This window comes from Pelagibius sp. Alg239-R121 (genome assembly GCF_947331435.1).
Lineage (GTDB): Bacteria > Pseudomonadota > Alphaproteobacteria > Kiloniellales > Kiloniellaceae > Denitrobaculum.
Genome location: NZ_CAMZOF010000008.1, coordinates 227,763 through 285,433 on the forward strand (window position 1 = coordinate 227,763; position 57,671 = coordinate 285,433).

Annotated in this window: 50 protein-coding genes (2 of these 50 cut by a window edge); 42 read left to right on the forward strand and 8 right to left on the reverse strand. The window is 56.1% G+C overall.

Features of this window, described 5'->3' with window-relative positions; translation table 11 throughout:
- From tssA to QMZ18_RS25420, 21 genes are all read left to right on the forward strand, one after another.
- A protein-coding gene (tssA, locus tag QMZ18_RS25320) for a type VI secretion system protein TssA (protein ID WP_282609160.1) crosses the window boundary here: on the forward strand, positions 1-888 show its 3' portion. The gene continues 237 nt to the left of window position 1, outside the view; the window shows 888 of its 1,125 coding nt (coding positions 238-1,125); its start codon lies beyond the left edge, outside the window; the stop codon is at positions 886-888.
- A 229-nt stretch (positions 889-1,117) separates the two neighbouring features.
- Positions 1,118-1,648, forward strand: coding sequence for a type VI secretion system contractile sheath small subunit (gene tssB / locus QMZ18_RS25325; protein ID WP_282609161.1), 531 nt, complete (start codon positions 1,118-1,120; stop codon positions 1,646-1,648).
- Complete coding sequence (tssC, locus tag QMZ18_RS25330; RefSeq protein WP_282609162.1) at positions 1,648-3,147, forward strand: type VI secretion system contractile sheath large subunit; 1,500 nt, start codon at positions 1,648-1,650, stop codon at positions 3,145-3,147. Before tssB ends, tssC (QMZ18_RS25330) begins: the two co-directional genes overlap by 1 nt.
- Before the next feature lie 118 nt (positions 3,148-3,265).
- Positions 3,266-4,807, forward strand: coding sequence for a type VI secretion system contractile sheath large subunit (gene tssC, locus QMZ18_RS25335; protein WP_282609163.1), 1,542 nt, complete (start codon positions 3,266-3,268; stop codon positions 4,805-4,807).
- 24 nt (positions 4,808-4,831) lie between these two features.
- Complete coding sequence (locus QMZ18_RS25340) at positions 4,832-5,653, forward strand: type VI secretion system accessory protein TagJ (protein ID WP_282609164.1); 822 nt, start codon at positions 4,832-4,834, stop codon at positions 5,651-5,653.
- A 7-nt stretch (positions 5,654-5,660) separates the two neighbouring features.
- Complete coding sequence (tssE, locus tag QMZ18_RS25345; protein ID WP_282609165.1) at positions 5,661-6,155, forward strand: type VI secretion system baseplate subunit TssE; 495 nt, start codon at positions 5,661-5,663, stop codon at positions 6,153-6,155.
- On the forward strand, positions 6,148-7,974 hold the full coding sequence (gene tssF, locus QMZ18_RS25350) for a type VI secretion system baseplate subunit TssF (protein ID WP_282609166.1): 1,827 nt from the start codon (positions 6,148-6,150) through the stop codon (positions 7,972-7,974). The genes tssE and tssF overlap by 8 nt, the downstream gene beginning before the upstream one ends.
- On the forward strand, positions 7,938-9,095 hold the full coding sequence (gene tssG / locus QMZ18_RS25355; protein ID WP_282609167.1) for a type VI secretion system baseplate subunit TssG: 1,158 nt from the start codon (positions 7,938-7,940) through the stop codon (positions 9,093-9,095). Before tssF ends, tssG begins: the two co-directional genes overlap by 37 nt.
- Positions 9,096-9,108: 13 nt before the next feature.
- Complete coding sequence (locus QMZ18_RS25360; protein ID WP_282609168.1) at positions 9,109-10,659, forward strand: class I SAM-dependent methyltransferase; 1,551 nt, start codon at positions 9,109-9,111, stop codon at positions 10,657-10,659.
- A 131-nt stretch (positions 10,660-10,790) separates the two neighbouring features.
- The gene (gene tssH / locus QMZ18_RS25365; protein ID WP_282609169.1) at positions 10,791-13,502 is read left to right on the forward strand and encodes a type VI secretion system ATPase TssH; all 2,712 of its coding nucleotides are present in this window, start codon (positions 10,791-10,793) and stop codon (positions 13,500-13,502) included.
- A gap of 98 nt (positions 13,503-13,600) precedes the next feature.
- A complete protein-coding gene (locus QMZ18_RS25370; protein WP_282609170.1) occupies positions 13,601-14,077 on the forward strand; it encodes a type VI secretion system tube protein Hcp in 477 nt (158 codons plus the stop codon).
- Between the two features lie 121 nt (positions 14,078-14,198).
- Positions 14,199-16,118 carry a type VI secretion system Vgr family protein gene (locus tag QMZ18_RS25375; RefSeq protein ID WP_282609171.1) on the forward strand — a complete coding sequence of 640 codons (1,920 nt, stop codon included), beginning with the start codon at positions 14,199-14,201 and terminating at the stop codon, positions 16,116-16,118.
- An 89-nt stretch (positions 16,119-16,207) separates the two neighbouring features.
- Complete coding sequence (locus tag QMZ18_RS25380; RefSeq protein ID WP_282609172.1) at positions 16,208-16,786, forward strand: hypothetical protein; 579 nt, start codon at positions 16,208-16,210, stop codon at positions 16,784-16,786.
- A 118-nt stretch (positions 16,787-16,904) separates the two neighbouring features.
- On the forward strand, positions 16,905-18,461 hold the full coding sequence (gene tagH, locus QMZ18_RS25385; RefSeq protein WP_282609173.1) for a type VI secretion system-associated FHA domain protein TagH: 1,557 nt from the start codon (positions 16,905-16,907) through the stop codon (positions 18,459-18,461).
- 275 nt (positions 18,462-18,736) lie between these two features.
- Positions 18,737-19,198 (forward strand): type VI secretion system lipoprotein TssJ, encoded by a 462-nt coding sequence (gene tssJ, locus QMZ18_RS25390; protein WP_282609174.1) that lies wholly within the window; start codon positions 18,737-18,739, stop codon positions 19,196-19,198.
- An 83-nt stretch (positions 19,199-19,281) separates the two neighbouring features.
- The gene (gene tssK, locus QMZ18_RS25395) at positions 19,282-20,616 is read left to right on the forward strand and encodes a type VI secretion system baseplate subunit TssK (protein WP_282609175.1); all 1,335 of its coding nucleotides are present in this window, start codon (positions 19,282-19,284) and stop codon (positions 20,614-20,616) included.
- Between the two features lie 68 nt (positions 20,617-20,684).
- Positions 20,685-22,070 carry a type VI secretion system protein TssL, long form gene (tssL, locus tag QMZ18_RS25400; RefSeq protein WP_282609176.1) on the forward strand — a complete coding sequence of 462 codons (1,386 nt, stop codon included), beginning with the start codon at positions 20,685-20,687 and terminating at the stop codon, positions 22,068-22,070.
- A 120-nt stretch (positions 22,071-22,190) separates the two neighbouring features.
- Positions 22,191-25,802 carry a type VI secretion system membrane subunit TssM gene (gene tssM / locus QMZ18_RS25405; protein WP_282609177.1) on the forward strand — a complete coding sequence of 1,204 codons (3,612 nt, stop codon included), beginning with the start codon at positions 22,191-22,193 and terminating at the stop codon, positions 25,800-25,802.
- Between the two features lie 29 nt (positions 25,803-25,831).
- The gene (gene tagF / locus QMZ18_RS25410) at positions 25,832-26,626 is read left to right on the forward strand and encodes a type VI secretion system-associated protein TagF (protein ID WP_282609178.1); all 795 of its coding nucleotides are present in this window, start codon (positions 25,832-25,834) and stop codon (positions 26,624-26,626) included.
- 147 nt (positions 26,627-26,773) lie between these two features.
- Positions 26,774-27,526: a PP2C family serine/threonine-protein phosphatase gene (locus tag QMZ18_RS25415; protein WP_282609179.1), complete on the forward strand. Its 753-nt coding sequence runs from the start codon at positions 26,774-26,776 to the stop codon at positions 27,524-27,526.
- A 147-nt stretch (positions 27,527-27,673) separates the two neighbouring features.
- Positions 27,674-29,761, forward strand: a complete 2,088-nt coding sequence (locus tag QMZ18_RS25420) for a serine/threonine protein kinase (RefSeq protein WP_282609180.1) — start codon at positions 27,674-27,676, stop codon at positions 29,759-29,761.
- 46 nt (positions 29,762-29,807) lie between these two features.
- On the opposite strand, the gene QMZ18_RS25425 is transcribed toward QMZ18_RS25420, so the two are convergent.
- The gene (locus QMZ18_RS25425) at positions 29,808-30,836 is read right to left on the reverse strand and encodes a glycosyltransferase (protein WP_282609181.1); all 1,029 of its coding nucleotides are present in this window, start codon (positions 30,834-30,836) and stop codon (positions 29,808-29,810) included.
- A 106-nt stretch (positions 30,837-30,942) separates the two neighbouring features.
- Positions 30,943-33,084, reverse strand: a complete 2,142-nt coding sequence (locus QMZ18_RS25430; RefSeq protein ID WP_282609182.1) for an SUMF1/EgtB/PvdO family nonheme iron enzyme — start codon at positions 33,082-33,084, stop codon at positions 30,943-30,945.
- Between the two features lie 458 nt (positions 33,085-33,542).
- On the opposite strand from QMZ18_RS25430, the gene QMZ18_RS25435 reads away from it, so the two are divergent.
- From QMZ18_RS25435 to QMZ18_RS25455, 5 genes are all read left to right on the forward strand, one after another.
- Positions 33,543-34,001, forward strand: a complete 459-nt coding sequence (locus QMZ18_RS25435; RefSeq protein WP_282609183.1) for a DUF4399 domain-containing protein — start codon at positions 33,543-33,545, stop codon at positions 33,999-34,001.
- Between the two features lie 117 nt (positions 34,002-34,118).
- A complete protein-coding gene (locus QMZ18_RS25440; protein WP_282609184.1) occupies positions 34,119-34,559 on the forward strand; it encodes a DUF4399 domain-containing protein in 441 nt (146 codons plus the stop codon).
- An 81-nt stretch (positions 34,560-34,640) separates the two neighbouring features.
- Positions 34,641-34,931, forward strand: a complete 291-nt coding sequence (locus QMZ18_RS25445; RefSeq protein ID WP_282609185.1) for a PAAR domain-containing protein — start codon at positions 34,641-34,643, stop codon at positions 34,929-34,931.
- Between the two features lie 157 nt (positions 34,932-35,088).
- Positions 35,089-35,445: a hypothetical protein gene (locus QMZ18_RS25450; protein WP_282609186.1), complete on the forward strand. Its 357-nt coding sequence runs from the start codon at positions 35,089-35,091 to the stop codon at positions 35,443-35,445.
- A gap of 47 nt (positions 35,446-35,492) precedes the next feature.
- On the forward strand, positions 35,493-37,745 hold the full coding sequence (locus QMZ18_RS25455) for a caspase family protein (RefSeq protein WP_282609187.1): 2,253 nt from the start codon (positions 35,493-35,495) through the stop codon (positions 37,743-37,745).
- Between the two features lie 148 nt (positions 37,746-37,893).
- Here QMZ18_RS25455 and QMZ18_RS25460 read toward each other — a convergent pair whose 3' ends face one another.
- Positions 37,894-39,261 (reverse strand): SH3 domain-containing protein, encoded by a 1,368-nt coding sequence (locus tag QMZ18_RS25460; RefSeq protein WP_282609188.1) that lies wholly within the window; start codon positions 39,259-39,261, stop codon positions 37,894-37,896.
- A 115-nt stretch (positions 39,262-39,376) separates the two neighbouring features.
- On the opposite strand from QMZ18_RS25460, the gene QMZ18_RS25465 reads away from it, so the two are divergent.
- Positions 39,377-40,192 (forward strand): dienelactone hydrolase family protein, encoded by an 816-nt coding sequence (locus tag QMZ18_RS25465; protein ID WP_282609189.1) that lies wholly within the window; start codon positions 39,377-39,379, stop codon positions 40,190-40,192.
- Positions 40,193-40,290: 98 nt separating this feature from the next.
- Here the strand turns inward: QMZ18_RS25465 and QMZ18_RS25470 are convergent, their stop codons facing one another.
- The 3 genes from QMZ18_RS25470 to QMZ18_RS25480 all read right to left on the reverse strand — a co-directional run bounded on the left by QMZ18_RS25470 (position 40,291) and on the right by QMZ18_RS25480 (position 43,307).
- Positions 40,291-41,031 (reverse strand): SPOR domain-containing protein, encoded by a 741-nt coding sequence (locus QMZ18_RS25470; protein WP_282609190.1) that lies wholly within the window; start codon positions 41,029-41,031, stop codon positions 40,291-40,293.
- A gap of 262 nt (positions 41,032-41,293) precedes the next feature.
- Positions 41,294-42,559 carry a polyhydroxyalkanoate depolymerase gene (locus QMZ18_RS25475; RefSeq protein ID WP_282609191.1) on the reverse strand — a complete coding sequence of 422 codons (1,266 nt, stop codon included), beginning with the start codon at positions 42,557-42,559 and terminating at the stop codon, positions 41,294-41,296.
- Positions 42,560-42,974: 415 nt separating this feature from the next.
- On the reverse strand, positions 42,975-43,307 hold the full coding sequence (locus QMZ18_RS25480) for a hypothetical protein (protein ID WP_282609192.1): 333 nt from the start codon (positions 43,305-43,307) through the stop codon (positions 42,975-42,977).
- A gap of 423 nt (positions 43,308-43,730) precedes the next feature.
- On the opposite strand from QMZ18_RS25480, the gene QMZ18_RS25485 reads away from it, so the two are divergent.
- From QMZ18_RS25485 to QMZ18_RS25510, 6 genes are all read left to right on the forward strand, one after another.
- Entirely contained in the window at positions 43,731-44,255 is a 525-nt protein-coding gene (locus tag QMZ18_RS25485; RefSeq protein WP_282609193.1) for a hypothetical protein, read from the forward strand.
- A 105-nt stretch (positions 44,256-44,360) separates the two neighbouring features.
- Positions 44,361-45,518, forward strand: coding sequence for an 8-amino-7-oxononanoate synthase (locus tag QMZ18_RS25490; RefSeq protein ID WP_322097286.1), 1,158 nt, complete (start codon positions 44,361-44,363; stop codon positions 45,516-45,518).
- Positions 45,515-46,144 carry a dethiobiotin synthase gene (gene bioD, locus QMZ18_RS25495; RefSeq protein ID WP_282609194.1) on the forward strand — a complete coding sequence of 210 codons (630 nt, stop codon included), beginning with the start codon at positions 45,515-45,517 and terminating at the stop codon, positions 46,142-46,144. The genes QMZ18_RS25490 and bioD overlap by 4 nt, the downstream gene beginning before the upstream one ends.
- Before the next feature lie 34 nt (positions 46,145-46,178).
- Entirely contained in the window at positions 46,179-47,450 is a 1,272-nt protein-coding gene (locus QMZ18_RS25500; RefSeq protein WP_282609195.1) for an adenosylmethionine--8-amino-7-oxononanoate transaminase, read from the forward strand.
- A gap of 128 nt (positions 47,451-47,578) precedes the next feature.
- Positions 47,579-48,691 carry a malate/lactate/ureidoglycolate dehydrogenase gene (locus tag QMZ18_RS25505; protein WP_282609196.1) on the forward strand — a complete coding sequence of 371 codons (1,113 nt, stop codon included), beginning with the start codon at positions 47,579-47,581 and terminating at the stop codon, positions 48,689-48,691.
- Positions 48,692-48,722: 31 nt separating this feature from the next.
- Positions 48,723-49,412 (forward strand): RraA family protein, encoded by a 690-nt coding sequence (locus tag QMZ18_RS25510; RefSeq protein ID WP_282609197.1) that lies wholly within the window; start codon positions 48,723-48,725, stop codon positions 49,410-49,412.
- 74 nt (positions 49,413-49,486) lie between these two features.
- Here QMZ18_RS25510 and QMZ18_RS25515 read toward each other — a convergent pair whose 3' ends face one another.
- A complete protein-coding gene (locus QMZ18_RS25515; RefSeq protein ID WP_282609198.1) occupies positions 49,487-50,323 on the reverse strand; it encodes a LysR family transcriptional regulator in 837 nt (278 codons plus the stop codon).
- 132 nt (positions 50,324-50,455) lie between these two features.
- Between QMZ18_RS25515 and QMZ18_RS25520 the strand changes: the two genes are divergently transcribed.
- The 5 genes from QMZ18_RS25520 (at position 50,456) to QMZ18_RS25540 (ending at position 53,519) form a co-directional block, all read left to right on the forward strand.
- Positions 50,456-51,511, forward strand: coding sequence for an LLM class flavin-dependent oxidoreductase (locus QMZ18_RS25520; protein WP_282609199.1), 1,056 nt, complete (start codon positions 50,456-50,458; stop codon positions 51,509-51,511).
- A 43-nt stretch (positions 51,512-51,554) separates the two neighbouring features.
- Entirely contained in the window at positions 51,555-51,752 is a 198-nt protein-coding gene (locus QMZ18_RS25525) for a 2-hydroxymuconate tautomerase (RefSeq protein ID WP_282609200.1), read from the forward strand.
- Positions 51,753-51,766: 14 nt separating this feature from the next.
- On the forward strand, positions 51,767-52,540 hold the full coding sequence (locus tag QMZ18_RS25530; protein ID WP_282609201.1) for an alpha/beta fold hydrolase: 774 nt from the start codon (positions 51,767-51,769) through the stop codon (positions 52,538-52,540).
- Positions 52,541-52,777: 237 nt separating this feature from the next.
- Complete coding sequence (locus QMZ18_RS25535) at positions 52,778-52,987, forward strand: cold-shock protein (RefSeq protein WP_282609202.1); 210 nt, start codon at positions 52,778-52,780, stop codon at positions 52,985-52,987.
- A 280-nt stretch (positions 52,988-53,267) separates the two neighbouring features.
- The gene (locus QMZ18_RS25540; RefSeq protein WP_282609203.1) at positions 53,268-53,519 is read left to right on the forward strand and encodes a hypothetical protein; all 252 of its coding nucleotides are present in this window, start codon (positions 53,268-53,270) and stop codon (positions 53,517-53,519) included.
- A gap of 66 nt (positions 53,520-53,585) precedes the next feature.
- On the opposite strand, the gene QMZ18_RS25545 is transcribed toward QMZ18_RS25540, so the two are convergent.
- A complete protein-coding gene (locus QMZ18_RS25545; protein ID WP_282609204.1) occupies positions 53,586-54,569 on the reverse strand; it encodes an NAD(P)-dependent oxidoreductase in 984 nt (327 codons plus the stop codon).
- A gap of 359 nt (positions 54,570-54,928) precedes the next feature.
- Here QMZ18_RS25545 and QMZ18_RS25550 point away from each other — a divergent pair, with 359 nt between their 5' ends.
- The 4 genes from QMZ18_RS25550 to QMZ18_RS25565 form a co-directional block, all read left to right on the forward strand.
- Complete coding sequence (locus QMZ18_RS25550) at positions 54,929-55,120, forward strand: hypothetical protein (protein ID WP_282609205.1); 192 nt, start codon at positions 54,929-54,931, stop codon at positions 55,118-55,120.
- Positions 55,121-55,416: 296 nt separating this feature from the next.
- Positions 55,417-55,890, forward strand: a complete 474-nt coding sequence (locus QMZ18_RS25555; RefSeq protein WP_282609206.1) for a RimK/LysX family protein — start codon at positions 55,417-55,419, stop codon at positions 55,888-55,890.
- Entirely contained in the window at positions 55,887-56,792 is a 906-nt protein-coding gene (gene rimK, locus QMZ18_RS25560; protein ID WP_282609207.1) for a 30S ribosomal protein S6--L-glutamate ligase, read from the forward strand. The genes QMZ18_RS25555 and rimK overlap by 4 nt, the downstream gene beginning before the upstream one ends.
- A protein-coding gene (locus QMZ18_RS25565) for a succinylglutamate desuccinylase/aspartoacylase family protein (RefSeq protein ID WP_282609208.1) crosses the window boundary here: on the forward strand, positions 56,785-57,671 show its 5' portion. 178 nt of this gene lie beyond the right edge of the window; the window shows 887 of its 1,065 coding nt (coding positions 1-887); it begins with the start codon at positions 56,785-56,787; the stop codon falls past the right edge of the window. Before rimK ends, QMZ18_RS25565 begins: the two co-directional genes overlap by 8 nt.

Genomic DNA, 57,671 nt, shown 5'->3' on the forward strand with positions numbered 1-57,671 from the left:
CGATCGAAAGATCTGGAATTAGCGTCCTGGCTGACCGAAGCTCTGCTCCGTGCCAACGGATTTGGCGGCTTGCGCGACGGCTTTCGTCTCATTCACGGTATGATCGAGAACTTCTGGGATGATCTTTATCCGCTTGAAGACGAGGATGGCGTAGAGACCAAGGTTGCGCCTTTGACCGGATTGAACGGTGATGGCGGCGACGGCACCCTGATTCAGCCGATCCGCAAAGTTTTGATCACACAGGGCAGTTCGGACGAGCCTTATGCCTACTGGCAGTACGAGCAGGCCGGCGAACTAGCGAAGGTTGCGGACGAAGAAAAACGCCAAGCCAGAATCGCGGCCGGCGCTTTGACCATGGAACAGATGACCCGCGCGGTTTCGGAAACCCCGGCGGCTTTCTACAGCGAACTGGTTGACGATCTCAAAGCCGCCCTTGAGGAGTTTGCGAAGGTAAATGCGCTTCTCGATGAAAAGTGCGGCATGGATTCGCCACCGGCATCGAACATCCGAAATCTGTTGCAGGCTATACTTGATGAGGTCGGTTTCCTGGCGAAGGACAAGCTGGTTGTCGATGCGCCGGCCGCCGAGGATGGTGAGGGTGCCGAAGCAGGAAATGCTGCGGAAGGCGGTGGTCAAGCAGGGGCGGGACCAGCTGTCGCAGGAGTCATTGCGAACCGCGAGGACGCTTTTAATACGCTGCTTAAAGTCGCAGACTATTTCCGGAAAACGGAACCCCATTCGACGATGTCCTACACGCTGGAAGAATTGGTGCGTCGCGCTCGAATGCCTTTGTCGGACCTGCTTGTCGAGCTGATTCCCGATGCAGAGGCCCGTCGCGGATTCCTGATGCGCGCGGGTATCGCACCACCGGCAGAGGATGGATATTAATGAAGCCGGTGGTCGCGCGATGACGGCCGCCGGATAGATCGTAGAGAGATCAGAGGATTAAAATGCAGGGACGGCAGTCGCCGGGTAAAGTTTTTGGTAATTTGTGTTAGAATGAACGGCGAAATGTAAGGCCGTTGGAGAGTGTTCATGGCAGCCGCGGATTTCATGGCGCTTAGGTGCGTTGCAAGCGCGGCAATTCATACAGTACGAGCAACCGAGGACAGGGATCATGGCTAGTATTCACAAAAAGTTGGAGCGCGTTCGTAAGCCGCGGGTTCACATCAGCTACGACGTCGAGACCGAAGGCGCCGTCGTGCAGAAAGAGCTGCCGTTTATTGTTGGTGTCATGGGGGATTTCTCCGGCGACCCGACAGAACCTCTGGCGTCCTTGAAAGACCGGAAGTTCGTTCAGATTGACAGGGACAACTTCAATCAGGTCATGGGGCGGATTAACCCGGGACTGCAGATGAAGGTCGAAAACACACTCAAGGGCGATGACAGTGAAATGGCCGTCGACCTGAAGTTCCGTTCAATCGAGGATTTCGAGCCGGGCGCTGTGGTCAATCAGGTGCCGGCACTGAAAAAACTTTTGGAAACCCGCAATCAACTGCGCGATTTGATGAGCAAAGTCGATCGCTCGGAAGATCTCGAAGCTCTGCTGGAAAAGGTTTTGCAGAACAAAGATGCCCTCTCGGAACTCCAAGGTGAGTTGGGTGTCGAAGAACCGGCTGAAGGCGACGAGGATAAAGGGAGCGAGTAATGAGCCAGACCGAAACAGATGCCAAAGCCGAAGCCCAAACAACAGAGGCTGAAGGCGAAGTCAGCCTGCTGGAGCAGGCGATTGGCGCAACCAAGCAGACTGAACCGGAGCGCGCGACGGAGCTCCTAAAGACGCTGACCGAAGAAGCCCTCAAGGGTACGGTCAGTTACAGCAAAAACCTGACCGTCACTTTCAATCAGGCCATTTCGGAAATCGACGCAGCAATGTCGAAGCAGTTGGCTGCGGTCATGCACAACGAGAAGTTCCAAAAACTGGAAGGCTCCTGGCGCGGACTACATCACCTGGTGATGAACTCCGAAACCAGTGCCACGCTTAAGATCCGGATGATGAACGTCTCGAAGCGTGATCTTTACAAGGATCTGAGCAAGGCCGTTGAATTCGATCAAAGCCAGACCTTTAAGAAGATCTACGAGAACGAGTTCGGTACTCCGGGTGGCGAGCCCTTTGGTGCGATGATCGGTGACTACGAGTTTACCAATCATCCCGAGGATGTTGAGCTGCTCAGCAGTATGTCGAATGTGGCGGCAGCATCCTTCGCACCGTTCATTTCGGCCGCGGGTCCAAAACTCTTCGGGTTTGATGATTACAACGAGCTTTCGAAGCCGCGTGATCTCGAAAAGATTTTCGAATCGATTGAGTATGCGAAATGGCGTTCGTTCCGTGAGAGCGAAGATTCACGTTTCGTCAGCCTCGTGATGCCACGTGTGCTGGCGCGCCTGCCTTATGGTGAAAACACCAAGCCGGTCGAGGAATTCGGCTTCGAGGAAGGCGAGATGGATGCCAGCGGTGCAGCCAAGCCGATGGGCCACGAAGAATACACCTGGATGAATGCTTCCTACGTGATGGGCACTAATCTAACCAACGCCTTTGCACAGTATGGCTGGTGTACCGCCATTCGGGGCGCGGAAGGCGGCGGCCGGGTCGATGATCTGCCTAGCCACGTCTTCATGAGTGACGATGGCGATCCCGATCAGAAATGCCCGACGGAGATCGGCATTACCGACCGGCGTGAAGCCGAACTCAGCAAGCTTGGTTTCCTGCCGCTCTGTCACTACAAGAACACCGATTACGCCGTGTTCTTCGGTGCTCAGACCACGCAGAAACCAAAGAAGTACGACCGGCCCGAGGCCACTGCGAACGCGGCGATTTCTGCCCGCTTGCCTTACATGATGGCGTCTTCACGTTTTGCCCATTATCTGAAAATCATGGCGCGGGACAAGATCGGCTCCTTCATGGAAGCTTCGGATTGCGAAGACTGGCTAAACCGCTGGATCCTGAACTACGTCAACGGCAATGCCAGTTCCGGTCAGGAAATGAAAGCCAAGTATCCCTTGGCAGAAGCCAAGGTGCAGGTGAAGGAAGTTCCCGGTGCACCGGGGTCCTATAATGCCGTGGCTTGGATGCGTCCGTGGTTGCAGATGGAAGAGCTCACAACTTCCATGCGGATGGTTGCCAAAATTCCTCAAATCGGCGGCTGATCACGCCGATTAAGGGGATGTCCGGCGCCGACGATTGCTGTTGCAGTGGCCGACCGGCTGACGAGAGTCAGCCGGTGGTCCCTCACAGATCGAAGCCAATCCGGACGGAAGTGCTGTTATGACTCAAGCCGCAGTAACGCTCGCCGGTGTCTCCGCCGCACTTCGGGAGCGGCGTTCCGAGGCCGTGGGCAGTACGAGCCAGGCAACGGGTGTGCTGGGTGACGGTGACCGGCTGCAGTCCTTTCTTTCGACCTCGCATATCGTCCAGGGTCTGCGCCTGTGGTTCGGCGACGGCAAGCTGCTCGAACCGCCGTGTGACAGAAATGCGATCCTGTCGGCACTGGACCGGGATATTGCGTACCTGGACCGATTGCTCTCTGAGCAGGTCGACGCAATTCTTCATCATACGCGTTTTCAGAAACTGGAAGCTTCCTGGCGCGGTGTGGATTATCTGGTCGATCAATCCGATGACGAAGCGGGCGTAAAAATCAAATTGCTCGATATCTCGTGGGCTGAGGTCACGCGGGATATGGAACGTGCGATTGAGTTCGACCAGAGTCAGCTCTTTACCAAGATCTACGAGAACGAATTCGGTATGCCGGGCGGTGAACCCTATGGCGTGCTGATCGGCGATTACGAGGTCAGGCACAAGCGTGGCAAGAACCATCCGACTGACGATGTCTCGACGATGAAGTCACTTGCGCAGGTCGCTGCGGCGGCCTTTTCACCCTTGATCGTTGGTGCCGCGCCCGAGTTGCTGGGGCTGGACAGCTTCCGGGACCTGGGGATCCCACTTGATCTCAGCGCGGTTTTTAAGCAGCCGGAATATGATCGCTGGCGCTCGCTGCGGGAACTGGAGGACTCGCGTTTTATTGGCGTCACTCTTCCGCGCATCTTGATGCGCTTGCCTTATAGAGATGGGGCGGCGCCGGACTACGGCTTCCGCTATATCGAAACTGTCTCCGGCAATGACGACAGCCGTTATCTCTGGGGCAGTGCCGCTTATGCTTTCGGTGGTGTTCTGATTAGGAATTTTTTCGACAGTGGCTGGTTCGCCGATATCCGCGGCGCGGCGCGGGATGTGGTCGGGTACGGATTAGTGCCTGGACTGACCGTGCAAAGCTTTGGGACGGATCGCAGGGGCATTGCAATCAAGTACTCCAGTGACGTTTCTATTTCTGAAATTCAGGAGATGGAACTCAGCAATCTGGGTTTCATCCCCTTGAGCAAATGCTCCAACAGTGAATTCTCAGTTTTCTACAGCAATCAGTCAGTCCAGAAGCCGCAAACCTTTGACCGGGCATCGGCCAATGTGAATGCAAGGCTTTCCGCCATGCTGCAGTACATCCTCTGTGTTTCACGTTTCAGTCATTACGTGAAGGTCATGGGGCGCGACCGGGTTGGCTCTTTTATTTCTGCCGAGGAGTGCCAGGATTTCCTTCAGCGCTGGCTCCTGAACTACTGCTCGGCCGTCGATGGGGCTTCGCCGGAACAAAAAGCGAAGTACCCGCTCCGCGAAGGTCAAGTCGCTGTGCGCGAAACACCGGGGCGTCCGGGCGTGTATGCCTGTACGGTTCATCTGCAGCCGCACGCACAGCTCGATCAAGTTATTTCGACGTTCAAACTCGTGACGGAACTTTCTTCCGTCGGTCCCGCTTGAAGTGATTTCTGAAAGGATCAAATTATGGCCTTAAACGCAAAAGAGCTCTACCAGGCGGGTAATCTGGCCGATGCAATTTCCGCCATGAACGATGAGGTTCGCAGTAACCCAGTCGATCAGGGACGGCGCGGTTTCCTGGCCGAATTGCTCTGTTTTTCAGGCAATCTGGAGCGCGCTGACAAGCTGCTTGATGTTATTTCGACCCAGGATCCGGACGTGGCTGTCGGCGTCGCCATGATCCGGCAGTTAATCCGGGCTGATCGAGCGCGGCGCGAACTGTTTAGTGCCGGCCGGGTGCCGGAGTTCCTGGAGAAGCCGTCAGAATCTCTGAGCAAACACCTTGAAGCAGTGACGCTATTTCGCCAAGGCGATGCCGCATCGGCGGCGAAGCTGCTCGAGGAAGCGGAAGCGGCGCGTTCGAATCTCAGCGGAAGCAGCAACGACAAGCCGTTCGATGATTTCAGGGACCTGGACGATCCGACGGCTTCTTTCTTTGAAGTTTTAACCTCTACCGGCAAGTATTTCTGGGTCGAGATGTCGCGCGTCCGGGAAATGGAATTCCACGCGCCAGAACGCCCCATGGACTTGATCTGGCGCCGGGCCTCGGTCGACGTTGTTGAAGGTCCGGACGGCGACGTTTTTATACCCGCGATCTACGTTCCGCCGGCTGACGCTCTCGAGGAGGGGCAGGAGGTCGACGATCAAGCTCTTCTCGGACGAAGCTCCGACTGGATCGGTGAAGAGGGCAGTCCTGCACGGGGCGTGGGGCAACGTTGTTTTCTGGTCGGAGATGATCTTGTGCCGATCATGCAGCTTGAATCCCTTCAGTTCAACGTAGAGGCCTGAGGGTCCTATGGCGCGGATCGATCCCGATCAACCTATCCTGCCGTCGGTTCTCGATCGCTTGCTTGACGATCATCCGGACGAAAGCAGGGATCGGCCGAAATCGCGTGGCCAGCCTTTGCTTGAGTTGCGCAACGCCATTCGCAGGGATCTGGAAGCGCTACTCAATACGCGCCGGCGCCATCTTTCCTGGCCGTCCGGACTGAAGGAACTTGAGCATTCCTTGATCAACTTCGGTATCCCTGATGTGACACGGATTGATGTTGCGACTCAGCAGGACCGGGAAAATTTCTGCCGCGAGCTGGAGTTGGCGATCCGTAGGCATGAACCGCGATTCCAGTCGCTGAAAGTCGTTATGCTCGACAATGCGGAGCCGCAGGACAGGACGCTGCGCTTTCGTGTGGACGCTTTGGTCTATGCCGATCCGACCCCCGAGGCGATGATCTTTGATTCCAGCCTGGACCCTGTGACCCACAATTTTTCGGTGACCAAGCCCAATGGCTGATGAACTGCTGCCATATTACAATCGTGAACTCACTTACGTTCGCAAGCTGGCGGCTGAATTCGCCGATGCGCATCCTAAAATCGCCGGTCGACTAAGATTGAGTGCGGATGCGGTGGAGGATCCGCATGTTGCAAGATTGATTGAGGGATTTGCCTATCTGACTGCGCGCATCCGGCACAAGATCGATGACGATTTTCCGGAGCTGACCGATGCCCTGATCGGGGCACTCTATCCGCATTATCTGGCGCCGATTCCCTCAATGTCTATCGTCCAGTTTGATTGTCAGGCGGATCACACCGGGTCCTATGAGGTGCCGCGACAAACAGAGATCGAGACCGAACCTGTTGGCGGCGAAAGCTGCCGCTTTACGACCTGTTACGATACGACGATATGGCCTATCGCCGTGGAAAATGCCAGCCTGTCGGGCCGCCCCTTGGCGGCTCCCGCCAATCCGCGCGGATCCGGTGCCGTGGCGGTCTTGCGCTTGAGCCTGAAATGCCTGACCAAGGAAATGACCTTTACTCAGCTGGGTCCGGAAACCCTGCGGTTTTTCCTTCGGGGCCAACCTCAGCAGGTGCTGCCTCTGCAGGAACTGTTGTTCAACAATGCGGTTTCAATTGCTCTGGCTGATGGGGTTTCGGACCCAAATCCCGTCATATTGGGTCCGGATGCGATCAAACAGGTTGGCTTCGAAAGAGACGAAGGTGTCCTGCCATATCCGGCGCGGTCATTTGTTGGCTATCGTCTCTTGACCGAGTATTTTGCCTTCCCCGAAAAGTTCCTGTTCTTCGATTTGAGCGGCCTTGAGAGTAAGGTTTTGCTCGATGCCGGCAATAAACTCGAAGTTTTCATTTACCTAAATCGCTCCTCGAACGATCTGGAACGCAGCGTTACGGCTGAAACCTTTGCGCTCGGCTGTACGCCGATGGTGAATCTTTTCGAACAACGTGCGGAACCTATTGCGCTGAATCAGACGTCCCACGAACACCGCGTGGTCCCGGACGCCAGACGCGAAGGTGTCACCGAAGTTTTTTCGATCGACTCGGTCACCATGTCGTCGCCAGACGGCGATACCATGGATGTGGCGCCGTTCTATTCTCTAAAGCACAGTGGTGATCCGCGCCGCGACCATCGCTTTTGGCAGGCTGCAAGGCGTCCGGCAGGTCAGTTCGACCGTGGTACCGAAGTCTACCTGTCCATGGTGGATCTCGACTATACACCCTCTATGCCTGCAAACTGGACGGTATCTGTCGGCATCACCGGGTTGAACCGTGACCTGCCTGGAAAGCTGCCCTATGGGGGTGGCCATCCTTATCTGCAACTGGTGGAGGGAGCTTCTCCGGTCGCCAAGGTCAACTGCCTGACTGCGCCGACCGAAACGCTGCGCCCGCCGGCTGGTCCGAGGGGATATTGGCGTCTCATCTCTCATCTCAGCCTGAACCACTTATCGATCACCGATGCTGAAAGCGGCGAAGGAGCCGATGCGTTGCGTGAAATCCTGAAGCTCTACGATTTCAGGGATTCGGCCGAGACACGCGGCGTGATCGATTCCGTCTTGTCCGTTAAGAACCGGCGGGTCGCCGCACGCGCTGCGTCGTTGGGCGTGGGTGGGGTTTGCCGTGGCATGGAAGTTGAAATCGAGTTCGACGAGAAGGGCTTTTCCGGTAGCGGCCTATTCCTTCTGGCACAGGTGCTCGAACGCTTCCTCGGCCTCTATTGTTCCATCAATTCATTCACCCGTCTGACCGCCCGTGTGAAGGGGCGTTCTGGAGTACTGCGGAAATGGCCACCAAGAGCCGGCGACCGGACTCTTCTCTGATCGACGAACTGTTTCGCGAACCTCACCGCTTCGGGTTTTACCAAGCGGCGAGACTGCTCGAATCGGCTGAGAAAGCGCGTGCGCGCCGTCGCGGACCCGAAAGCGAATCTGAAGGCGATGGCGAGCATGACAACGGCCATGATGCCCGCCGGAACAGCTATGGGGTCGTGGGTGAAGATACGCCACCCGGCCTCGAGGCCGTAAGGTTCCGCGCCTTACCTGCTTTACACTTTCCGCCCAACGAAATTAGCCGGGTTGTTCAGCCGGAAGTCGAAGGCAAGGGAGAGAAGAGCGCTCCTCCGGTGGAGATGACAGTCGGCTTCATGGGGCTCACCGGACCGAGCGGAGTTTTACCTGCTCACTATACGGAGACCTTGATTCGCGAGACCCGTTCTAAGAACACGGCTCTACGTGACTTTTTCGACCTCTTTAATCACCGGGTCATATCACTGTTTCTTCGGGCCTGGGAAAAGTACCGGCTGCCTCAGGTCTACGAGCGCACGGGGCGGGAACGGGAAGATCCGATAACCGCGAGCCTCTTCGCGATGATCGGCTTCGGAGAGAGCAACCTCCGCAAGCGTCTGGCATTTGACGACCAATTGCTGCTGCACTACGGCGGTCATCTAAGCCATTCGCCGCCGTCCGCCGTCGCTCTGGAAGCTCTGTTGTCAGATTTTTTCGAACGCAAGGTAGAGATCGACCAGTTTCAAGGCCGTTGGCTTAGCTTGGCAGCGGACGAATGCACGTCACTGCCAGCGAACCCGGTCATGGACCCGGGTTTCTGCCAGCTGGGTGTCGACGCTGTTGTCGGATCCCGGGTCTGGGATGTGCAGAGCAGTTTCCGGATTCGGATGGGGCCGTTGAGTTACGCACAATTCTCGGCCTTTATGCCCGAAGGTGGAGAATTGCTGAAGCTCGCCCAGATGACCCGCTTGTTCGTCGGGGCGGACAAGAGCTTTGACGTACAGCTGACCTTACGCGGGGACGAAGTCCCATTGTTGCAGCTTTCCAATGAGCAGGAGGGACCTGGGCCGCGCCTGGGATGGAACACCTGGTTCAGTCAGAGTAGTCAGCGCGGTGACGTTTCCGATGCCGTGTTCTCATTGGACAATTACGAATAAACGGGGAAAGTGAATGAGTTCTTGGGATGCGGGGTATATCTCCGACATTGAGTATGTGCCCGGCTTTTATAAGCAGCAGGCGCCCGTTTATCTGAATTTTGCCTGCCTGTTAAACGGATACGAGCCGGTCGCGCTCGAGCGCGGTTTTACCTATTGCGAACTCGGCTGCGGGCAGGGGCTGACCGCGATCATGCTGGCGGCAGCAAATCCGCAGGGCGAGTTTCACGCCATGGATTTCAATCCCGCGCATATCGTAAGGGCGAACGATCATGTCGCCGAGACCGGACTCTCCAATATCACGTTTCATGAGCGAGGCTTCGACGACTTTGCCGAAGGGCGGGTCGAGGACTTGCCGCAGTTCGATTTCATCACGATGCACGGTGTCTACAGCTGGATCAACGATGAGAACAAGCAGGCAATCGTAAAGTTTCTCTCCCGCTATTTGAAACCGGGCGGGGTCGTCTACGTCAGTTACAACTCGATGCCCGACACGACGGCTGGTTTGCCGCTTCAAAGGATGTTTAGCGAATTTGCGCGTCTTATGCCTGGGCGCAGTGACCTTCAGGTCGAGCGGGCCTTAAAGTTCGCCACCGAACTGCGCGACAGTGGTTCCCCTTTCTTTGCCGACAATAAACGGCTCGACTACCTGATCAAGACCTGGGAAGGCGAAGGCGGGCACTATCTGGCCCACGAGTACCTCAATGCGCATTGGACTCCGCTCTATCACGCAGATGTTGCGAGAGACCTGGCGCCAGCCAAGCTATCCTTTGTCGCCACCACCATTCTACTTGAGAACTTTCCCGATCTTTCCCTGAAGCCGGAACAGCGAGAGGTCCTCGACAAGATTCAGATTCCCGAAATTCGCGAGACCTTCAAAGACTATTTCATTTCGCGCACTTTACGTCAGGACGTCTTCGTCCGTGGTGCGCGCCGGATGAGCCGGAAACGTCAGGCGCAGCTCTTCACGGAACTTTCGCTCGCCAGTGTGATTCCGCGTCAGGATGCTTCGACGAAAATCTTGTCACCGCGTGGACACATCGAGGTGGCTGCGGACGTTTATAATGAAGTGTTCGATGCACTTGCCCAGTCGCCATTGTCCATGGGTGAGATTATGAAGCTTCCCTCGATCAGGAATCATCCAGATTCAACCATGCAGGAGATCGCAGGCATCCTGATTGGCTCCAATCAGGCACAGCCAATGTGTTCTTCGGCGCGGGGTACGGAAGCGAACAGCTTGCGCGCTTTTAATCATGCTATGCTCAAGCAGTCGCGCACAGACAACAGTCAATTGTCAGGTGCCTTGGCGTCGCAACGACTCGGAAGTGCGGTTCCGGTCACCAGCCTCGAAGCTTTCACATATTGGGGATTCTGCGAAGGATTGTCAGACGACATGGACGCATTTGCGTCGGTCGTTTGGCAGACCTACGAGGATCGTGGCGAGCGCATGCTAAAGGGTGGAAAAGCGATCGAAGGCCGAGAAAACAACCTACAGCACGTATCTGAAAAACTTCAGGAAGTTCTGACTCTCAAGAAGCCGATCTGGGAGGCGTTGGGTATGCTTTGAGCAAAAACAAAGTGCTGTCGCAAAAGGCTCATTTTGGTACTGTAAGAATAGGGCTTACGGTTTTCGCGAAAATAGCGTAAAACTACAAATCGGATGCATACATATGAATTGCATCACGAGAAGGGGGACAGATGGCTGCAGTGGATTTAAAAGCGCTAGTCGGTAAACTGAATACGACCTGCCGGACATCGCTCGAGAGTGCGGCGGGGCTCACGCTTTCACGCAGCCACTACAATATTGAGATCGAGCATTGGCTCTTAAAGATTCTTGAGAGCAACAACACCGACCTGCAACTTCTGCTACGTCATTATGAAATCGATGAATCACGGCTCATTGCAGATCTGACGAAAGTCCTCGACAAAATTAAGACCGGCAACAGCCGGGCTCCTGCGCTTTCGCCACAAGTCGTGAAGCTTGCACGCGAAGCCTGGGTGCTGGCGTCTCTGCAATTCAGTGCGCCGAAAGTACGGTCCTGTCATTTGCTTTGTGCGCTGCTGCTTGACGATGGCCTGTCGCCGATCGCAAGAGAGAGCTCAGCCCAGTTCGCGCGAATCCCCGCTGATGTACTGCAGCGCGACATGATGAAGATTGTTGCCGACAGCGACGAAGCTATCGGCGAGGCAGCCGCCGCGGTCAGCGAAGGTGGTGGCGCACCGGCGGCGCCCGCCGGCGCTACCGGAGGTACGGCTTTAGCGCAGTTCACCATCAACCTCACACAGCGAGCCAAGGATGGTTCGATTGATCCTGTCCTGGGGCGCGATCCCGAGGTCAGGCAGATCGTCGATATCCTGACTCGGCGACGTCAGAACAACCCGATCCTGACTGGAGAGGCCGGTGTAGGTAAGACGGCTGTCGTCGAAGGTTTTGCTTTGCGCCTTGCGTCGGGAGACGTGCCGCCCGCTTTGCAGAATGTTGCACTCCATACGCTCGATCTCGGTCTGTTGCAGGCCGGTGCCGGTGTAAAGGGAGAGTTCGAAAATCGATTGAAATCGGTCATCGAAGAAGTCAACGCCTCGCCGACGCCGATTATCATGTTTATTGACGAAGCCCACACCCTGATCGGGGCTGGCGGACAAGCCGGGCAGGGCGATGCGGCCAATCTTCTGAAGCCGGCGTTGGCCCGAGGTGAGCTGCGGACAATCGCCGCGACGACCTGGGCGGAATATAAGAAATACTTTGAGCGGGATGCGGCTCTGGCACGGCGCTTCCAGGTGGTGAAGGTCGAGGAACCAACCGAGGCCGTTGCCATCGAGATGATGCGCGGGCTGGTTGAGACGCTGGAGGCCCACCACGGTGTTCGCATTCTCGATGAAGCCGTAATCGATGCAGTTCGATTGTCTCATCGTTACATTCCCGGACGCCAGTTGCCCGATAAGTCAGTCAGCCTGCTGGATACCGCCTGTGCTCGTGTCAACATGAGCCAGGCCGCCGTGCCGCCAGAGATCGAAGATCGTCGGCGGCGCCTTGAGCAATTGGATGTGGAGATGGGCATCCTGGAGCGCGAATCCGTAACAGGTGGCGCCCACGCGACAAAACTTGGCGAGATCGCCGAGCAGAAGGAGCGTGTCAGCGGGGAACTGGCGGACCTTGAGGAGCGTTGGTCCAAGGAACGCGAACTGATTGATGGCATTCGTGACCTCCGCGACAAACTGGAAGCCGCACATGGCGGGAACGGTGCATCCGAAGGTGAGGCGGCCAAAGATGGAGCTGAGGAGGGAGCCGAGCCAGCGGAACCGGCGTCCGAAGAGGACATGAAGAAATGGCTGTCCGAACTCGCGGATCTGAATTCACAGCTTGATGACCTGCAGGGCGAAGCGCCCTTGTTACAGGTTTGTGTCGACGGTCAGGCCGTGGCCGCCGTTGTGGCCACCTGGACCGGTATTCCGGTTGGACGGATGGTTTCAAACGAGATACGCCAGGTCCTCAATATCAAAGAAGACTTGGAGAAGCGGATTATCGGGCAGTCTCATGCATTGGATGCTATCGCCCAGGCCATGCGGACCTCCCGTGCCAAGCTGACAGACCCGCGTAAGCCAATCGGTGTGTTTCTGTTTTGCGGGACAAGCGGTGTCGGCAAGACTGAAACGGCGCTCTCGCTTGCCGAGCTTTTGTATGGCGGTGAACAGAACGTCACGACGATAAACATGTCGGAGTTCAAGGAAGAACATAAAGTCTCCACCCTGATGGGATCGCCACCAGGCTATGTCGGTTACGGCGAGGGGGGCGTCTTAACAGAAGCCGTCCGGCGCAGGCCCTACAGTGTCATTCTGTTCGATGAGATGGAAAAGGCACACCAGGGCGTGCAGGACGTGTTCTATCAGCTGTTTGATAAGGGTATGTTGCGCGATGGCGAAGGGCGCGATATCGATTTCAAGAACACCGTTATAATTATGACGTCCAATGCCGGCACGGATACTATCGCCGGCCTTTGCGACGATCCGGAGACCATGCCCGATGAGGCAGGGTTGGCCGAAGCCTTGCGTCCGGAATTATTAAAGGTATTTAAGCCGGCGTTTTTGGGACGCGTAACGCTGGTACCGTACTTCCCGCTGAGCGACGATGTCATCAAAGGTATCGTCAAGCTGCAGCTAAACAGGGTCGCAGCCCGTGTGCGGGAAAACTACAAAGCGGAGTTTAGTTACGACCCCGGTTTGATCGATTCGATTGCCGAGCGTTGCAAAGAAAATGAGAGCGGGGCTCGGAACATCGAAAGTATTCTCTCCCGAACTATGTTGCCTGAAATGTCAGCGTTGTTCCTTGAGCGTATGGCTGAAGGCGGCGAAATCACAGACGTCAGTGTTTCGGTAGACGAAAGCGGCGGTTTTGAGTACCGTATCGGGTAAATATTCCCAACGGATTCAAAGCCGCAAAAATCGCGGGATTTATTTGTTGAGCCCGCAGTCAAAGCAAACTGTAACGTTCTTTTGGAGGTAATCAGACCATGGCGATTTACGTAAAGTATGAAGGTATAGACGGCGATGCGACTCATCAGGATCACAAAAAATGGATCCAGGTTGAGTCGATGCAGTGGGGCACAGGCCGTGCGATCATGACGACCACCGGCAGCACGACCGGCCGTGAAGCCTCCGAGCCTTCGGTCAGTGAAGTCACCTTCGCTAAAGTGCTTGATTCTTCATCTGCGCATCTTTTCACCGAAGCGACCACCGGTGTCGTCGGCAAAAAGTGCGAGATCCACCTCGTCAGCACGGGTAGCCCTGGAGAGCTATATTTGACCTATGAGCTGACCAATTCCCTTGTGTCGGGATACAGTGTCAGCAGCGGTGGTGATCGCCCCAGTGAATCGGTGAGCGTCAACTTCACCAAGGTCGAAATGAAATACACGCCTTTCGACGAAAACCATAAGGCGGGCTCGCCGATTCCGGCCGGTTACGACATGACGACGACCAAGAAGGTCTGATCCTATTCGGTTTGATCTTGCGGCCTGCGGGACGATTTTTTTCCTCGTGTCGTGGGCTGCAAGTGTGACTGCTAGGGTTCAATAAGTCGTTCGCACGGCATTAGGGGGCACAGCACCGATCGTGGCTTGGGAACAAGAAGGCAGGCTCCTGACCATCGAAAGTCCTTTGGGGAAAGATAAGCTTTTGCTGTCTTCTCTTGAAGGTGAGGAGCAGTCGTCGCGCCTGTTCCGTTTCGATCTCGAGCTGCTTTCTGAAGATCTAGAGATCGACCCCAACAAACTGCTCGGAAAGAACGTTTCTTTTAGCGTTAGGCTATGGGGTACGGATGAGCTCCGCTGGTTTGACGGCATTGTCAGGCGTTTTGCTGCTGGCGGGATCGCAGGTCAGGGCCTGCGCAGTTATCGAGCGGAAATCGTTCCCAAGTTTTGGCTTTTGACCCGAACGTCTGATTGTAGAATTTTCCAGGAAAAAACCGTCAAGACGATCATTGAAGATGTCTTTTCCGACGCCAGTTTTTCTGATTATGAATTTGATATAAACACAGATTCTCCGACGCTTGAATACTGTGTTCAATTCAACGAAAGCGATTTCAATTTCGTATCGCGTTTGATGGAGCGTTTCGGATTTTATTATTTTCATAAACACGAGCAAGGCAAGCACACACTGGTGATCGCCGATCATAAGGGCGCATATGAAGATGCGACCCAATCGGAGGTCGAGCACAGACCAGGCAACGTTTCGGGTGGCATAATTAACTCCTGGGTTCCCAGCCACGAGTTCAAGACCGGAAAGTGGGCACAGCACGATTATAATTTCACTACCTCGGCGACGGAATTGAAGGGGCAGGCGAATACGGTCCTGAAGAATTCGGAATTTAAGAAGTATGAGATCTATGAGTACCCGGGTCTCTATTCGACCACCGGCGAAGGAACCGCGGCGACCAAGCTGAAAATGGAAACCGAAGAGTCTTCGTACAAGACGGTTGAAGGCGGTGGCGACTGTGCGAGTTTTTCACCCGGCTACAAATTTACAATTTCCAAACATGAGATCGATTCTGAGGTTGATCAGGAATATGTCCTGTCGCGGGTCATTCACCATGGGCGAGACCCGACGTTTTTGGGCGGCGCCGGTCAAACCGCGAGCTATGCCAACGAGATTGCCTGCGTGCCGAGCGACATTGTTTTGCGCCCGGAACGCATTACGCCCATCCCCAGAGCCAATGGCCCCCAAAGTGCGGTCGTCGTTGGTCCGTCGGGAGAGGAAATCGATGTCGATGAACATGGCCGCGTCCATGTGCAGTTTCATTGGGACCGCTATGGCGAAGATAATGAAAAGAGTTCCTGCTGGCTGCGCGTAACGCAGATGTGGGCAGGTAAAAACTGGGGCACCGTTTTTACGCCGCGTGTCGATATGGAAGTCATCGTCAGTTTTCTTGATGGCGACTATGATCGGCCGCTGGTCACTGGCTGTGTCTACAACGACCAGAACAAACCACCCTACAGCTTACCTGCAAATAAGACTCAGAGCGGGATTAAGAGTCGCAGTTCGAAAAGCGGTGGTGCAGAGGATTTCAACGAGCTTCGGTTCGAGGACAAGAAGGGCGAAGAAGAGGTCTATTTTCATGCGCAGAAGGACTTTATGCGCAAGGTTGAGAACGATGACACGCTGGAAGTCGATCACGACCAGAAAATCACGGTTACGAACGACCGGACGATCGAAGTTTCGGACGGAAATGACAAACTGACAGTTGCTACAGGAAACAGGACGACGACCGTTTCCAAGGGAAATAAAAAGCTGTCGGTCAAGCTGGGCAACATCGACGTTAAGGCCGACGCCGGAAAAATTACGGTCGAGGCCATGCAGTCGATCGAATTGAAGGTTGGGTCCAATACAATCAAAATCGATCAAAGTGGTATTAAGATCAAAGGCTTGATGGTCACCGTTGAGGGCAGCATCAAGACAGATGTGAAGTCGCCGATGACGACGGTTGAGGGATCTGGAATGCTGACCGTCAAAGGTGGAATAGTTATGATCAATTAAGTGTTCTCTATGTGACAAGAGGTTCAATCAGGAACTTTGGAATAGTGTGGTGGATCAACTGGGAAACATGGCGAAGGTGAGCGGTTAAAATGACAGCACTCACGAAAGTCCAAGCCTCGACAGCGGCCGAAGTCTGCCGTCTGTACGAGTTGGACCCAGATGCTGCAGCGCTGCTCGACGACACGTCAACGCCGGCTTCGTTTATCGAGCGGTTGATGGAAGAGCAGCGGTTTGCCGATGCTGCGCGTTTCCTCGCCTATGCCCTGCCGAAGCGTGAGGCCGTATGGTGGGCTTGCCTCTGCGCCCGTGCGGTGACGAGCGGTGAGGTGTCGCCGGACAATCTCGCGGCATTGGATGCCGCCGAAGCCTGGGTCTATAAGCCGGTTGATGAGAACCGCCGGAAAGCCATGGCGCTTGCTGAAAAAACACCGATGGATACGTCAGCAAGCTGGGCCGCTGTGGCAGCTTTCTGGAGCTCCGGGTCCATGGCGCCAGAGGATGCGCCGGTTGTGCCGCCGGGCGAAGAGCTGACGGGCGCTGCGGTTTCTGGCGCTGTTATTCTTGCCGCTGTTCAGACCGAACCCGAGAATGCGCCAGAGAAGTACGCGAGATTTTTAACTCAGGGCCTCGATGTTGCCCGTGGAGGCAGCGGCCGGGATGGCGACTAGAGGCCGTGGTCGAAAGGATTTCCCGGTTCCTAATATCCTGGCATGGCCTGCGGCTGCCATGCGTGTGTAGTATGGGTGCGACACGCGGAACGTACCTGAGAAAATCATGATACTGAGAATGACAATTGTCGGTGACGTCAGACCGACGGATCCGCAGGATATCAGCCATAGTTTCGGTGCCCAGGGCGGCAGGATCGGACGCGGGCTGAGCAATGAATGGGTTCTGCCGGACCCTCATATGTCGAAAAACCACTGCTCTGTCCTCTATCGCGACGGACAATTTGTGCTCACCGACACCTCGACAAACGGCGTCTTTGTTAATGGCTCGCCTGAGCGCATGGAGCGGGGATCGACGGTCACGCTCGCCGATGGCGACAGCCTGAAAATCGGCGACTACGAGATCAGACTCGAAGTTGACGAATCAGCAGAGTCTGGCGATTTGGCTCCAGCCGAAGATCTTGATTCCTTCGCGCAGGTTCTTGGTGTGGGAATTGGCGAGGATCTCGATCCATTTGAAATCAATTCAAAGCAACAGGATAAGGAAGCGCCTGCTCCTGGGCCGGCTGCATCACCTGATGTCTTGGGTGTGGGAGCGAATGATCCCTTTGATGATCTCCTGGACCAGCCGGCGACCGGGCCATCCCGCGAGGATCCTTTGTTCGCTGGCACCGGTGTATCGGGCGCCGTGATTCCGGAAGACGACGATCTGTTTGACGACCTTTTGCCGAGCGGTGCCACGGGGCGGGAAGCCCCTGTGGAACCCGTTCCTTCGGAACAGGATCATGTGCCGTCGGCGAATGAATTCTTCCAACCGCCGAAGGTATCGGGCGATCAGATCCCCGATGACTGGGACGCCGATGATTTGTTGGGTGGAGCGCCGGAAACACCGGCACCTGCACCACCGGCCAGCCCTCCACCGGCCAGCCCTCCACCGACCAGTCCTTCATCAACCAGTCCTCCGCCGCGGCCAGAACCTGTGATGCCCGCGCAGGGGCAATCTGCTGCGCCTGAACCGGTTCCACCGCCCGCTCCGCCGCAGCCAGCACCGCAGGCGCCGGCGGCAGTCTCTCCGCAGATGCCGGTTTCGGACGCGGAGGCGGCTCTGTTACGCGCGTTCCTGGAAGGCGCCGAGATGACCGAGTTGGATATTCCCGAGGCTGCAAGGATTGAGCTTATGCGGACGGTCGGACAGACCTACCGCGATCTGGTCCGCGGGCTCGTCGAGGTTTTAAAGGTGCGCCAGACGATCAAGAACGAATTTCGGCTTGATCAAACCATGATCCGTGCAGACTCGAACAATCCTTTGAAATTTACCGTAAATGTTGAAGAAGCCCTGAAAGCGATGCTTAGCAATACCAGCCGCGGATATCTGACGCCGCGACAGGCAGTGGACCAGGGGTTTGCGGACATCAAGGCGCATCAGATTGCGGTCATGGCGGGCATGCAGGTTGCCTTACAAGCCTTGCTGACGCGTTTCGATCCAAAGGAACTGGAAGATCGCCTGACGGAAAGTTCGGTCCTGGATAAGGTTCTGCCGGGCTCGAAAAAAGCGCGCTATTGGGAACTCTTCACGCAGCTTTATGCGGAAATTGCAAAGGAGGCTGAAGACGATTTTCATGGTCTCTTTGGCCGGGAATTCGCACGCGCTTACGAAGAACAGGCGAAAAAGGTGTAATTCGAAATAGTCTTGTAAGAACGGGTAAAAAGCGGCGCCGCCACGATTGATAAATCTGTGTTACTGTTGGCGGATTGGCGATTCGGGATGATGGGGAATGCCTTGAGGCGCTGGCATTTTGGAGCGTTGAAGGGCCATCTTGAGCGTGGAGTGCGATCGGGCTTGATTGAAACAACCAAGAACGTAAATCGTGTTCTAATCGATTGAATGAGAGACTGGTTCACGCTTCGCTTTGAGTCGAAGCAAACGGTCAGCCTCTAGCGGGGAGAACAAATGTGAGATTGATCTATTGCCTGTTCGCGGCTTTGCTTGTGCTTGGCGGCTGCGCGGAAAAGAAACCGTCTCCAACGGTGATCGACCTCTCGATCTCCGCCGCACTCAACATTAATCCTAATGCACAGGGGCGGGCGTCCCCGGTTGTACTTCGGGTGTATCATCTGACATCGCCAAATGCCTTTGAGGAAGCCGATTTCTTTCAATTGTTTGAACAGGACGCAGCGATCCTGGGCCAAGACATGATCGGCCGCGAAGAGATTATCGTTACGCCTGGGGCAGCGCAGAAAGTTTCTCAGGAGGTTGGGCCTGAAGTGCGGTATTTGGGCGTAATTGCTGCATATCGCGAGACAGAGACATCTGTATGGCGCGCAATGGGGGATGTGGTTCCAGAGGAGATTAATGGCTACGCCGTTCAAATCGACGCTCTTGCAGTATCCTTGGCGAAATCCGAGGACGATTAAGGTTATGGGCGAGTGGGTGAGGCAGGAGCTGCCTGCATTCCGGCGTTCCGAAGTACGGCAGGGAATGAGCCGAGAGGCAATATATGGCATGGGATAACAAAGTTGTCTGGTCCGAGGGGATGTTCCTCCAGACCCAGCACTTTCAGCAGAGCGATCGTTATTTTGAGCGATTGGTCCGCGGGCGGGTCGACGGTATTCGTCCCTACGCCTGGGGGGTACAGGATCTTCAGATAAACCGTGATCTTCTGACCACTGGTAAGTTTGCCGTCAGTGTGTGCAGAGGTATTCTCGAGGACGGGACGCCTTTCAGCATACCTGATGACACCAATCATCCGCCGCCTCTGGATTTGCCCGAGAATGCCCGCGACTGCATTGTCTATCTTGCCCTGCCGGTGCGCCAGCCCGGCGGCTCCGAATTCGACCTCTCGGACTCCGACGAAGGTGTCGCGCGATACACCGCAGAGGAAGTCGAAACCGTCGATTCGAATATGGGAACGGAAACCGTTTCTAACATGCGTGTCGGCAAACTGCGGCTGCGCTATCTGCTGGAGACGGATGAACGTGCCGGATATGTCTGCTTAGGGCTCGCGCGGATTGTCGAGGTGCGTGCAGATAAGAACGTGGTGCTTGACGAACGCTACATTCCACCTTGCCTGGATTGCGCCGCTTATTCTGTTTTGAGCGGTATGATCAGTGAAATTCTCGGCCTGACGCACCATCGGGGTGAAGCATTGGCAGGACGGGTTTCTGAATCCGGCACCAAAGGCGTTGCCGAAATTGCCGATTTCCTGCTGCTCCAGGCCGTAAACAGGTACGAACCCGTGCTGGCTCACCTGTCGTCGTCGGCGAATGTTCATCCGGAGGCCTTTTATTCTCTGGCACTGTCGATCGCCGGAGAGCTCGCGACTTTCACTGCACCCGGAAAACGCCCGGGAAAATTCGGCATTTACCGGCACGACGATCTCCAGGGAAGCTTTACGCCGGTCATGAAGGAACTGCGGCAGTCTCTGAGCGCGGTGCTGGAACAGACGGCCGTGCCGATACCTCTGCAGGAGCGCAAGTACGGTATTCACGTTGCTGCTTTGGCGGATAAGGGGCTCCTGAGTAACTCAAGCTTCGTTCTGGCGGTGCGTGCCGATTTACCGGTCGAGACCCTGCGGCGGAGTTTTCCGAACCAGGCCAAGATCGGTTCTGTGGAACAGATCCGCGAACTGGTCAATGTTGCGCTGCCGGGTATTTCTTTGCGTCCGCTGCCGGTTGCACCCAGGCAGATCCCTTATCATGCCGGCGTGACCTATTTCGAGTTGGATCAAAGCGGGCAATATTGGAAACAGCTCAAAAATTCCGGCGGTATCGCCATCCATGTTTCGGGCGAGTTTCCACGGCTTGAAATGGAACTCTGGGCCATTAGGAATTAGTGGCCCTGGTGGGTGAACGGATGAAGAAAAAAAGGGCATTGGAACAACGTGCCTGAGGGGTTTAAAGCATGAGCGACGACGATCCCTTTGATGAGGACCGCACGGTTTTGCGACCGACACCGGGCGGGCGCCGTCCGGGTGCAGGTCAAGCCGGAAGCGATTCCACACAGATGCCCGGTTCCGACAGGTCAACGGCGGATCGGGACAGGCCCGCATCGTCCCGGCGTGCGACAGCAACGGTGGCGGCTGCGGATCTAAGTCAGGCGAGCTTTAATCCGTTGGTTGGGGCGGCGACCTCTCTTTTAGGACTCGCCATTCGCTTGAAAAACTCAGGCCAGCTTAAGGATGTCGACAGCCTGCGCCGCCGGGTTATCGAAGAGGTCAAAGCTTTCGAACGACGGGCCAACGAGACTGGTTTGACGCCACAGTCGGTTCGTGCCGGCCGCTACGCCCTATGTGCGACTCTCGACGACCTGGTCCTCAATACTCCTTGGGGCGCGGCCAGCGCCTGGGGGCAGCAAAGTATGGTCGCTTTGTTCCACAATGAGACCTCAGGCGGAGAAAGATTTTACGACCTGCTCGAAAAACTGGAGCGTGATCCCGGCCGATATCCCGAAGTCCTTGAGCTGATGTATCTCTGCCTGTCCTTGGGTTTCGAGGGACAGTACCGGGTGATGACGCGCGGTTCCATCCGGCACGGTGAGGTTCGCGAGGGACTTTTCAGATTGATCCGGTCCCGGCGCGGTGATTTCGAACGCGATTTGTCCCCCCGTTGGCGCGGTGTCGATGCCGGCCACAAACCTTTGAGTTCCTATGTTCCGCTGTGGGTGATCGCGGTTGGCACGGCCGCGTTCGTTACTCTGATGTTCGTTCTCTTCAGTTACAGCCTGAATAACGATTCAGATGTCGTTGCTCTGGAGTTGCAGAATCTGCCCCCAAGCGGTCCGGTCACACTCGCGCGTGCGGATGCGCCCCCGCCGCCGCCGCCGCCCGAAATCAAGTCGGAGCTGTTGCCGCGGATTAAGGGGTTCCTTGAGGATGAAATCGCGCAGGGCTTGGTCGTGGTGAGCGAGGATGTGCAAGCCCTGACGATCCGCGTGCGCAACAAAGGGCTGTTTGGATCGGGCAGTGCGGTGGTGCAGGACCGTTTTCAGCCAATTCTGGAACGTATAGGTACGGCCTTGAAGACAGAACCTGGGAAAATCATTGTTGCCGGACACAGCGACAACGTTCCAATTCGCACGGTCCGCTTCCCCTCCAACTGGCATCTATCACTGGCCCGCGCTTCATCAGTGGCAAAAATTTTGACCGGCTACCTCCAGGATCCCGGCCGTATGTCGGTGGATGGCCGCGCGGACAACGAACCGATCGCCTCGAACAAGACCGCCGAAGGACGCGCCGAAAACCGGCGGATTGAAATCATCCTGATCAAGGAAGGAGCGGTGATACAATGACACGGCGAACCCGCTCTATTCCAGTGACCAGAGATTTTGGCCTGAGGTCCCGCACTCTGCAGCTTCTGCGGGTTTGGCCCCATAGCACAAGCCTTTCAGCGAGAGAGGGGGGCCGACAGGATGTCTAAGCTTGTCGATATACTACGCTCACGCTGGTTCATTACCTTTATCGGCGCGCTGCTGCTGTCTCTTCTGATCTGGTTCATCGGCCCCTTGGTGGCAATCGCGGACGTCAGGCCTCTGGAAAGCTCGATCGTGCGTTTGTTCACGGTGGTTGTGATCTTCCTGATCTGGGGACTGGTCAATCTGATCGCGATGCTGAAGGCTAAAAAAGCCGATAAATCCCTGATGGAGGATCTGGCTGAGAGTGGCGGCGACGATGCCGGCAGCGAAGAACTCGTTGCGTCTGATCGTGAAGTCGCTGTCTTGAACGACCGCATGCAGGAGGCACTTGGCCTGCTTAAAACGACGCGTCTTGGGAGCGGAAAAGGCGGTCGAAAATTCCTGTATCAGTTGCCCTGGTACATCATCATCGGACCGCCGGGCGCAGGCAAGACGACCGCGCTTGTAAACTCAGGACTGCGGTTTCCCTTGGCGGAAAAACTGGGCAAGGATTCGATCCAGGGCGTTGGCGGAACCCGGCACTGCGACTGGTGGTTCACCGATGAAGCGGTGCTCATCGATACTGCCGGGCGCTATACGACCCAGGACAGTCATCAAGCTGTGGACCGGGCCGCCTGGACCGGATTCCTGGATCTGCTGAAAAAGTACCGCGCACGTCAACCGATCAACGGAGCGATCGTAGCCATCAGCCTGTCCGACATGGCAACCCTGAGCGATACCGAGCGTTTCGCCCATGCTCATGCGGTAAAACAACGGTTGCGCGAACTGCACGACTATTTCGGCGTGCGCTTTCCGATCTACGTGTTTTTCACCAAGGCCGATCTGGTTGCTGGCTTTACCGAGTTTTTTGATGACCTCGGCCGTGAAGACCGTGATCAGGTTTGGGGCACGACCTTTAAGTTTGACGGCCTTGAGTCAGATGACGGGACGGTCGCACAGTTCGAGAACGAGTTTGACGCTTTGGTCGATCGTCTGAACGAGCGCTTGGTTGAACGCGTCCATCAGGAACCTGATATCCAGCGCCGCAGCCTGATCTACGGCTTCCCACAGCAGATTGCTTCGCTGAGACGGCCAATTCAGGAATTTCTCAACGAGATTTTCAAGCCGAGCCGATATGAAGACGTTCCAATGCTGCGCGGATTCTATTTCACCAGTGGCACTCAGGACGGGACACCAATCGATCGGCTCATGGGGACCATGGCCCAGGCTTTCGGTATTGGTCGGCAGGCGCTATCTGCACACTCCGGTGGCGGCCGCAGCTATTTCCTGACCCGTTTGCTCAGCTCAGTGGTTTTTGCCGAAGCGGGGGCCGTCACGGCCAACAGGAAAGTCGAGCGCCGCCGCTTCTGGGTTCAAAATGCGGCCTATGCGATCGCGGCACTGGTTCTGTTGGGAGCCGGCGGAGCCTGGCTTACAAGCTTTACCGGCAATACCGGCAAGATTTCCGAGGTGGAAGAGAGTATTGCCGCCTACAACATTGCAACAACGGGCCTGTCGTTCGATGCAGTCGAAGACTCGGATCTCAAGCGTATCCTTCCTGCGCTCAACGAACTCCGCGGGATGCCGACCGGTTATGCCCAGCAGGACGACGATGTACCTCTGAGCATGACTCTGGGTTTGTACCAGGGAGAAAAGCTTGGAGCCCAAGCCCGCGCTGCCTACCGGCGGGGATTGAGTTCCTTGTTTCTGCCGCGCTTGCTCGTGCGTTTGGAAGGGCAGCTGCGCGACAACATTGGCCGTCCGGACTTCCTGTACGAAGCTTTGAAAGTCTATCTGATGCTTGGGCGTCAGGGGCCGGTTGATGCGGATCTGGTGCGGCAGTGGCTGATATTGGATTGGAATGCGATCTATCCGGGACAAGTGAACGAGTCGGTTCGCGGTCCTTTGGTTCTGCATCTCGAAGCACTGTTGGAAGAGCCTCTTAAGCAAATCCCTCTGGATGGCCCGCTCGTTCAACGTGTTCAACAGAGCCTGCGGGCATTTCCGCTATCTGAACGTGCTTATGCGGTGATTAAGCAAAGCCCTGAGTCGCGTAAGCTCTCTCCCTGGCGGGCGAGCGATCACATTGGCCCTGACGGAAACCGGGTCTTCGTGCGCCGGTCGGGTAAATCCCTGAACGAACCGATCCCGGGGCTCTACAGTTACGACGGTTTTCATAGCGTTTTCCTGCCCCAGGTCACTGAAGTGGCAAAAGAAGTCGCGCAGGAGAGCTGGGTGTTGGGCCCGGAAGAAGAAGTCGGATTGAGTGGAGAGGCGATCGACCGGCTTAAGGGTGAGGTCATGCGTCGTTACTTTGACGACTATATGGCGTTCTGGGACGTGCTGATTGCGGATCTTGCCATTATACCTTTCCGTGACCTCAATCATTCCGTTGAGGTTCTCAATGTCGTATCGGCTCCCAATTCGTCGCCGATAAAGCTGTTGCTGGTTTCGGTTTCTCGGCAAACGACCCTCAGTACACCGCCGCCATCCGCTGGCGGCGTGGCAGGCGCTGTGGCGGGAGCTGCGGACGCACTGGAGGATGCTGCGAAGAAACGCGCGGAATCCAAATCTCAACGCCTTGCGGGTATCGTTGGGGCGGCGCAGGCAGGTGAGGGGGGCGAACTTCCGGGTGCGGTGGTCGACCGGCACTACGAGAGCCTGCATACCCTGACCAGCGGCGAACCGGGCGCGCCGACGCAGCTCGATGGTGCAATTTCGCGACTCAACGATCTTTACACGCAACTAAATCAGCTTGCGATCTCCGGCAATCAAGGACAGGCGGCTCTTTCCGCTGCAACGGGTGCTGGTGGCGGCGCGGCTCAGATCGTTATCTCCACGGCGTCGCGCCTGCCTGAACCCTTGAAGGGCTGGATGTCGTCGCTCGCCAAGGGCAGTTCGAACGTCACGGTCGGCGGTGCGCGTTCGCAGATCGATGCTGCCTGGAAGTCCGAAGTCTTGCCCACCTGCAGAGCGGCTTTGAACAACCGATATCCTGTCTTCAAGGACAGCGATGCCGAAATCGCACTGGAAGATTTCGGCCGTCTGTTTGCACCTGGCGGTAAGATCGACGGCTTCTTCAAGACATACCTGCAGCCCTTTGTGGATACCTCCCGGATTCCCTGGAAGTGGCAGAAGGTGGATAACGTCAGCCTGGGAATTCCCAACTCGGTTCTGGTTCAGTTCCAACGTGCTGCGGTTATTCGCGACAGTCTCTTCTTCGGTGGCGGGCAGATTCCAGGCGTTCAGTTTGAGATGATGCCTGTTGATCTGGATGCGCAGGCGACTCAGGTCGTCTTTGATCTGGACGGTCAGTCGATTTCCTATCGGCATGGACCTCAACGGCCCTTCCGTTTGAAGTGGCCAGGGCCAAGCGGGCCGAGCCAGGTCAGAGTCTCCTTCGCGCCACTGATTCCGGGGCAGCGCTCCAGTATTTCACGCGAGGGGCCTTGGTCCTGGTTTCGCATGCTCGATCAGGCAGCCGTTCAACGCAGCGGGTTGGCTGACCGCTTCAACGTCACCTTTGAGGTCGGAAATCGTACCGTGACCTACGAATTACGCGCTAACAGTGTCGTCAATCCCTTCACCTTGCCGGAGCTCGAACAGTTTCGGTGCCCGCCGTCTTTGTGATTGCGCTAGGCTATGATCAGAGAGGTGTTATGAGCGACGACAACGCGGTTACGCCGGACAACGGCGAGGTGCTTCGCCATCAGGATGAGGAACCCGGTTTTTACGGAAAATTGCCGTCGAAGGGCGACTTTGTGACGCGCCGCCTTTCGCAAAAATTTGTCGAAGCCTGGGACACCTGGCTTCAGAACGGACTGCAAACCAGCCGTGACCGGCTGGGAGAAGACTGGCTTTCCATCTACATGACGAGCCCCATTTGGCGGTTTGCCCTTGCGAGGGGCGTCGGCGGACAGGACGTTATGACCGGCGTTTTAATGCCTTCCGTCGATCGGGTTGGGCGCTATTTTCCACTTACCTTGGCTGTGGCTGTGGAAGGATGCGAGAATGTCGCCGGCCTCCCGAAACACGGTGCCGGCTGGTATGCCGAAGCCGAAGATGCAGTTTTGGCGGCCCTGGATGACGATTCCGAATTCGAGGATGTCGATTCCCGCATCCAGGCATTGGGAGTGCCGGAATTTAATGAGGGTACCGCGCCTGAGATGGAACAGGGAGCGGGTGAGTGCGGTCTACGTTTTGCAGTCGATCCCTCGGACGGTTTTGCACCCGATTATACCGGTCTTATCGGTCACTTCATTGGTCAGCTCTATCCGCGTTATTGTCTCTGGTGGACGGCGGGCTCTGAGAGGGTCGTGCCTTCCATGCTGGTCAGTTCCGGGTTGCCAAGTATGGGAGCATTTGTTGCGTTTTTGGATGGGCAGTGGCGCGACAGCGGATGGACCGGTGGGCAAAATGGTTTGGCCGATGACGGCCTGGATGGGATTATCTAGAGTGCGATTGTACTCTGAACTATGGAGTTAGAGCCTAATTAGTTCATTTGACGCAGAATGAAACGATTAGGCTCTTCGTTAATGGGTAGAGGGCGATTCACGTCCTTGATTGCTTCGATCAAGAACGATCGCACTCTAGGGGAAAGCATGATGTTGTCCGAGCAGGTTTACCAATACGTCACCGGAACCTGTAGCCACGTAGGCAATGTTCGGCGCCTGAACGAAGACGCATTTCTGTCGCGCCCCGAAATCGGGCTGTGGGCCGTTGCAGACGGTATGGGCGGCCACGACGCTGGCGACTACGCCAGTAAAATGATCGTCGAACGCCTTACGGCACTGCCGCCTCCTGAAAGCGCGCCCACCTTTCTTGCCGCAGTCAAAGAGAGCGTCATTTTAACGAACGAGCATCTTCGTGGGGAAGCCGAACGCCGTGGCGGGCAGGTGATTGGAAGTACGGTGGTGATCTTCCTCGCTTACGGGCGTTATTGTGCTTACCTCTGGGCTGGTGACAGTAGGATCTATCGCCTGAGGCGCCGTGAAATGACTCAGTTGACCCGGGACCATAGCTACGTACAGGAATTGGTCGACATGGGGCACCTTAGTCATGATGAAGCAGAGTCCCATCCGCAAGCCAACGTCATTACCCGTGCCGTTGGCGCCGAGGACGAACTTGCACTTGATGTCCGCCAGGAATTGCTGATCGAGGATGACGTGGTTCTATTGTGCAGCGATGGCTTGACCAAGGTTTTATCGGACGAGCAGTTGTTTGAGCGGCTCTCTCAGTTTCCGGTCGAGTCCGCCGCTGATGATTTGGTGGAACAGGCCGTGGCGAACGGTGCCAAGGATAACGTAACGGCGATTGTCATGAAGTGCACGGCCGACACCACACTCTCTCCCTGAACTGCAAAATCTGCTATTGAGGAGAATTGGATGAGAGCCTGTTCGACTGACGGCTCATTAACCTTTATAAGCTAACAATAAGAGGCTTTTACGGTCTGTCTGATTAACCTGTCAGACCGATAGCGCCGGCAAGCCAGTGAGTTGAGTATGAACCGTAAATCACCGGGAGATAATGACGCGGGGGCAGCAGACCCGGATCCTTTCGCCGATCCGGACGAGCCGACGCGCATGATCACCCCAGAGATGCGTCCGCCTGAAGCCGCCCAGGACGACCGATCGCAGACAAGCGGGACAAACACGGGTACGGGTACGTTCGGAGATCTCACCGGACTGGCTGAACAGCCGGGCCAGATGCTGCAGGAAGGGGACACGCTCAAAGAACGGTTTGTTCTGGAATCCCGGCTTGGTACCGGTGGTATGGGGACCGTGTACAAAGCGCTGGATCTTCGCAAGCAGGAGGCGGAGGACCGAAATCCCTATATTGCCATCAAGATCCTGAATGAAGACTTCCGTTCCCACCCGGAGTCGCTTCGGACACTGCAGCGCGAATCCAAGAAAGCGCAGAGTCTCGCGCATCCCAGTATTGTTACGGTTTACGATTTTGATCGAGACGGCACGTCGATCTACATGACGATGGAGTACCTGGAAGGTAAGCCGCTCGACAAGATCACGAAGTCCTCGGGGTTTAAGGGGCTGCCTCTCGAACAGTCGTTGGAGATTGTAAAGGATGTCGGTGCCGCGCTTGCCTTCGCGCATGACCAGGGCATTGTCCATTGTGATTTTAAGCCGGGCAATATCTTCATCACCGACACGGGGCCTGCGAAAGTTATTGATTTTGGCATCGCGCGCGCCGTCAAGAAAGGCGATGACCCTCATGCCGATGCGACAGTATTCGATGCCGGATCTCTTGGGGCCCTGACACCTGCTTATGCCAGTCCCGAAATGTTGGAGGATGTAGAACCGGACCCACGAGACGATGTCTATGCTCTGGCTTGTATTGCATACGAGTTGATTTCAGGCCGACATCCCTTTGGGCGCATGCCGGCGACGGAAGCCCGGGACAACGGGCTGGTTCCCAAACAGCCCAAGGAACTCAATCGCAAGCAATGGCGAAATCTGGCGGAAGGTCTTGCCTTCGAACGCAGCGATCGTACAGCGAATGTTGAGACCTTTGTCGAAGGCCTGGTTGATAGTGGCGGAGGCAGGAAAGCTATAGGTTTGGTCGCAACGCTTGCGGCTGTTGCCGCTGTGGCGGGCGTTGCGGTCATGGGCGGTGCAGGCATGTACTTCGGCATGTTTGATTCTGAAGATCCCAAACCAGGCACTTCAACAAAGGTTGCTGAGAGTTCCACGGAGGGAGCGGGACAGCAGACAGCAGAAACTGGGGGTACTGATACTTCTGCAGAGAAGGCCGAGGAGCAAGGACCTTCGTCTGAGACTGCGGAAAATTCCGCGGGCGTCGGATCAGGGGCTTCATCGGCAGATGAAGAACCGGCGCCTGAAGCGTCAACGGAAACTCCTCCGGTGCAGGAGGCTGTCACACGGCCGCCGCGCTTTTCAGATCTCGACGTTGAAACCCTTGTCATGAGTGCAAGCTGTGCTGATATCCACTACAACGTAGAAGGCAGTTTCGTTGCCTTGACCGGTTACTCAGGCTCAATGGCGGAAATCAATATTCTTCAGCAGAAGATTGAGTCTCTATCCGGGGTCGAGAATACCAACATCAACGTGGGAACGCTCGACGGTGCGCTCTGTGCGCCGCTTGACCTCTATGCGCCGTATGTTCGCCGGAACCGGGTCAACGGTCACGGACTGAAGGTTCAGGCGCGAAATCGGGATGGCGATTACGTCGAAAACGAAAATCTGGTGGTCGATCTGCGGCTCCCCAGTTTCGAATCCTATGTCTACGTCGACTACTATTCGATCGATGGCGGGGTTCTTCACATGCTGCCGAACCAAACCTATCCCGAAAACCTGGGAGCGCCCGATATTGACGTTGCCCTAGGAGACGAAGACTCGGCGCGGAACTGGAGTATCGCAGCTCCTTTCGGAACTGAAATGGTTGTCGTCCTGACTTCGCCGCAGCCATTGTTCGAGAACGACCGTGAAGAAGTCGAATTTGCGAACCGTTACTTGCCGGATTTGCGAAAGCAACTTGAGCAGGTGGAACGTGGATCGAACGGCAGCCGGCTGTCCGCAGATATTTTCTTCATCACGACATCGCCTGCGCCTTAGAGCAATCAAGCCAATTGCAGGGTTTCATCGATTGAGAAAAAATCGATCAAATTCTGGGTGAGAGCAATCCGCGCAACACTTGCGTTGCGACCAGGATGTCGTGCCGCGCGGCGATCTGGCCTCGAGTATTATCCCGATAGGACTTCAGAAAATTACTGTGCCTCAGGAGGAACGTCAGGTCATTCGACAATGAGGCAGGGTTTCCAGCCGCTGAAAGGCGCCCGGTAACGCCGTTTTCGACCACCTCTTCGACTGCCGGGCATTTGTTAGCGACGACGGCCAGTCCGGATGCGAGGGCTTCCAGGATATCGAACACTGCGTCACCGTTTCTCTCGGCGGTGAGAAAAATATCGCTCGCCGCCAAAAAACCGGTTCGCTCGCCTGGAACATCGTTTCGGATCAAATAGCGGCTCTTTGCTGGAAGCCGCGGCAAAAGCTGTTCCACAATATGGCGGTTTTCATCATGTGCGGACACCACGAGGTTCCAATCGAACATATAGAGGCGCGACAGGGATTCGAAGGTCGACACAAGAGAATCGCTGTTACAGCCGGCTGGAACCGACAGCAGGATCCAGCGGACGTTTTCCTGCAGGTTATAACGTTGGGACAGGTTCTGCCGTAGAGACTCTGCGTCACGCTGGGTCGAGAAATAAGGTCCCGGGTCTAAAAACGGCGGAACATAGACAGCTGTTTCGTTCGATGTGCTCTGCTGATTGAGACGATTTGCCTGGGGCAGGAAACAACAGGCTCGGCCGGCCAAGGCGTTATCGTCTTGCGTTGTGGGTTCGAGGTCTGAAAGAACAGGGTCGATGAGGTAGTAAGGTAAAGACCTTTGGCTGCAGTAGCGCATCGCTTCTTCGTCTTCTTGCGTTTCGCTGCGCAGGGAAATCCAGGCATCGGTGCGCGGTGTGGAACCACCTTGGTCATCCTGCAGGAGTTGATCCGCATCGATGACCTGATAGCCGGCCAAGCTTAACGCCGTGTGAAAAAGCTGCGGCGTCTGAGATCCGGCGAAGCCCTGCGGTTGCTCCAACCGGTTGGATAATGCCACCCGCTTCAAGGACTCGCTGGACATACGGTTTTCTCTTGAGGTGAGTACGGAAAAGAAGAGAGCAGATGCTGGACGCCAAGGGCGGCACCCAGCTTATCATACTGCTGAAAAAGCCGTCAGTGGACGGAGGTTATTCTGCGCTGACAGCCACCCGGAACCCATTGACCAGATAGCGCACGTTTGCATCGTAGTTGAAGCGCGATGCCGAGCGCAGGTACGCCGGTTCGTTGCGCCAGGAGCCGCCACGCAAAACGCGCTGCCGGCAGTCGGCACTATTTCTGACCGAGCCATCTCTTGGAGCGCCGTCATGAGATTTGGTCCAGCAGTCTGCCGTCCATTCCCAAACACTGCCGCTGGTATCATAGAGACCGAAGGGGTTGGCGCCGAAAGACCCCAATTCGGGTGGATTCTTTCGAACCCATTCACTCCCGCAGTCTTTACAGTCGACTTTTCCGCTTCCTACATCACGGCCCCACCAATAGCTTGTCTTAGTGCCGGCACGGGCGGCGTACTCCCACTCAGCCTCACTGGGCAGGCGGTAGGGGCGCCCGGTTTTCTTGGCCAACCAATTCACGTATTCCATGGCGTCCAGCCAACTGAGATTACGCATTGGAGCGCGATCGCTTTGTCCGGCTTTCTTCTTCGGCTTGTAGCTGCATCCACCATCGGAAACACAAGAGGCCCACTCACCGACCGAAACTTCGTACCGACCGATTGCGTAGGCCTTTTTGATCGTCACCTTGGTTGCCGGACGTTCGTTGTCGTTGTCGGAATTTGACCCCATTGTGAAGCTGCCAGGTACAATCTGCACCAACTCCGGACAGAATTCACAGTCCCGCTGGCCTGAACCGGCGGTTTTTTCACCCGAGGTGAGGGCGGCAACGGCTGTAGGGGGCTCGGGTTCGGCCGGTTTTTTCTTGGCGGTGACGGTGACCTGAGTCTTGGCCTTCGGCGTTGGTTTCTTTTCTACGGTTGCTACCGTTGGTGTGGTGACAGGTGCGGGAGCCGCTGGTTCAGCCGCTTTAGGAGGCTTGGACCGTTGAGCAGCAGTAATCGCACTCTCAATGAGGTCGCCGAAGACATAGCCCGTGTTGCCACCGACCCGTACGCGGTACCAATTGGCGCCGACAACGTGCCCGGTTACTTCGACATCATTCCCCTTTGAGAATTCACCAACCTTGTCCGATTCGGCCGTTGGCAAGGCTCTCACGTTCGCGTTTGCGAGGGCCACATAGGGCGCCTCCATATCGTCAACGCTGAAGCTCGGTTTACTAGGAGCCTGCTTTTCAGCCTTCTTGCTGTACTGGCGAATACGAAGGCGGGCCAGCGGCGCGAAGCTGCCTTCAGGAAAGGACTCGAGATAGGCTTCGTAGTCGGCGGCATCGGTGCTGCCTTTAATAGCATTCCAGAATTCCAGATCGTGAGCACCGGATTTCTTGGGTTGTATACCGCGGGTTTTTCCAGGTGCCAGGCGCAGTTGTGCCAGATCGAACGACGCCAGGAGGGGCGATTTCAGGATTTCGCGTTCGGACTGCGAGGCAGCCAGAGTGAGATCGGAAGACGCCACGACGACCGGTCTTTGACGACCCTGAGTGACAATCAAAACCTCGCGGCGTGCGGACTCCAGCGCCTCATGCAAAGAAGTCGTAGAAGAGCTGAATGCGCGCAGGACCGATTGGGTAAAGAGCCCGTGACCATCTGCCCCCTCGTTCGCTGCTTGTCCTGAAGAGGCGGCGATACTCAAAAGGGTGTTCGCTGGCAGATCCCGCGATGAAAGATGCTGTTGCGGTGTTTTGGCGGCCTCGGAGTTAGCAGGGGCAGTTCGGCAAATATCGAGCAGAATCAGTGTCCTGCCGCCCTTGGCTGTTGCCTCTGTGAGCTCAGTAACGGAGACTGCCGTCGATTTAATCAGTTCTGACGCCGTCGTATTGGCATCGATAGGAAGGATGAAGGTGTCACCGTCGACCTCAACACCATGGCCAGCGAAGTAGACAAAGCCTGTTCCGCCCAGAGCGCGTCGTTTGCGGTACTCAGAGATAGCTTTTCTAACGGTGCTGCCGTCGGCATCAGTTGCCGTAATGACATCGTACCCAGCCTCTCGAAGAACGTCCGAGACGGCCCGCGCGTCGTTCAAGGGATTGGCGAGCCTGTCACCTTGATAGGCTGCATTGCCGATAACCAGCGCTACAGCGTCTGATTTTGCGTCAACCTGCTCAGCGGTGATTGCAAAAAAAGCCGCGAGCGCAATAAAGAACCCCGAAATTCTGAACATGATACTGTTCGATACCACTTCGCATATGTCGTTAAAGCCGAAAAACCAGATGACCCTTGTCTGGACCAACTGATTATACACCCCAAAGTACTCAAAAACTGATTAAGGCGCCAACTATGCTACGGAACGAAAGCCATATTCGTCTTTTCGGCTATTGCTCGAAAGGGCGATTCGTCGCTTTTTGCGCAGGATTCTCTCAACGATTTTAACCGTTTGTCTTCACCCAAATAGTTTGCACCGTTAACCGGCTTTAACCGTTACTATAGTTGGTTTGCATTTTGAAACAACTACGCTCCACTGTTCACCGCTTCGGACGGGCCTGGGAACGATGATCGATCGGCCGGGCTGGCTGGTCTTGAAATAGCCTGTTCTCTATAAACGCCTTACACCAATAGGATGGCTATGGTAACTTACAATTGTGCTTTAATAGGCATGCGTTCAAATGAATGGGGGATAGAATGCGCAGAGCTTTAACGTTTGCCAGTGTTGCCGCTGCTGCCGGCGTCATCGGGATGATGGCCGGAGGATTGACCGGGGGAATAAAGGGCGCGGTTGCCGGGGAGACACCTGCCCCAAAAGACGCCAAGGTATACATAATCTGGCCGAGCGAAGGCACTGTCATCAAAGGCGGAAAGTTCTGGCTAAGAATGGGGGCCAGGGGAATCGGTGTTGCGCCTTCGGGCGTCGAAAAGGCGAATACGGGGCATCATCATGTCATTATCGATTCGCCGTTGCCGCCATTCGATGAAGATATTCCAGCCGACAACAATCATTTGCATTTCGGTGCCGGACAATCCGAAGCACGAGTCGAGTTGCCTCCCGGCACGCATACTTTGCAGCTCCTGATGGGCGATCATAACCATGTTCCTCATGATCCGCCGCTCATGTCGCGGAAAATTACAGTGATCGTTCCTTAAGGCCGGAAGGCCTGGGAGAGGGAAATCGGATTTGTTGGCTTGATTAGACCGCGCTCCGCGACCGTTTCATATCATTGAAGCCAAGCGTCGAGACCGGTCAGGTAAAAGGACTGAAAGATGAAAAAAATTGCCTTGGCTAGCCTGCTCGCGGCGTCCGTATTTGCACTGCCGCTTTTGGCTGCGCTGCCGGCTCTTGCCGGCGATACGCCGGCGCCGAAGAACGCATATCTTTACATCGGTTGGCCGAACGATGGTGAAGTGATCAAGAATCGTCGGTTTCGCGTGTGGTTCGGACTTCGAAATATGGGCTTGGCGCCTGCTGGCATCGAATGGCCGAACGCAGGGCATCACCACCTGATTATCGATCGTGATTTGCCGCCGTTCGACGAGGATATTCCAGCGGATAACAACCATCTTCATTTCGGTGCGGGGCAGACGGAAACCGTAATCGAACTTGAACCGGGTGTTCACACCCTTCAATTGATGCTTGGGGATCACGACCACGTACCGCATGATCCTCCGGTCGTTTCGAAGAAGATTACGGTTACGGTAAAATAGAGCGCAATGTGACTGAAGCGGCGGCAATACCCTGGGGGTGGCCGGCGCAAAACCAGAGGAATACAGCGGGAGCAGCGAGATATGGGAATGCCTGCGGCACGTATGACCGACATGCACACCTGTCCGATGGTAACGGGGGTCGTTCCCCACGTCGGAGGTCCGATCGTAAAGGGACAGCCGACTGTTCTGGTGGGTAAAATGCCCGCAGCACGCGCGACGGACCTTGTGACCTGCGTTGGCCCTCCTGATACGATTGCGAAGGGGTCTGCCACGGTTTTGATCGGTTCTATGCCGGCAGCGCGCATGACCGACATGACGGCGCATGGTGGCATTATTGTGGCTGGCTGCCCAACCGTTCTGATTGGCGGTTAGCTGCGAATTCGGCATTTGAGCTGTGTCGCGAAGTGGTTACGTCAATCGGCCTGACAAAATCAGTAACAATTGTTGTGAAAAGCAGTTATAATTGACTGCATACGTACAAATAAAGCTGCCGCGATGACGCGGCACTGCCTATGCGAGGAGTTGATCAATGAAGAATAAGCCCATGAAATCAAAGGTAATTTTTCTGCCCGGCTTCATCGTCGCAGGCGTTGTTATGTCCTATGGCAGTGCTGCTATTGCAGGCTGTCATTCGTTAGAATCGGCGCAAAATGAGCCTGCTCTCGTAACAGAGAACCTAGAATCGCTATCTGCTGAAACTCAAATCGCCATGCAGATCCCGGCACCTTCAGGCCATAAACGCCACCAACCCTACAATCCGATTGCCCGCTCCGGCACTGGCCTCGAAGGCGGTGGCGGTGGCAATGATGGCGGTGGCGGTGGCGGCGGTGGTGGCGGCGGCGGTGGCGGCGGCGGTGGAGGGGGCGGCGGTGGCGGCGGCTGGTAAGCTGCATGTTGCCGATCAGGCCTTTATCTCGATCAGGGAAAGTTGGCGTGTTTAAATGTTTCGGACTTGTTGCCGCTGCCATAGTGGTTGGCGCTTCTCTGTCTTTTGGGAACGCAGTCCGTGCAGAGCCCGCGGCGCCGGTTTCAGCCTGCGACCGTCTGGCGGCGCATCCAGCTGACAGCCAACGCGTCGTCGAGGGTGTGGCGTGGGATCTGATGGATGGCCGTGCTGCCGTGCGTGCGTGCGAAGATGCGGTGAAGCTTCATCCCCAGGAACTCCGGTTTCAGTACCAGCTTGGACGCGCGCTTTTGCGGGCCAAGCGCCGCGACGAGGGCCTGCCTTATCTTTTTGATGTGGCTGAAAAAGGCTACTTGGCTGCCTTTGCCAACATTGGCGGGACCTATCAGTTTGATCTGGGCAATCTTGCCGAGGCACTGAAATGGTATCGCCGTGGCGCAGACCTGCAGGATGTCTCCTCGCAAACCCATCTCGCGGAAATGTATCTCGAAGGTTGGGGCGTTAAACAGGATCTCTCTGAAGCTTTGCGGTGGTTTATGCCGTCGGCGCAGCGCGGTTATGCGCTTTCCGAGTACAAGGTCGGACTCGTTTACCAGCGCGGTGATTCACGGGTGCGCCGTGATTTAGGGCAGGCCGTCGATTGGTTTAACAAGGCGGCCGGACACGGTTTTGCACGGGCTCAGAACGATCTCGGCGTTCTGTATGAGACGGGTGAAGGCGTTGGCCGCAACCTGCGCGAAGCCGCAAAATGGTATCGTCTGGCTGCTGAACAAGGGTGGGCGCTCGCACAGATCAATCTCGCTTTGCTTTATGAGGCGGGAAAAGGCGTTGAAAGGAACCGGGAAGAGGCTTTTTACTGGTACCGTCTCGCGACACAGGCGCGGCGGAACGAGCTCGCGAAAACAGCGCGTGAAGGCGTGAGCCGGACAAGAAAACGCCTTTCGTCCACGCAGATCGCTGCCGTGGATAAACGGATTGATGCCTGGCGTTCAATTTCGCAGGAAGAGTCGGTCCTTGCCGTTCGCCGGGCGAGTGGAACTGGGACTTCCAGCCGTGTTGCCGCTGCCACTGGCGGAAAAACTACGGGCACTGTTGTCGATCCGATCTATACACCGCCGCCAACCGGGGAGGTCGACAAAACCTATCGCCCTGAAGGAACGCAGAGTGGCGTGGCGAAAGCGGAACCGGCTAAGCCGGCAACGTCAAAGAAAACGCAAACTGCAACGGCGGCCGTAAAAGCGCCGCCTGTGCCCGCTGCTGATTTAGAGCCGCCGGAGATCGTTCCGGAGTTTTCGGTTTATGTCGCGGCCAAGAACGCGAATATCAGATCTGCACCGACAGCGGGCGCCGGCCGGATCGGCGGACTACGCCGCGGCGACAATATCACCGTTCTGGGCCGGGTCGTCGGCAAGAATTGGGTCATGGTGAGCACCCAGGACGAACGTATCGGTTATATCTTCGGCGATCTGGTTCAACCGCAAACTGAGCAAAACACACAGGTCGCGGTCAGGTCTCAACCCGAACCGCCGGCGTCTGCAAGCCGCGCAACCAAACCTGAACCAGCGGACGTAGCCGGGCTCGGCCGGTACCACGCTCTGGTGATCGGCATCAACGCCTACGAAAATCTTCCCCGTCTGGAAACAGCGATCAACGACGCCCGTGCTGTTGGCCAGGTGCTGGAGGATGCCTATGGATATAAGGTCAGACTGCTGCTCGATGCGACGCGCGCTGATATTATCCGTGCACTTGACGACTATCGGAAAAGCCTGACGGACAAGGACAATCTGCTGATCTATTACGCAGGCCATGGCTATTTGGATACTGGGTCCGATCGCGGTTTCTGGTTGCCGGTTGATGCTTCGGGCGAGACTCAGGTCAGTTGGCTCTCGAACGTCACAATAACCGACTCCTTGAAGGCGATTGAGGCAAAGCATGCGATGCTGATCGTGGACAGCTGTTATTCAGGTACGCTTACCCGCGGTCTGAAAGTGACCCTGCGTGGTCCCGAGGCAGAGCAGCAACTGCTGCAGAAACGCGTCCGTGTCGTTCTTACGTCGGGCGGCCTGGAGCCGGTTGTCGACGGCGGCGGCGGCAACCATTCCGTCTTTGCCAAGGCGGTGCTCGATGCCCTGCGGTCAAACAAAGGACGCATGAAGGGGACTGAACTTGCGCTGCAGGTCCGTCGACCTGTGATGCTGGCAGCAAACCAAAAGCCGGATTATTCGGACCTCAGGTTTGCGGGGCATGAAGGAGGCGACTTCGTTTTTGCCGCCCAGCGTTAAGGACGGACGAACCCAGTTAAGTGGGACCGGCCAGAAATTCACCAGAACAGCAGGTCACAAGAACGTAATTCAAATCCAAAGAACACCCTCTAACGAATTGAGTTAGAGGGTGTTTTGTTTTTTAATTCGGCATAAAACCGATCAGGTTCTATAGGGCGTCGAGCATTATGGCCCGCTTGCGGCTGTACTCCGCCTCGGATATCAAACGTTCATTGATCAGGTCGTTCAAGAGGACCAGACCTTGCTTGGCATCCATATCCTGCGCGTTGATCTTTGACAGTATGCCTGCGCGCGCCTGAACGAATTCTTCAGGATTGATCTTACCCTGACGGAACAGAGTATTGGTTTCCCTGAGTTGATCGGCAATTCCGGCCGACTGTCCGCCACCCAGTAAGGCTGCCCGCTTTCTTTCGTACTCGGCTTCGGAAATCAAATTCAACTGCCGCAGTTCGTCAAGCTTCTTGAGACGTGCTGCCGTATCGCCTGTAGCAGGGGCAGCCGCCGGCGCCGTGACTGCCGGTGCCTTGACTACTGCGGTTTGTGTGGCTGGTTTGCTTGCTGTACTCGTCGCAACCTTTGGAGCGGGTGCGGGCGTAGGTGCAGGTGTTGCCGCACCAGCTTCTTTCAGCAGGCCGCTAAAAATATACCCGGTTGTGCCGTTATCGAGGGGAAGCGCGTACCAGCGTTCTCCACCGACGTCGACATAGCCGTCAACCGAAATGCGAGTTCCGTTGCCGAGACGGCCGATACGAGCCGCTTTACGGGATGGCTCTTCACGGATGTTGGCATTGACGACCGCACGCATGCGGGATGGGCTTGGCACCACTGCTATTTGCGTTCTGGCTTGTGAGCCTCCAGCACTTGCCGCACCGCCATCCGCGACCACAGCGTCTGCGGCTACGCCTTCTGCGGAAGCCAATTCACATTCGACCTCAGCCCCATTGGAATCGGTGTATTTCCAACTTAAGGGAAATCCGAGATCGGGGGCATATTGGACATCGAGATTTGAGGAATAGACATTGACCCAGCGGGACTCGTTTACGCTGACGACCTTGAGGTCGCCGAAGGCTCTGTTGTAGACGGTTTCGCGCCCCAGAACGGAAACCGTGTAGTCCCATTCCAAACGTTCCTTGCGGCGGCGTTCCGTTACATATCCGGAATATTTGCCTCCTATGGAAAGAGATTGCAGCTGCTGGAAGTCGCTCGGAATGTCGGGCATTGCCGATTCGTTTCCTCGCATACTCTGCTTCGACATCATAGTCGTAACCAGCAGGTGCGGGGGTTTCTCGTACCAGTTCCGGTCGATTCCGTCATAAACTTCGACGCGGACCGACGAGCCGCTGCTGGAGATAACCGAATAGATTTCTTCGTAATTGGCGTTCACGCTAGAGGAACAATCGAAGGTGTATTTTGCACCGACCGGCGGCGGCTTTATCTGACCCAATGCCGGATAAGAGAGCGACAAAGTTGCTCCGACGACACCCGAAACAATAATTGTAGCACGCTGAAAAACCATAAATTCCGGCCCCCAAACTCAATGATCTGCGAGAATTAACGCCTCATTCCTCGAATCTGTTGTTATTGTAGTGACGCATACAAAAACAGGCAAGAGAACCAGCAGGGGCGGCGTTATGAAAGTTAAGACGACAGGGGGGCGGTTGACCGCAGTGTTTATTGCTGGGCTGCTACTGAGTTTATTGCAGTCGCCGGCAGGAGCACGTGCAGATGTCGCCGCGACCTGGCAGCGCTCCTATGTTTCCATTCCGGGGCATATATTTGGCGGCCGGCCTATTCTTGGAAAATGGCGTGATCGCTTTGTTCAGCGTGGAATTCAGGGGATTCCACCCGGAACCAATATGGCAGCGATTATTTTTCTGCACGGCTGTAACGGCATTGCCCGGGAGGAAGAAGCGGCCCGCCTGGTTTTTATGGAAGCCGGTTATGCGACGTTTTTCCCGGATAGCTTCGCCAGGTCGCATCGCCGGTCAAACTGTTCGGTTGCCGATCATCGGACCGCACTGGCACCCGAAGCCCACCGCTATCGGGTCGAAGAAATTGAATATGCGCTTCAACAGGTTCGCGCTCTCCCCTGGATCGATCAATCGCGTGTTTTCGTGATGGGCTTCAGCGAGGGAGGAATGGCGGTTGCCAATTATCCCGGCATTAGCCTGGCGGGCCTGGTCATTACGGGCTGGCACTGCCAAGGGCGTCCACCGAACGTCGGAATAAAATCTGACGCTGCTGTTCCCGTGCTAGCGATACTCGGGGGTGATGATCCCTGGTATGCGGCAAAGCGCGGCGAGCACTGCGGCCAGGTGTTTAATGGACGTCCCGATGCGACTTCGCTTGTTTTGCCCGGTAACGGGCATGCCATCGTCAATTCACCAATTCTGGAGAATGCCGAGCGCGCAAAACAGGCCATCATATCCTTTTTGGAGGCCCATTAAGGCCCCCGAGTGTCGGCCGTATCCGTCGCTGGGAAGGCGTTCGTTGTTGAAGGACGGCTGTTAGAGTTTTACCTGGCGCAATCCAGACCGCTCGGGCTTTAGCTCTGTGCCTTGGGGGCAGGCATCACCGCACAGTATTGTTGTTTCTTTTTAAGCTGCGAACAGATCTGGCGCGCTGCAGACTTGTCCTCGAACGGACCGGCCAACACCCGGAAAAAAACGCCTTTTTTTCCCAAGTCTGCGCGTTCGACATCGAGCTCCAGGCCACTCAGCTGTTTTGGAAAAGCGGATTTCAGCTGCGACCATTCCTGCATCGCGGCCTCTTTGCTCTTATTCGACGAAAGATGGACCGCCATCGCTGGCTTATGATCTGAGGAGTGCTGTTTTGCCTCTTTATGCTGCGTGGCCGATTCGGGATTTTTCGCCGATGGCTTATGGGGTGCTTTGCCGGCCGTCTGTGGATAGAGGTTGTGAGCCGCGCCGCCATGTGAAGTATCGGCTGGCGCTTTTGCATGCGCGTCGGTCATTGGCTTGTCCGATGTGACAACCGGCACTTTTGCCGCCGTGCTCGCGACCACGGTCGGTTGAGGGGTGGGTTTACTTTGAGCAGGGGCCGGGGCGTTCATGGGAACTGCCGCAGGGGCTTGGGCGGGAACCGCTTCTACCAATGCCGGGGCCATCTGCCCGTCGTGCAATTCCTCTTCGCCATGAATTTTGGCGCGAATTGGCTTGATGACGTCACTTCGAAACCAGGCTTCGACGTCATTACCCCAGCCTTTCGTGTCGTCATAGACCTGTGCGCAACCTGTCAGGCCGAGTAACGCAAAGAGGGTGATCATCGCGACCGGCCGTACGGTCGCTGGTTTCTTTCCAAGAGACATCATGTGGTTACCGTCGGTTTCTTGTGACCCGGAAAAACGCGAGCCGGATTGGGGATTCTGAACCTGCAAGAGGATGACGGCAGAATATTCGCTTTATGGTGTAGGAAACTTTAACGCCGGGAACGCCCGCAGGAAGCCGTGCCAAAAACTGGCGGACGAGCTTGAGAAACGGCGGCTCTAGGGGGCCGGTATTAGGTCGAGGCGGGGCTTTTTTGACCGCTTAGAACGACGGATCGTTCGCCCGGATGAATTCAGAAATGCCCGGCCTGATCTTTTCGCGCCAGCGGCGGCCATTGAATATGCCGTAATGGCCGACCTGCTTTTGCAGGAGGTGGGCCCGTTTCTCTTCCGGAAGTGAACTGCAGAGGTCGTGGGCGGCGTAGGTCTGTGCGGGGGACGAAATATCGTCGAGTTCGCCTTCGACCGTCATGAGAGCGGTCTTTTTGATCTTGGCCGGGTCGACGGTCTGGCCCTTCCAGCGCATGGTGCCGTTCGGCAAGTGATGCTGCTGAAACACGCATTCCAGAGTTTCAAGATAGAACTCGGACGTGATGTCCATCACGGCGAGGTATTCATCGTAGAAACGCCGGTGCGCATCGGCGGAATCGCCGTCACCCTTGATGAGGTGCTGGAACATCTGCACGTGGGCATTGACGTGCCGCATCGCGTTCATGGAGATGAATGCGCCAAGTTGCATGAAGCCGGGATAAACCTCGCGGGCGGCGCCCGGGTAGTAGAGCGGAACCTTGGCGACCATGTTCCGCTTGAACCATTCGAGCGGACGGCTGCTGGCGAGCTTTGTGACTTCGGTTTCCGAAGCGGTGGTATCGACTGGCCCCCCCATAAGCGTCATCGTCAGCGGTTGGCAGGGATCCTTGTCAGCGGCCATAAGTGCCACGGTCGCCAAAACCAGCGGCGCAGGCTGACAAACCGCAATGACGTGCACGTCGTCACCCAGGTGATGGAAGAAGTCCATCAGATAGCTGATGTACTCGTCCAGGCCGAAGCGGCCTTCACTGAGTGGGACTGTGCGAGCATCCGTCCAGTCGGTAACGTAAACATCGTGAGCGGGCAGGAGGGCCTTTACCGTCCCCCTGAGCAGGGTCGCATGATGCCCAGACATGGGGGCGACCAGCAGGACTTTTGGGTCCTTATTCTTGGTTTCGCGCTCAAAGTGGAGCAGGTCGCCGAAACCACGGTGCATCGCGACCTTTTCGGTGACCTTGATACGTTTGCCGTCAATTACCGTGTCGGGCAGGCCCCACGCCGGTTTTCCTCGATGCCGAATGGCGCCATCCAAAACGTCGGCGCCGGCAGCAAAGGCCTGACCCAGGCTGGTGTAGGAAAGCGGCACCATGGGATGCTGGAACATGCTGCGTGTTGCTTTGGCGAGTGCACGCATTGGCGCAAGCGCGGCATTGTTCATCTCATGGTAGGCATACAGCATTACGATCGACTCCGCGTTGACCTCTTGTTGACGTCCCATCAGGCCGTTGCCGCAATCCTGTTCAAGCCTCTTATTGTGCCTGATTGCCAGTCATAACGACGACCTGAAGCTGTCTCCTCCCGGGTCCCCTAAGCAGATATCTCTTCGCCTTCGATACCACGAATGCCACACGTTAGCATATTGGGGTTAACACGGACTTTGGTTCTTAAAGAAAGCAACTTTATGACCCCGGACTTACCTTAAACGAAATTTCCGGAACCAAGGCAAGTAAAACAATTGTCCATTAAGGGCAAAAAGAGCAATTAACCATTTGAATTTTCGGTATTTCGTAAATTGGTATTTTATTAATGCCAATATTGTTTAGGTGCAGCGTAACCGCTACTGAAGCGTTTTATATCAGTATTCTGCGGCATCTAATTCACGCAGCAAACGATAATTTGAACGGGTATTTTTTTTAGATGAGGGATATCTGAGATTGTGCTCGCCCTGCGATCGCTTGAGGGCGCTTTTCTGAGACTTCTTCTCTCGTTTTCGCCCGCTCCGTGTCAGGAAGCGACGCGATCATGCGCCCCGAGTCGGTCAACTTGCAAACCAGCCAGTCGGGTTTCAGCGGGTTATTGAACCAGGGTTCTGCCCAGCCTTGATCGATGCAGCTTTTGATGGTCCGGGAGGAGTATTCCTGACCCTCTCTGTTAAAGAGCGGCAGCTTTCCTCCAGGCTGATCGAGACCGCGGCGCAGCCATGCTTTTTGGGACCGGGAAGGACGTGCCGGGCGTTTAAGCAACATTGAGCGTACCTCCGGTCAGGCTGATGCGGCTGAAACCGCCAGCTCCGAATGCCAATGTCACTTCATCCGCCATCTCAAGTATCCCCAAAAGTCTCGTGATTGCAGCGGCATGTTAGGACAGATTAAGGCGATAAGAAAGGGGCAGGTGGCGGAGTAATCCGGACTCTTCGCTCCCGGAATTGCACCGAAAACAAGGTTTTAACTGTGCTAGATAATTGATTCTTAAGAGCGATACACTCCGCATCTATTTTATCAGTGGTTGCTGTGAAGATTAGCGAGAAATTTTCTATAAAATACTGAATTTACATAATAAAAACAGATTTAATCGGGTAATATACCTCACACCAATTTAGCCCTCTATCTTAATCTGAGGTTGTTGGCTAAGGTCGAATTTCATTCGATACGGTTGGTTTAGAGGCTGGCGTGCATATTCTTTTGGGGTTTTTGGCGGTTGTCGGTGTTGCTGTTGCGTGGATTTGGCGGGCGAGGAATGCGGCGTCGGCGGCAAAGGAGGTGGTCGAGGTTGCGGATGATGTCCGTGCCGCGGTTCGGCGTTTCGGATATCGGCGTATTGCGGATAAAAACCCACTTGATACCGTGGAAGACCCGCGCTTGTCGGCGGCAGGCATATTAGCAGCCATCGCAAAGATGGATGGCGATTACACCCGTGAACAAATGACTGCGATACAGCAGGAATGCGGGCGCGTTTTTAGTGCGTCGGATAAAGATGCAGAACAGTTTACCGCTTACGGGCGTTGGCTGGCGCAACAGTCGGCCAATCCCGATGAAGTGGTCCGCAGGCTGTCCGGCAATTTGTCGAAAAACTTGGCGGCCAATGAGAGGCAGGAATTGCTGGGGATGGTTGAGCGGGTCTCGGCGATTGAAGGTCGAGGGGCTACGGACGAGCAAATTCTGGCACTCAAGCGGCTCCGCGAATCTTTGGGCTGAAACGACGTAATCCGGTCTGCTTTGACTTTACCGCACTGCAGCAAAGGTATAAAACTTTCTCGCGTAATCCCGCATGATCTTTGCTGACACAGACCACCCTGACTGGTGCCCGCCCTGACGAATTCTTCAAAGACCCATCGCTATCAGACAGCGCTCTCTGAGTTGGATCAGCTTGGCCGCCGGCGGGCTCTTGCGCCCAGGCAGGGTATCGACTTCAGCTCAAACGATTATCTCGCCCTAAGCGAGGCGCCATCCATGCGTGAGGCAATGATCGACGCCCTCGAACGCGGGGTGGCCGTCGGTTCGGGCGGGTCACGGCTGTTGCGCGGGAATCACCCTGAACATGAGGCCCTGGAGGCTGAAGCGGCCACCTTTTTCGGTGCCGAGCGCGCACTGTTTCTAGGTGGCGGTTACATCGCCAACTTTGCATTGCTCACGGCCTTGCCCCAGCGCGGCGATCTGCTGGTCTATGACGCCCTGATTCACGCAAGTTGCCATGAAGGGATGCGTGCGGGCCGGGCCGAATATCTGGAAGCTGCACACAATGACCCGCAGGCAGTCGAGGATATTATCCGCGATTGGCGGTACAAAGGGGGTAAGGGGTGCGTCTGGATTGCTGTCGAGAGCCTCTACAGTATGGATGGGGATCGGGCGGCATTGGCTGACTTTCTTGCAGTCGCTGACCGTCACGATGCCTTTCTGCTGATTGATGAGGCCCATGCCACCGGTGTATTCGGGCCAATGGGCAGGGGATTGTCGGCTGCTTACGAGGGCCGGGAGAATGTCATCTGCCTGCACACCTGCGGCAAAGCGCTCGGCGCCCATGGTGCTCTGATTTGTGCTCCCTCCGTTCTTTGCGAATTTCTGGTCAACCGCTCGCGCCCATTTATTTATGCAACGGCTCCGTCACCTCTCATGGCCTCGGCTGTGCGGCATGCCTTGAAGCTGTTGCAGACTGAACCGGAACGCCAAAACAAACTGGCAAACCTTGTCGAGTTTGCGCACCGAGAGTTGGTCACTCGTTGTGGGATGGAGGGCAGCGGATCGCAGATTTTGCCGGTGATTGTCGGTGGGAATGCCCGTGCAATGAAACTGGCTGCGGCCCTTCAGTCTCATGGGTTCGATATCCGGGGCATACGTCCGCCAACCGTTCCCGAGGGGACGTCGCGGCTGCGGATTGCTCTGACGCTCCACGTCGATGAATTGCAGGTAACGGATATGATCGACTGCTTGGCGATGCACCTGAAAGCCAATCCGCAATGACGGCTGGGTTTATCGTAACCGGTACCGACACCGGCATTGGCAAGACCGCGTTTTCGGCCATGTTGACCCAGGCACTGAACGGAAGCTATTTCAAGCCTATCCAAGCCGGCTTGGAGGAGGAAACCGACAAAGAGGCTGTGAGTCGACTGACGGGCCTGCCAGGTTCAAAGATCCTGCCGGAAACTTATCGCCTGAATACCCCGGCTTCACCGCATGTCTCTGCGGAGATAGATGGCATTGAAATTGACGTTGAACGCTTGGTTCTGCCTGAGATCGAAGGCCCATTGATCGTTGAGGGGGCGGGAGGGCTGCTGGTGCCTGTGACGCGCGAGACGCTGTATATCGATGTCTTCGCTAGTTGGTCGCTGCCCGTCATCCTTTGCGCCAGAACGGCTTTGGGGGCGATCAATCACGCACTTCTATCTCTGGAAGCTCTCAAATCACGAGGGATGACGATCCATGGGATTGTTTTTATCGGCGACTCAGTGCCGGACACCGAACGAACGATCTGTGAGATGGGTAACGTCCGCCGCTTAGGTCGCCTGCCGCGCCTGGCGGCACTCAACAGCGCCAGTCTTGCGGAGACATTTTCGCAAAACTTCCGTTCGTCCGATTTTTTCGGGTAACCGCCGTTAAACGTTAATAGGGACACTTGTGACGATGCAACGCACAGCTTCGCCTGTTTGGCATCCTTTCACCCAGCACGCCATCACGCCGAAAATTCCAATGATTGAGCGGGGTGACGGCATCTATCTCTATGCGGCTGACGGGACGCGCTACATCGATGCGATTTCTTCCTGGTGGGTAATCACGCACGGGCATTGTTATCCGCGCATTCAGGCGGCGATCCGGGCCCAGACCGAAAAGCTCGATCAGGTCATCTTCGCCGGATACACCCATGAACCGGCGGAAGAATTGGCGCGGCGGCTGGTCGAGGTCACGCCGGATGGTTTGGACTACGTCTTCTATTCGGACAGCGGTTCGACCAGCGTCGAAGTCGCGTTGAAGATGGCGCTTGGTTACTGGGCCCACTGCGGCGCAGCGCGGAAGCGCATACTGGTCCTGGAGAACAGTTATCACGGCGATACAATCGGGACTATGTCGGTCGGCGAGCGCGGTGTTTTCAATCAGCCATACGAACCACTGTTGTTCGATGTCCAGTCTATTCCCTTTCGGGCGGCGGGCAGGGAACAGGATACTCTGGATGCTTTGGAACGTGCCTGTAATGCGCCGGACACGCCCGCGGCCTTCATCGTCGAGCCGCTGGTGCTCGGTGCCGGGGGAATGCTGATGTATTCACCGGAAGTGCTCCGCGAGATGAAGCGGATCTGCGCAGCAAAGGACGTACTCTTCATCGCAGACGAAGTCATGACCGGCTGGGGCCGCACAGGGACTCTCTTCGCCTGTGAGCAAGCCGGTGTCGTGCCGGACATTGCCTGCTACTCCAAAGGCATTACCGGCGGCGCACTGCCCCTGGCCGTAACAATGTGTGCGGCAAGGATCTTCGACGCCCATTATTCGGAAGACCGGCGCAAGACCTTCTTCCACTCGAGCTCTTATACCGCGAACCCGGTGGCGTGCGCGGCTGGTCTGGAAAACATGCGGATCTGGCAGGAAGAACCCGTTGGCGAACGTATTGCCGCAATCGAAGCCATGCACGAACGCCGTCTTGCCGAAGTTCGCAGCGACGGTCGCTTTGAGAATGTGCGCCGGCGCGGCACCATTGCGGCAATGGACGTGAAGGTTGATAGCGCCGGCTATCTCGCTGGTGTCGGTCCAAAGATGCTCGCTTATTTCCAATCGCAGGGATTGCTGCTGCGCCCTCTCGGCAACACGGTTTATCTCATGACCCCCTATTGCATCAGCGAAGCTGATATGGATCTGTTGTACGACACGATTCTGGCCTGCGTAGGCGAAGTCACCGGGGGTTAGCACTCGGGCAGTTGTTATCGTCTGCAGTAACCGCTTAGGGGAGACAGGTTCGGAGAACGGCGTTAGAGTTTCGCCATGACTAAAAGAATTTTCCACCCCGTCGGCTTCAGTAATCGATTGGTGCCGCAATGACTGCGGCGGACGGAACCGTCAGCAGCGATGTCACCCTGCCAGCTGAGATCTTGACTGCCTTTGTCAGCAATACGTTTGCTGCGGCTGGCGCGGGTTCCGGTGAGGCGGCGGCAATTGCCGAAAATCTAGTGGGCGCAAATCTGGCTGGACACGACAGTCATGGCGTGGTGCGTGTACCGCGCTACCTGGAGGCGGTGAAGCAAGGCAGCATGCATTTCGGCCGGTCGGTCGAGACTGTCATTGACGGTGGCGCCTTTGCTCTTATCGACGGCCAATTCGGTTTCGGACAGGTCATAGGGCAGCAGGCTGTCGATATCGGCTTGGAGAAGGCACGGAAGCATTCGGTTTCCGTCATTGCGCTCAGAAATGCCGGGCATCTCGGCCGCATCGGCGCCTGGGCGGAATACGCTTGTGCCGCTGGATTGGTCTCCATTCATTTCGTCAATGTCGCCCGCAGTCTGCTCGTTGCGCCCTTTGGTTCGGGTGAGCGCCGAATGTCTACGGCACCGGTTGCGATCGGTGTCGTCAATGCCGGGGGCGACGACTTTATACTCGACTTTGCAACTTCTAAGGTGGCCGAAGGCAAGGTTTTGATGGCATTGAAAGGCGGCAAGCCCACCGTGCCCGGAAGCCTGGTGGACGCGAACGGGCAGCCCACCCATGATCCTCTGGCACTCTATGGCCCGGTGCCGGAAGACAGCGTGCCCGACCCGCGTGCGGGATCCGGTGCGCTCGTCGCCATGGGCGACCACAAGGGGTCGGGACTGGCCTTGGCTTGCGAGCTGCTTGCCGGTGCGCTGACCGGTTCGGGTACGAGTGGGCCCGGGTCGGGACCCTATAACGGCATGCTGTCGATTTATCTGTCCCCAGACGCCATGGATGACAGGCAGGGGATTGGCCATGCCGTTGCGGACTACATCGAGTTTGTCCGCTCGGCGCGACCCGCCGATCCGCAAGCGCCGGTGATGATCCCCGGGGATCCCGAACGTAAGGCACGGGCAAAACGCTTGTCCGAGGGCGTTCCGTTGCCGCGCCCGACATGGGACAGCCTGATCTTGGCTGCGCGTGAGAGCGGCGTGAGGGATCTGAATATTCCAGAAGCCCTGTAAGATCTCCATTGAAAGAATTGAGAGAGAAGCTATGACCGCGCCCACGTTAGACGACCTGAAAATCCTGACACAATGGGATACACCGACGATCTGTAATGCGCTTGAGATCGTTGTTCCGGAAAGACGCGGCTATGGCTTTAGCGTGAAACCCTTTTCCTGCCTGTATCCTGATATGGCGCCGATCTGCGGTTATGCCCGGACGGCTAAAATCAGGGCCGCGGTGCCGGATTTGGGTTCGAACCCAAGTCGGGTGCCCTACTATGAATATGTCGCTGCAGGACCACATCCCACCATTGTTGTGATCGAGGATCTGGATCCGAGTCCCGGAATCGGCGCTTTTTGGGGAGAAGTGCATACCGCGGTCCACAAGGGCCTGGGGGCGCTCGGCGTGGTGACCAGCGGATCTTACCGGGATCTTCCGGACAGTGCGCCGGGCTTTCAAGTGCTGGGCGGCATGGTTGGCCCGAGCCATGCTTTCTGTCACGAAGTCGAGTTTGGAACGTCCGTGAATGTTCATGGCATGGAGGTCAGCCATGGAGATGTGATCCATGCCGACCGTCATGGCGCCGTTGTCGTCCCGGAATCGGCGGTACAGGAAATTCCCGAAGCCGTCGATCTAATTGCACGGCGCGAGGCAAAAATTCTCCACGCGGCGCGCGCGGAGGGATTTGGCATCGAAGCTTTGAAGAAAGCCCTTTCAGAGGCGAGCGAAATCCATTGATGAGCTCCCCTGTATGCTGCGCCAACACCTGATCGTTGCAGGGTTAAAAGTGAGCCGGCCTCTGTTTCATGTGGTCAAGCCGCCAACTCCGAGACCAGATCCTGCAACCAGGGCCAGTTGCTGCCGGCACGGTCATTGATAACCAGGTATACTCTGCGCGAGAAACTAGGCGCATCCGGAACCGGGTGAAGAGCTTTTTCAGCGATGTAGTGTTCAACAAGACGCTCGGGCAGATAGGCTGAGCCGCCGGCATCCAGCAGATACTCCAAGGCCCATACCGCGCATCCGAAAGTAACACTGGGTGTTTCGCTATCCGCATAAGTCTCGGCATGACGACGGCGAAAGTCTTCGCCGCTGTCTACGTAGATGTAATTGGGATCCCATCGCATGAGCGCGCGTGGCTCTGTCGAAACCAGAAGCAGCCGTTCTTCGCACAGTGCAGTCGCTGTCTGGTTTTCGTGAACCGAGGGTGCGTAACAGAGAGCGGCATCGACCAGTCCCGTGCCCAGCCATTTGTCGAGGTCGCCTTGTTCTCCGGGCCAGGCGGAGAGGGCTGTGCTGGGGGAACGTTGCCGAATTTCGTCAAATGTCGTGCGCCCCAAGGCTGGCCAGAGATCGATATGACATCCAATGTTGCAAATCGCCTGGATCTCCGGCGGCAGAGAGGTTTCCTGCTGTGCCTGGCGCCAGAGGTCGGTCATGACCTGGGCGTAGCGTTGGAATTTGAAGCCCGGCGAGGTCAACTCGGCGCCGGATTTACGCCGGTGAAACAGCTTCTGACCGAGGTCGTTTTCCAGGCTCTTGAGCCGAGCAGTCACTGTGGATTGAGTCACATTGAGCTTTTCGGCGGCGCGGATCAGATTGCCGGTTTCGACAATGGCCAGGAAGGTTCGCAGTGCTGCGATGTTCATGAATTCGTTCCACATTAATTCGGGAATTTCGAATTATACTAGCAAAATAATTCGTTATTCGAATATGAAAACCTGCCTCATAATCGCTGTCGTGGCGGCTGACGCCGCTGATTCTTCCCGTTGGAGACACCCATGAAGTTCAGTCAGCAGCTTTCGGCTTACTATCCCGAAAAGAGTTACGGCGGGGCGCAGCTTTATCGTGACATGTTGAACCAGGCGATCCTGGCGGACAGTCTCGGATACGACGCTGTCTCTTTGACCGAACATCATTTAATCAACATTCTGCTGATGCCGGCGCCTCTGCAGTTTGCTGTAAAGATCGCGGACGCCACGGCGCGGGTGAAGATTATGACCTCGGTGGTCGTATTGCCGCTCCACGACATGCGCATCTATGCAGGCGAAGTGATCGCCGCCGAGATTTTCACCGACGGCCGATTGATGCTGGGCGTTGGACGCGGTGCTTTTGGCTACGAAATGAACAGGCTAGGCGTACCGCTCGAAACCAGCCGGGAAAAGTTTGACGAATCCCTGAACCTTTTGGTCGCACTGCTGTCGGAAGAAGAGGTGTCCTGGGACGGCAAATATTACAAGTTTGATGCTCTGACTGTGATGCCACGGCCTATGTCCGGGACGGGTCCGGCGATCATGATGGCAGTCCTGGCGCCTGAAGCAATTTATCACTGCACGAAACGCGGGTTTCACATCCAGACGACGCCTTTATCTGGCGACCATAAGTTAATGCTGAACCAGGTCGATGCCTTTCAGCGCGGCAAGGCTGAGCTGGGCGAGGCGGGCAAACATTTAACTCTCTCACTCTCCCGTGTTGCTTTCATGGCAAAGAACGAAGCCGATCGGCACTCGAAGATCCAGGCGGCCTATGATTACTACAGTCGCTTTGACAACGTTTTTACGGGACCGGGTATCGTTGAGAATGGGATGATCGCACCTTTACCGCGCAGCCAGACGATGGCGGAGCTTGCCGACAGCCTTCTGATCTGCACACCAAGCGAGATGATCGACAAATTGGCGCCTTATGCGGAAGCAGGGATCGACAGGGTCATCTTGAATATGAACTTCGGCGCAAGCCAGGCTGAAACCGAAGAATCGATCCGGTGTTTCGCTGAAGAGGTCATGCCGCACTTTCTCAATGAGCCGGGTTCTCTGGATGCCGCCAATGCCGCAGAATGAAGACTGCAAATGTACAAGTTCGAAATCCGACTGGAGTTAAGCTATGCCGATTATCCGCGTTGAGATGTTCAAAGGGCGGACGCAGGACCAAAAACGAGAGCTGGTTCGAGAATTAACTGAAGGTTTCGTGCGGGCCTGCGGCGGCAATCCAGAAAGCCTTCACGTTGTTATCACCGACGTCGAGAAGGAAGACTGGGGTACAGGAGGCCAGCTCTGTGTCGATAAGTATCCGGACAAATAGAAAGGGCAGGGCCGATGACGGCTGTCGACTGTGTCTACTCCATCGAGGGCAGCGGCCCGGCCTTGTTCATGGTTCATGGCATAGGTGCTCGACGGGCGACCTGGGCGGGGTTGATCGACCAGTTCTCGAAGGATTTTACCTGCATCAGCTATGACCTGCGCGGCCATGGCGAGTCACCTGTGCCGACAGGACTTTTTACGCTTTCGGATCTCGTCGACGACCTGGAGGCACTGCGGGAAAAACTCGACATCGACAGGGCTCATGTCATCGGTCATTCGCTTGGCGGTATGATCGGTCCGGCCTACGCACGGGTGCACCCGGAACGCGTGCTTTCATTGGGTTTGCTCAGCACGGCGGCCGGCAGGACGGACGAGGACCGGGCCAAGGTCTTGGGCGTCATCGAGGCAATGGAAGAGAAGGGCATAGAGCGGGTGCTCGAAACCTTGGTCGAACGCTGGTACACAGATCACTTTATTGACACACGGCCGGAAGCGATCCGGGCACGCATAAAACAGGTAATCGATACTCCGGCCCAGATCTTCATGAATGTGTTTCGCATTTACGCGGAAACCGAAATGGCGCCCTGGTTGCACGAAGTAGCGGCGCCGTCCTTGGTGTTGACTGGAGAGCTCGACGGCGGCTGTAATCCGCGGCTTAACCGGTTTATTGCGGACGAACTGCCCAACTCGGAACTCGTGATTCTGGACGGCCTCAAGCACTCCATTCTGATTGAAGCGCCTGATCGTGTGTCGACTGAAGTCGGTAGATTCCTGTCCCTGTGCCGGTAAATCAGACCCGTATCGTCTAAAATCTATGGACATCTCTACCCGCGCTGCGAAGTAGTTCGTTGACTTCAGGGCGGATTCCCCAGATTGTCGTGCACGCGTATTGCATCTGTTTTGTGTTACTTGAATAACCGGTTCGCCGATTAGCTTATTTATCCCCTAACAATGTGAGCGTTAAACCGATCGCGTTACCGCTTGATTCGCGGAGCGAAATCAACACTCCTGGTAGAGGAACAGATTATGGCTAATGGTACTGTAAAGTGGTTCAACCCGACGAAGGGCTACGGATTCATTGAACCTGATGACGGTTCGAAAGATGCATTCGTGCACATTTCGGCAGTTGAGCGCGCTGGTCTGAGCTCGCTGAATGAAGGCCAGAAGGTTTCTTACGAAGTTCAGGCAGGGCAGAACGGCAAATCTTCTGCTGAAAACCTGTCTGTGATCGACTAGTCACTCGGCAACCGCTCCCGTATGGGGGCGGTTGCCGTGTACTATCTGCATTCGGCGTGCGATAGTGGGTGATGTCGAGATCGCCCGATTAAGAACTATTCGTCCGTTTTTCGCATAAGCCCTATTGCTCGTTGTGCGCTATTCACTGCACCGGGCAGTCTAAAAGCTGGCGCAAATGCCGCCAGTGGTTTTGCGCACTAAGCTGCGAGCGGTTCCGCCTGTGCTGCGGGACGAGTCCCTCCGCCCGTTATGTCTCGAACTGAAACGGAGGATTGGCACAATGCCGAATTCACTTAGATCGCAAGCCGAACAGCATTTTTCGGCCACTCAGAAAAAAGCTGCCCAGGCCGGCAAGGATAAAGACAAAGCGCGTAAGCTGGAGGCAGCGCACGTCGCGAAGCTGAAGGCGCTTCGTCTCGCCAAAGAAGCTGCCGATAAAGAGCTTGCGGAAAAAGATGCAACCGCGAAAGCCACACCCAAAAAGCCGGCAACCGCCAAGAAAACGGCGAACAGAAAGCCCAAGGCTTACTGAAGAATCGCTCCGACGGTCCTAATTATCTTTATGAGAGAGGACATTCGGAGTTTAAGGGGCCAGGATCTAAGCGACCGGATAAGGCCCGTCGGTAAAGCGCTCGGTGTGATATCCCTTTGATCCGATTTTGCGCGCGAGGGAACTGCGCGGATCCCTGTTCTGCCTGAGTTGTTCAATTGCGGCGGCGAAATCGAAACGTGGTTGCCAGGCGAGGTCGCGCCGGGCTTTATCGTTCACATAAACCCGGTCGATAGCCGGGAACATTCTCCAGCCGCGGCGCAGGTATTCCTGTTCGTAGGTCGGAACTCTCTGCCTCACCACCTTTTGCGCATTGTCCCGCAGCAGCGTCATGTCTTTGCGCAAAAAGGGCGAGGTGGCGCTGATAATGAAGCGCCCAAAGCCAATCGTCGAGGCTTTGTCTAATGCCAGCAGATGGGCGTCCACCGCATCTGAAATATCGACCCGGCGAAAAAGATATTCGTTCGTCTTAAGGTTCTCATCGCAATATTCGTTCCGGATGTCCGGGCGGTCGTCCTCTTCTGGGAAAAACCGGGAGGTCCGCAATACGATTGTGGGCAGACCCTGATTGCGATGGAACAGTTGGCAAAGATCCTCCGCCGCTGCCTTGGTGACGCCGTAGATGTTTTTGGGAGCCGGCATGACCCCTTCGGTGATCCAGGCTGCCGGCGCGCCGGGTGGCGGTACCAGCGCATCGCCGAAAACGCTGGTGGTGCTGGTATAGACGAAACGTTGAACCTTGGCGGCAACGGCCTCTTCCAACAGATTGAGAGTGCCGGTGATGTTCGTGTCCACAAAGTCCTGACGGCAATGGGTGGCCACATGCGGTTTGTGAAGCGTCGCCGCATGCAAAACCGCCTGCACCCCTTTCATACAGCGTTTCACGAAGGAACGCTCAGTGAGAGACCCCTGATGGCTGGTAAACTCCGAAGCCTGGATATCCAGGCCGACAACTTCGTGGTTTGCGGCCAACAGGCTAAGACAGAGCGCTTCACCAAGATGTCCAGCGCTTCCGGTCACTAGGACTTTCATCGTCAATCATCCTGCATATTGTGGCTGCGGCACTGCATTCGCCACATCATGAAAGAACGTTCAATCAGTGATGATGTTGTCCGTCAATAGCTTGCTTGCGAGGCGGTTCGCGCTTTCGGCTTCACATCGAGGATTGGTTGGGAATTTGTCGCATTTGTCATCCATTCGATTTTCGCATGACAGCGCTGCATCATCTGGGACATTTTCCATCTTGTATCGGTTAATCAATAGGCGCATCTAAGCGCCGCTCAGCCGCTGGATCAAATGGTTCGCGGTGAACTGAGGAACTGCCCAGGCACGTCAATCGATACGGAACTGTACGCGGGATATGCCGGTTGGGCCAATTGAGGAACCCATAGATGAACGTCGATTTCGACACGCCGCAGCGTATGACTGTCGTCGTGGAAAAGAACAAGTCTGATACCTGGAGTCTCGCAAGCTATCTGATTACGGCCGATGGGCAGCGCCGCCGCAATGCGCTTGGCATCTTCGAAAGCTATAGTGATGCCACTCATGCATTGCAGCAGCACTGGCAGCACACCTCTATCTAAAGCTTGATCGGTTCGATCTGATTCAAAGTGAAACCCAGGCCGGCTCTAATTCACGCCGCCTCGGTGTTTCATCTGCCTCAAGTGTGAGTACTAACGCTGTAGCGCGAGGGCTGTTTACTGGCTGGACCTCTGCCATCGTAGCACCAGCCTTTTTGCGGCTGAGAGCGTGCATCTGAAAGAAAGTGATATCTTCTGACAAGCCGGTCAGGTCAGAATGCTGAGTTGCTCGTGTAATCTGGGCGCATGCCCTGAATAGCAACGCGGGCAAAGTCGGCAAGTTGATCAGGACTTGGACATTGAAGGAAAAGAAACCTGTTGCAGGGTGGCGCGAATGGATATCGCTGCCTGATCTGGGTATCGACCGAATCAAGGTGAAACTGGATACGGGGGCGCGGACGTCAGCCCTCCATGCCTTTCGCATCGAGAAGTTTCATAGGGACGGGCAGAATTTCGTCCGCTTCAATGTGCATCCCTTACAACGGCATCGTCACCCGGAAATATCGTGCGAAGCCTTGATAGTCGACGAGCGGATTATTACAAGCTCAAACGGCCAGAAAGACCGCCGCTACGTCATTGCGACGCGTTTACGTGTCGGCGAGATGGAATGGCCTATCGAAGTGACTCTTACCAATCGGGACGAATTAGGCTTTCGCATGCTGCTTGGGAGGCAGGCTCTGCGCCGGCATCTAATCGTCGATTCCGGCAGCTCATTTAAACTGGGTCGCGCCAAGCGAAAGACCCGAAAGAAACGCGGAGGAACGGACCAATGAAGATCGCCCTCATGGCCAGAAACGCTACACTCTATTCGCATAAAAGGCTGGTTGAAGCTGCGGAGCAGCGCGGGCATGAGATTCATGTGATCGACACATTACGGGTATACATCAACGTCGCGTCACACCGTCCGGCACTCCACTATAAGGGTGAGAAGTTACTCGGGTTCGACGCGGTTATTCCCCGTATTGGCGCATCAGTCACCTTTTTTGGTACCGCTGTTCTTCGGCAGTTCGAGGTTATGGGTGTTTACCCATTGAACGAGTCCGTGGCGATCACCCGCTCACGTGACAAGCTGCGCAGTCTGCAACTGCTCGCAGGAAAGGGCATCGGCCTGCCGGTGACGGTCTTTGCGCATTCAACGAGCCAGGCGGACGACATCCTCAGTACCCTGGGCGGTGCGCCCGTTGTGATCAAATTGTTGGAAGGCACGCAGGGGATCGGCGTTGTTTTGGGTGAGACCCCGGGTGCGGCCAAGAGCATGATCCAGGCTTTTGGTGGCTTAAAGGCGAACATTTTAGTGCAGGAATTCATCAAGGAAGCCGGCGGACAGGACATCCGCTGCCTGGTTATCGGTGACCGTGTCGTTGCCTCTATGATGAGAAGCGGCGCAGAAGATGATTTCCGGTCCAATCTTCATCGCGGCGGCAAGGCACAGTCGATCAAAATCACTCCGGAAGAACGCTCAACCGCTGTGCGGGCGGCGCACATTATGGGTCTGAATGTCTGCGGTGTGGACATGTTGCGTTCGAACCATGGGCCGGTTGTCATGGAGGTGAATTCTTCGCCGGGTCTGGAGGGCGTGGAGAAAGCCACCGGGATTGATGTCGCCGGAAAAATCATCGATTTCATGGAGAAAAACGCCCGGCCTAATAAAACAAAGACGCGCGGTCGTGGCTGATCCGCTGGCAGAAGAAATTGTCGTTGGTGGCATCACGGTCAAGCCGGGCGAGCGGCGTATTATTGATCTTCCGATAACGGACCTTTCCACGCACACGCCAATGTCGATGCCGGTCCAAGTTATCTGTGGTCGAAAACCAGGGCCGCGATTGTTTGTCTGCGCCGGCCTGCACGGCGATGAAATCTCCGGCGTGGAAATCATCCGGCGAGTCCTGAAACTGCGTGCGCTGCGCAGTTTACGGGGTACGTTAATTGCGGTTCCCATTGTGAATGTTTTCGGTTTTATCGCCCTTTCCCGATATCTGCCCGACCGGCGTGACCTCAACCGGTCTTTCCCTGGAACGTCCCAAGGATCCCTGGCATCCCGACTCGCTAATCTCTTTATCGAAGAGGTCGTCGCCAAATGCACCCATGGCATTGATCTTCATACCGCCGCCGTGCATCGCGTGAATTATCCGCAGATCCGCGCAAATCTCGACGACCCCAAGGTTTCGGAGATGGCCAGTAGCTTTGGCGTTCCCGTCGTCATCAATGCGTCATTGCGCGCGGGCAGCCTTCGGCAGGCTGCGGGTCAGCTCGGGGTTCCGGTTATCGTCTACGAGGCAGGCGAAGCTCTGCGTTTCGATGAGCTTTCGATCCGCGCTGGTGTGAAGGGGGTGGCGCGGGCGATGCGTGCCCTGAACATGCTGCCTGCCGGTAAGCAAAGTCCCAGGCCGATGGATCCGATTATCGCACGTTCGAGCACTTGGGTTCGGGCGCCGGCTAGCGGTGTTCTCCGTGCCAGTTTCGAACTGGGGGCTCAAGTGCGGCAGGATGCTGTCCTAGGCGTTATATCCGATCCTTTTGGAGAGCGTGAAGTCACGGTGACGTCACCAACAGA

Excerpts from the sequence above, each read along its gene's own strand:
- tssB (WP_282609161.1), top strand. The coding sequence starts at position 1,118 with ATGGCTAGTATTCACAAAAAGTTGGAGCGCGTTCGTAAGCCGCGGGTT.
- tssC (WP_282609162.1), top strand. The coding sequence starts at position 1,648 with ATGAGCCAGACCGAAACAGATGCCAAAGCCGAAGCCCAAACAACAGAG.
- tssC (WP_282609163.1), top strand. The coding sequence starts at position 3,266 with ATGACTCAAGCCGCAGTAACGCTCGCCGGTGTCTCCGCCGCACTTCGG.
- QMZ18_RS25340 (WP_282609164.1), top strand. The coding sequence starts at position 4,832 with ATGGCCTTAAACGCAAAAGAGCTCTACCAGGCGGGTAATCTGGCCGAT.
- tssE (WP_282609165.1), top strand. The coding sequence starts at position 5,661 with ATGGCGCGGATCGATCCCGATCAACCTATCCTGCCGTCGGTTCTCGAT.
- tssF (WP_282609166.1), top strand. The coding sequence starts at position 6,148 with ATGGCTGATGAACTGCTGCCATATTACAATCGTGAACTCACTTACGTT.
- tssG (WP_282609167.1), top strand. The coding sequence starts at position 7,938 with ATGGCCACCAAGAGCCGGCGACCGGACTCTTCTCTGATCGACGAACTG.
- QMZ18_RS25360 (WP_282609168.1), top strand. The coding sequence starts at position 9,109 with ATGAGTTCTTGGGATGCGGGGTATATCTCCGACATTGAGTATGTGCCC.
- tssH (WP_282609169.1), top strand. The coding sequence starts at position 10,791 with ATGGCTGCAGTGGATTTAAAAGCGCTAGTCGGTAAACTGAATACGACC.
- QMZ18_RS25370 (WP_282609170.1), top strand. The coding sequence starts at position 13,601 with ATGGCGATTTACGTAAAGTATGAAGGTATAGACGGCGATGCGACTCAT.
- QMZ18_RS25380 (WP_282609172.1), top strand. The coding sequence starts at position 16,208 with ATGACAGCACTCACGAAAGTCCAAGCCTCGACAGCGGCCGAAGTCTGC.
- tagH (WP_282609173.1), top strand. The coding sequence starts at position 16,905 with ATGACAATTGTCGGTGACGTCAGACCGACGGATCCGCAGGATATCAGC.
- tssK (WP_282609175.1), top strand. The coding sequence starts at position 19,282 with ATGGCATGGGATAACAAAGTTGTCTGGTCCGAGGGGATGTTCCTCCAG.
- tssL (WP_282609176.1), top strand. The coding sequence starts at position 20,685 with ATGAGCGACGACGATCCCTTTGATGAGGACCGCACGGTTTTGCGACCG.
- tssM (WP_282609177.1), top strand. The coding sequence starts at position 22,191 with ATGTCTAAGCTTGTCGATATACTACGCTCACGCTGGTTCATTACCTTT.
- tagF (WP_282609178.1), top strand. The coding sequence starts at position 25,832 with ATGAGCGACGACAACGCGGTTACGCCGGACAACGGCGAGGTGCTTCGC.
- QMZ18_RS25415 (WP_282609179.1), top strand. The coding sequence starts at position 26,774 with ATGATGTTGTCCGAGCAGGTTTACCAATACGTCACCGGAACCTGTAGC.
- QMZ18_RS25420 (WP_282609180.1), top strand. The coding sequence starts at position 27,674 with ATGAACCGTAAATCACCGGGAGATAATGACGCGGGGGCAGCAGACCCG.
- QMZ18_RS25425 (WP_282609181.1), bottom strand. The coding sequence starts at position 30,836 with ATGTCCAGCGAGTCCTTGAAGCGGGTGGCATTATCCAACCGGTTGGAG.
- QMZ18_RS25430 (WP_282609182.1), bottom strand. The coding sequence starts at position 33,084 with ATGTTCAGAATTTCGGGGTTCTTTATTGCGCTCGCGGCTTTTTTTGCA.
- QMZ18_RS25435 (WP_282609183.1), top strand. The coding sequence starts at position 33,543 with ATGCGCAGAGCTTTAACGTTTGCCAGTGTTGCCGCTGCTGCCGGCGTC.
- QMZ18_RS25440 (WP_282609184.1), top strand. The coding sequence starts at position 34,119 with ATGAAAAAAATTGCCTTGGCTAGCCTGCTCGCGGCGTCCGTATTTGCA.
- QMZ18_RS25445 (WP_282609185.1), top strand. The coding sequence starts at position 34,641 with ATGGGAATGCCTGCGGCACGTATGACCGACATGCACACCTGTCCGATG.
- QMZ18_RS25450 (WP_282609186.1), top strand. The coding sequence starts at position 35,089 with ATGAAGAATAAGCCCATGAAATCAAAGGTAATTTTTCTGCCCGGCTTC.
- QMZ18_RS25460 (WP_282609188.1), bottom strand. The coding sequence starts at position 39,261 with ATGGTTTTTCAGCGTGCTACAATTATTGTTTCGGGTGTCGTCGGAGCA.
- QMZ18_RS25465 (WP_282609189.1), top strand. The coding sequence starts at position 39,377 with ATGAAAGTTAAGACGACAGGGGGGCGGTTGACCGCAGTGTTTATTGCT.
- QMZ18_RS25470 (WP_282609190.1), bottom strand. The coding sequence starts at position 41,031 with ATGATCACCCTCTTTGCGTTACTCGGCCTGACAGGTTGCGCACAGGTC.
- QMZ18_RS25475 (WP_282609191.1), bottom strand. The coding sequence starts at position 42,559 with ATGGGACGTCAACAAGAGGTCAACGCGGAGTCGATCGTAATGCTGTAT.
- QMZ18_RS25480 (WP_282609192.1), bottom strand. The coding sequence starts at position 43,307 with ATGTTGCTTAAACGCCCGGCACGTCCTTCCCGGTCCCAAAAAGCATGG.
- bioD (WP_282609194.1), top strand. The coding sequence starts at position 45,515 with ATGACGGCTGGGTTTATCGTAACCGGTACCGACACCGGCATTGGCAAG.
- QMZ18_RS25500 (WP_282609195.1), top strand. The coding sequence starts at position 46,179 with ATGCAACGCACAGCTTCGCCTGTTTGGCATCCTTTCACCCAGCACGCC.
- QMZ18_RS25505 (WP_282609196.1), top strand. The coding sequence starts at position 47,579 with ATGACTGCGGCGGACGGAACCGTCAGCAGCGATGTCACCCTGCCAGCT.
- QMZ18_RS25510 (WP_282609197.1), top strand. The coding sequence starts at position 48,723 with ATGACCGCGCCCACGTTAGACGACCTGAAAATCCTGACACAATGGGAT.
- QMZ18_RS25515 (WP_282609198.1), bottom strand. The coding sequence starts at position 50,323 with ATGAACATCGCAGCACTGCGAACCTTCCTGGCCATTGTCGAAACCGGC.
- QMZ18_RS25520 (WP_282609199.1), top strand. The coding sequence starts at position 50,456 with ATGAAGTTCAGTCAGCAGCTTTCGGCTTACTATCCCGAAAAGAGTTAC.
- QMZ18_RS25525 (WP_282609200.1), top strand. The coding sequence starts at position 51,555 with ATGCCGATTATCCGCGTTGAGATGTTCAAAGGGCGGACGCAGGACCAA.
- QMZ18_RS25530 (WP_282609201.1), top strand. The coding sequence starts at position 51,767 with ATGACGGCTGTCGACTGTGTCTACTCCATCGAGGGCAGCGGCCCGGCC.
- QMZ18_RS25535 (WP_282609202.1), top strand. The coding sequence starts at position 52,778 with ATGGCTAATGGTACTGTAAAGTGGTTCAACCCGACGAAGGGCTACGGA.
- QMZ18_RS25540 (WP_282609203.1), top strand. The coding sequence starts at position 53,268 with ATGCCGAATTCACTTAGATCGCAAGCCGAACAGCATTTTTCGGCCACT.
- QMZ18_RS25545 (WP_282609204.1), bottom strand. The coding sequence starts at position 54,569 with ATGAAAGTCCTAGTGACCGGAAGCGCTGGACATCTTGGTGAAGCGCTC.
- QMZ18_RS25550 (WP_282609205.1), top strand. The coding sequence starts at position 54,929 with ATGAACGTCGATTTCGACACGCCGCAGCGTATGACTGTCGTCGTGGAA.
- rimK (WP_282609207.1), top strand. The coding sequence starts at position 55,887 with ATGAAGATCGCCCTCATGGCCAGAAACGCTACACTCTATTCGCATAAA.